The sequence below is a fragment of the Pseudomonas sp. DW-iso17 genome (assembly GCF_058725345.1).
In genome coordinates this window covers 1-56092 of record NZ_JBZXEA010000017.1, presented here as the reverse complement: position 1 = coordinate 56092, position 56092 = coordinate 1, and the positions used below count along the sequence as shown (strand labels likewise).

The following is a 56092-nucleotide window of genomic DNA, read 5'->3' as shown; positions in this document are numbered from 1 at the left end:
CTTCCAGCAGTTGGCTACCGGCGCGGCCAGTGGCACCAATGATTGCGATCTTGCTCATGATGTTCTCCAACAGGGTTAAGGTTTAAAGCCAGTTACCACTTCATTTCGCCCTTGGCGACTTTGGCGCTCAGTTCCAGCGAGCTTTCGTCGGCGAGGGTGGGGTAGCGTTTTTTCATGGCCGCAATCAGGGCGGCGGAGTCCTTGGCCTTGGCGGTTTCGAGGTCGAAGGCCTTGATGTAATCGGCGGTGAAGGTGACCGAGGCCAGCGATGGCGTGCCCAGGTAATGGCCCGGCACCACGGTGTTCGGCTTCAGGTCTTCAATGCGCGTGAGGGTAGCCAGCCAGTCTTTATGGGATTGCGCGCTCTGGGTATCGGCCATCCAGACGTGGATGTTTTCAGCGACCACCACACCACCGACCACGGCCTTGATCGACGGGATCCACACAAAGCTGCGATCTGGCTGCGGGCCGTCAAGGCCAACCACTTCAAGCTGTTGCCCTTCCAGGGTCAGGCTGTGGCCTTTAAGCACTTGCGGCACAAGGGTCTTGGCCGGCTTGTCGGCGCCCATTTTCGGGCCCCAGAAGGCCAGCTTGTCGGCGACGGTGGCGTTGATATGGTCCACCACTGGCTGTGGCGCCAGCACTTTGGCGTCGGGGAAGGCGGCGGTCAGGGTGTCGAGGCCGAAGTAGTAGTCCGGGTCGCCATGGCTGATGTAGATGGTGGTCAGGTGCTTGCCGCTGGCGCGGATCTTCTGCACCAGCTGCTCGGCTTGGCCTTTGCCGAATTGCGCATCCACCAGGATCGCGTCTTTCTCGCCGCTCACCAGCACCGAGCTGACCGGGAAGATCGCGGCTTCGCCTGGGTTGTACACGTCGAGTTTCAGCTCTGCCGCTGCTGCGTGGGCAGCGAAGGCCAGGGCGGCGGTGGCCAGGGTCAAGCGTTTGAAGGTCGAGAACATCGGGCAGCTCCTGCCATCGGTAAGGGATGCACAGAGCTTAGTTGCATAAAACACGACAAAAAATGCGATGCTGGGACATAGTTTGTTTCTAAAATCGGGCAAATCATGGATCGTCTTCAAGCAATGCGCGTGTTTGTCACCGTGGTGGACCTGGGCAGCCAATCCGCCGCTGCCGACCACCTTGACCTGTCGCGCCCGGTGGTCTCGCGCTACCTGGCCGAGCTGGAAGACTGGGTGGGCGCACGCCTGCTGCACCGCACCACGCGCAAGCTCAGCCTCACCGCCGCCGGCGGAGAAACGCTGCCGCGTTGCCGGCAATTGTTGGAACTGTGCGGTGATATGCAGGCCGCCGTCAGCGAGCCCGATGATGCGCCCCGAGGCCTGTTGCGCCTGAGCGTCAGCACTTCGTTCGGCCAGGCGCAGCTGGGCGCGGCGATTGCCGAATACGTCAAGCTTTACCCCTTGGTGACGGTGGATTTGCAGATGCTTGATCGCACGGTGAACCTGGTGGACGAGCGCATCGATCTGGCGATCCGCACCAGCAACGATCTGGACCCCAACCTGATCGCCCGGCGCCTGACCGTATGTCGCTCGGTGGTGTGCGCCACACCGGCTTATCTGCGCGAGCATCCGGCACCGCAGAAAGTCGAAGACCTGGCCCGGCACAACTGCCTGACCCACTCTTACTTCGGCAAGAGCCTGTGGCATTTCGAAGAAAACGGAGAGCACGTGTCGGTGCCGGTCCACGGCAATATCACGGCCAACGAAGCCAGCACGTTAATGCGCGTGACGCTGGCCGGGGCAGGGGTGGCGATGTTGCCCAGTTATCAGGCCGGTGAGCTGATTCGCAGTGGGGAGTTGGTGCGCTTGCTGCCGCACGCCGAGCCGCGACAGATGAATATCTATGCGGTGTACGCCTCACGCAAACACATGCCTTCGGCGCTGCGTAGCCTCCTGGATTTCCTGGTGCTGCGGTTTCCCGAAGAGCCGGTTTGGGACATAGGGCTCTGAGGTGAAATAAGCGCGCTGAATGGCAGCGCATCATGGCAAGTTGCCCTGACTGACCTATGCTTTAAACAGCACCCTGTAGATCCGTTCAGAGGTCTGTGCCATGAGCATCAAAACCAGAAAGTACCTGACGATTTTCACCCTCTGCGCATTGGCGACAGCGCTGTATGGGACTGCCGCCTACCGCGTCGAGCAAACACGCATGCAGCCGGCGGCATTCGCCATCAGCTGCCATCAGGACCAATGCGTTCCCCGCACCGGCAGTTTCAGTGCGCTCAGGTAGGCTGCTCTGCCTTCAGTTGTTCACGAAACGCCTTGGGTGAAAAACCGACCCTGCGGCGAAACAGCCGTGAGAAATTGGTCGGGTCGGAAAAGCCCAGCACCTCGGACATCTCGTTGATGGTCATGCTGGTGTAGGTCAGCAGGCGCTTGGCTTCCAGCAACTGGCGGTCATGCATGATCTGCAACGCCGGTTGCCCACCCAACTCCCGACACGTCCCGTTCAAGTGTGAGACCGAGATACCCAGCTTGTGGGCCAGGTCTTCAATCTTGGGGTGTTCGCGGTAATGCTGTTCGACCAGTTGCGTAAACCGCCGAAAGTACTCACGACCCCGTGGCGCCCGTGGGTGGCGGCGCTGGATCGCCTGGCGGCTGACCCACACCAATAACACGCTGACCAGGGCGTGCAGCATCATGTCCCGTGCCGGTTGGTCATCGGCGTATTCGTCCTGCAAACGTACGAACAGGCTGTTCAAGTAATCGCTGTCCTTGCCCGCCGGGTAGCTGCCGAGTGTGTGCAGGCCATCGACGGTAGAGCCCAGTTGCGCCTGCAAGTGGCTGACCAGCGGTGCCGACAGCGTTACCACAAACCCTTCCACATCCTCGGAAAAACGAAAGCCGTGCACGCAAAGCGGTGGCAGCACTTGTAGGCTCGACTCATTGAGCGTGGTGCGCTGGCCTTCGATTTCCAGTTGTGCCTGGCCTTTGTGCACATACAGCAACTGGCACAGGTCCGCGTGCCGGTGGGGCTGGATTTCCCACTGGTATTCCCGACTGCGCCGGGAAATGGTTTCGCAGTGCAACAAATCGGGAGTCGGCCACTGCTGGCTTTCCCCGTAAAGCTTGAAGACCGGAATCGCGGTTTTGGTCATGGTTTCAATCCGATACTCAGGATAGTGGTTCGGTAATCGCCCCGATTGGCGAAAAGCACAGGTTTTGACGCAGTTTTCACCTTCTTATGAGCCTCACTCAAGTGAAAAATGTCAGCCACAAGAGCAATGACAACTCTTTCACTCCATACGTTCGCGTGAAGCTTGAAGGTCATAAAAATAATGAAAACCCTGAAAACCCAAGTCGCCATTATCGGTGCCGGTCCTTCCGGATTGCTGCTCGGCCAACTGCTGCACAATGCTGGCATCCAGACCCTCGTTCTAGAGCGTCAGAGCGCCGATTACGTACAAGGCCGTATCCGCGCCGGTGTGTTGGAACAGGGCATGGTCGACCTGCTGCGCGAAGCCGGGGTCAGCCAACGCATGGACGCCGAGGGTCTGGTGCACGACGGGTTTGACATTGCCCTCAATGGCCAACTCACTTCCATCGACCTCAAGGCCTTGACCGGCGGCCAGTCGGTGATGATCTACGGCCAGACCGAGGTCACCCGCGACCTGATGGCCGCCCGCGCAGCCGCCGGTGCCATCACCCTGTACGAAGCCTCCAATGTTCAACCCCATGACCTGAAAAGTGAACAGCCCTGGCTGACCTTCGAGCATGAAGGCCAAGCCTTTCGCCTGGAGTGCGACTACATTGCCGGCTGCGACGGTTTCCATGGTGTGGCCCGCCAGTCGATACCGGCGCAAGCGCTGAAGGTGTTCGAACGCGTCTACCCCTTCGGCTGGCTGGGCGTGCTGGCCGACACGCCGCCGGTACATGCCGAACTGGTGTACGCCAAACACGCGCGGGGTTTTGCGCTGTGCAGCATGCGGTCGCCGACCCGCAGCCGTTACTACCTGCAAGTGCCGGTCGAAGAGAAGCTGGAAGACTGGGCGGATGAACGTTTCTGGGATGAACTCAAAAGCCGCCTGCCCGGCTCATTGGCCGAACAATTGGTGACCGGCCCGTCGATCGAGAAAAGCATCGCGCCGCTGCGCAGCTTTGTGGTGGAACCCATGCAGTACGGGCGCCTGTTCCTGCTCGGCGATGCCGCGCACATTGTGCCGCCCACCGGTGCCAAGGGCTTGAACCTGGCGGCCAGTGATGTGAGCACCTTGTTTCGCATCTTGCTCAAGGTGTACCACGAAGGGCGCCTGGACTTGCTGGAAAAATACTCGGCAATCTGCCTGCGCCGAGTGTGGAAAGCCGAGCGGTTTTCCTGGTGGATGACCTCGATGCTGCATCAGTTTCCCCAGGCGGACGCCTTCAGCCAGCGCATTGCCGAGAGCGAGCTGGACTATTTCATCCACTCCCAGGCCGGGCGCAAAACCATCGCAGAAAATTACGTCGGCCTTCCTTACGAGCCTATCGAATAGCCTGCTATCGTATCGAGCATTCCCACCGGTGACCGTTGCCTGTGGGCCCTGCTCGAAGGTTCTGCCGTGACTCACCTCAATCAGCCCGCTCCAACCGTTCCCGCCGTGCGCAGTATCCTGGTCGCGCTGATGATGGCGATCTTCCTGGGTGCCCTGGACCAGACCATTGTCGCCGTGTCCATGCCGGCCATTTCCGCACAGTTCCATGACGTCAACCTGCTGGCCTGGGTGATCTCCGGCTACATGGTGGCGATGACCGTGGCGGTGCCGATCTACGGCAAGCTCGGTGACCTGTATGGGCGCCGGCCCATGATGCTCATCGGCATGGGCCTGTTCACCCTGGCGTCGTTGTTTTGCGGCCTGGCGCAAAGCATGGAGCAACTGGTGCTGGCGCGGGTGCTGCAGGGCATCGGCGCTGGCGGGATGGTCTCGGTGAGCCAGGCGATCATTGGCGACATTATTCCTCCCCGCGAACGGGGACGTTATCAGGGGTATTTCAGCAGCATGTACGCGGTGGCCAGCGTGGCCGGGCCGGTGCTGGGCGGTTATATGACCGAGTACCTGTCGTGGCGCTGGGTGTTTTTGATCAACCTGCCACTGGGCGTCGGCGCCTGGTACGTGGCCCATCGCACCCTGGTGGGGCTGCCGGTGCCGCAGCGCAAGCCGATCATCGATTACCTCGGCACGGTGCTGATGATCGTCGGCCTCACCGCCTTGTTGCTGGGCATCACCGAAATCGGCCAGGGCCATTCGTGGCGTGACGATCAAGTGCTGGGGTTGCTGGCCTGCGCACTGCTGGCGTTAAGCGTGTTTGTGTGGCACGAACGCCGCGCACGGGAACCGCTGTTGCCGATGCACTTGTTTGCCAACCGCAGTGCGGTGTTGTGCTGGTGCACGATTTTCATCACCAGCTTCCAGGCGATTTCCCTGACGGTGCTGATGCCCCTGCGCTACCAGACCGTAACCGGCGCCGGTGCCGACAGCGCGGCCCTGCACTTGCTGCCCTTGGCGATGGGCTTGCCGATGGGCGCGTATTTTGCCGGGCGCATGACCTCGGTGACGGGCCGCTATAAACCGATGATCCTCAGCGGCGCAGTGTTGAGCCCGCTGGCGATTCTCGGCATGGCCTACAGCGCGCCCCAGGCGGTGGCGCTCACCAGCGTCTTCATGTTGTTGTGCGGTATCGCCGCGGGCATGCAGTTCCCGACCTCGTTGGTGGGGACGCAGAACTCGGTGGAGCAGCGGGATATCGGTGTGGCCACCAGCACCACCAACCTGTTTCGCTCCCTGGGCGGGGCAGTGGGGGTGGCCTGCATGTCGGCGTTGCTGCTGGCGCTGTTACACGATTCCAGTTTCGCCCATCTGGCAAGCGGCGCACTGGTGGCCGAAGGCAGTTCCGGCAACGTGCTGCTCGACGGCCTCAACGCCGCACCCGGCCCGGCGCAAGATGCGTTGCGCGGCGAGCTGGCGGTGACGTTCCGGCATTTGCTGATGGTGAGTGCGGCGGTGTCGCTGCTGGGGTTGGCGGCTGCGATAGCGATGCCGAATCGGGTACTGCGCGGCCGTGAAGACAAAGTTAGATAAGCGGACGCGGAGCGTCCCAGGCGGCGTTCCCACGCAGAGCGTGGGAATGATCAGGATCAGGGGCTGTAATACCCCACCGCAACCATGAAATGCCCGCTCTTGCGCACATAGGCATGCTTGTTCTCGACCTTGCCGGTCACCGGGTTTTTCCAGCGGTATTTGTATTCGCCCTGGTCCTGTTCAGCCATCATCTGGAGGATCGGCACACCCACCGGTTTGCCATCCGGGTCCTTGATCTTGGCAAAATCGGTGTTGATCAGGCGCAGGTTGGTGCCATGGGCGACGTAGCGCCGCGTGTTCAGGTCCACCACGAATACGTAGAGATCATCTTGCAGGAAGCCGCCTTGCAAGGAGTTGATCGCCTTGAGCGTGCCGGCTTCATCCTTGACCAACGCCTCCACCGCCTTGTTGCGCAGCGCCCGTGCCTGTTCCGGTGTGGCGCGCGGCAAGTAATAACCGACCGCCAGGATGCGTTCGCCCACGCGCTGATAAAACACGTGTTTATGTTCGACCTTGCCGTCATTCCAGTTCTGCCAGCGGTAGTCAGCCTGCTGGATACCCTGGTTTTCGGGCACCTTGAGCGCGTCCTTGAAGGATTGGCGCAAATCCGGTCCGAGTACCTCGGACACATCGCGACCTATGAGCGCGGAGGAGGGCCCGCCACTGGCCAGCAGTACGCCTTTTGTATCGACCACAAACACATAACGGTCCTGGTCGATGAACTCGCCCTGACGGCTGAAGGCGGCGAACGCCTTGTCACCTTGCTTGTGGTAGTACGCCAAGGCCTTTTCCAGCAGGGCCTTGGCGGCTTGGGCATCCGCTTCCTGTGCCGTGGCGGCATGCACCTGGCTGCAACACAACAGCAGCAGCCAAGTGAATCGGAGCAGTCTCTTCATTTACCCGTCCCTCGTTCTTGTTGGTGTGCCAAGAGCGTAGACGGTTGGCGGCGAATCAGAAGGGTTTGGTCGGCAGGTATTTGCCGTCCAGGGTGATGACCGCACGGGAGCCGCCGTCCGGGTCTTCGACTTTCTTGATGTCCAGTTTGAAGTTGATGGCGCTGATGATGCCGTCGCCGAATTGCTCATGCACCAGGGCCTTCAAGGTAGAGCCGTAGACTTGCAGCATTTCATAGAAACGGTACATGGTTGGGTCGGTCGGCACACCGCTCGGGAAGCTGCCGCGCAGTGGGACGCTTTGCAGCAGGCGGCTGGCGTCCTCGTCAAGGCCGAGTTTGCCGCACACGATGTCGGCCGCTTCCTTGGGCAGCGGGTGCTGGCCGAGCAGGGCTGCGGTGACGAATGCCAGGCTCAGCCCGGTGCCGTCGGTGAGGTCCTGCCACGACAGGTTTTTGCGTGCCTTGAGGTCGATAACGGTGTCGGCCAGGGCCAGGCGTGGGGTTTGAGCGAATTGGGATTGCAACATGGTGACGTCCTCTTGGGTTGATTAGGGTTCAGGCGGCGTGGGCGCGGGTGCTGGGGTGGTCGAGCAGGGAGACGAAGCGCCCGGTGTGCCCGTCCAAAGCGTCAATGCCGCCGGTTTCGATGTCGTACACCCAGCCATGCAGGTTCATCCGGCCTTGTTCCAGCGCCAGGGCGACCGAAGGGTGAGTCTTGAGGTTGGCCAGTTGGGCGACCACGTTTTCGCGCACCAATGAATCCAGGCGTGCAGCGTCCGAGGCATGCGTACGGGCGGCATTGATCACCTTGGCCGACTCGGCATGGCGCAACCAGTTGGCCACGGCGGGCAGGTGGTCCAGGCATTTGCAGGTAGAAATTGCAGTCATCGCGCCGCAGTCCGAGTGCCCGCAAATCACGATGTCGCTGACGCCCAGCACCGCTACGGCATATTCGACTGTGGCCGACACACCTCCCGGCTCCGGGCCGTAGGACGGCACTATGTTGCCGGCGTTACGGATGACGAACAGGTCGCCGGGTTCCTGCTGGGTCAACAGCTCGGGGACTACGCGGCTGTCAGAGCAGGACACGAACAAGGTGCCGGGGCTTTGCGTGGTCGCCAGGTGTTTGAACAAGTCACTGCGAGGGGTAAAGGCTTCACGTTGGAATTTGCGAAAGCCGTCGATGAGATGCTGCATGGTGGTTCTCCTTGCGTCGCTGATGGGGGCAAGGATGGGAGTTTTTGGCTATAGGGTCCAAGACCGGTTTATTATGCTTTCTATAAGTCATGCCTATAGTTGGAGCGCTGCCCATGCTGTTGCGTCATATCCGTTACTTGCTGGCCGTTGCCGAGCACCGCAACTTCACGCGGGCTGCAGAGGCGCTGCACGTGTCGCAGCCGACCTTGTCGCAACAGATCAAGCAACTGGAAGAAAGCCTGGGCGCGCCACTGCTGGACCGCTCCGGGCGCAGTGTCAGCCTGACCGACGCGGGGCAGGCCTATGTGCGTTATGCGCGGCTGGCCTTGCAGGATCTACAAGCCGGCACCCGCGCCATACATGACGTGCAGGACCTGCGCCGAGGGCATTTGCGCCTGGCCATGACGCCGACTTTCACCGCCTACCTGATCGGGCCATTGCTGGCGCGTTTCAACCAGCTGTATCCGGGCATCACCCTGAGCATCGAGGAACTGACCCAAGACCGTATCGAAGCCGCGCTGGGCGAGGACCTGCTGGATATCGGCATCGGCTTTACCGGCGAGCATGGGCTGGAGATCGACTGTGAGGCGCTGTTTGTCGAAGAGCTGAGCCTGGTCGTCAGTGCCAGTCACCCCGAACGCACACAACCGGCCTGGCTCGAACAGCCTCTGGTGCTACTGAACACAGGCTTCGCCACCCGCCGCTACATCGACGACTACTGCCACCAGCAAGGGGTTAAACCGCAGATTGCCATGGAGGCCAATTCCATCAGCGCGATTATCGAAATCGTGCGCAGCACGCCCCTGGCAACCGTCCTGCCCCGCGCACTGGCCGAGGCCCAGGCAGGCCTGCATGCCGTGGCGATTGCCCCACCGTTGCCGCAGCGCACCGCGGCACTGCTGAGCCGCAAGGGCGCATATCGCAGCGCTGCGTGTGCGGCGTTTGTAGCGTTGATCAAGGCGTAGGGCCGGGCTGACGCCCCAGGATCCAAATGTGGGAGCTGGCTTGCCTGCGATGACGGCCGGACAATCAACGCCGATCTATCCGACACCCCGCATTCAAGGCGCAGCCAACCACTGCCCCACAATCCCCGCATACGCCCCCGTCGCTACACTTAAATGCAACCACTGATCTACGTAACTCTTCCAGGCCACATCATCGCGCGGCAACAAAAACGCTTTTTCACTGTACTGCATCGGTTGCTCCGGGTTGACCGCGCACAACCCAGGCTTGAGCTTCTGCTGATAACGCGCCTCGCTGGCGTCGGTAATCATCACATCGGCTTTGCCCGCCAGCAGCTCATCAAAAATCGTCACGTTGTCATGCAGGCGAATCTGCGTCTGGCCCAAGTGCGCACGGGCAAACACTTCGTTGGTGCCGCCCGCTGGTTCGATCACTCGCACCTGGGGCTGGTTGATCTGCTCCACCGTCTGGTAACGCTGCACGTCGGCGCAGCGTACCAGCGGGATCTTGCCGTCGACTCCGAGTGATTGGCTGAAGAAGGCTTTTTTCTGACGTTCCAACGACACGGAAATACCGCCCACCGCGATGTCGCAGCGTTGGGCCAGGAAGTCCGGCATCAGGGTTTTCCAGGTGGTAGGCACCCAGGTGATTTTGGCGTTCAGGCTCTTGGCGAGAGACTCGGCCATGGCAATGTCGATGCCTTCATAGCCGCCGTCGCTGCGCAGCGAGGTGTAAGGCTTGTAGTCGCCGGTGGTACACACGGTGAGGGTGCCGCGCGCAATCACGTCGTCAAGGCGAGATGCAGCGGTGTCGGCCTGGGCGACAGTGGCCAGGCTTGCCAGTACACAGAGGGCCAGAGGCGCTTTCATGGGGTCGAATCCTTGGGGCACGGTCGGGGGCTCATTATTTCCAGCACAGGGCAGGGTGGCAAGGCGCGGTGAATGTTTAGCCAAACTGCAACCAAACTCCGTCAAGCCTGAATTTACCCGCGTATCCCCGCGTGTGACGCTCAAGTCTTTCTATCACTGTGAAGCGCGCATGCACGCTTGCCCCGACATTCACACCGCGACATTGCCGTCTGCGCTTGCGTTCTGGGCTCTGTTCCATTGCCGACACGCGCGCCCGCCAGATACCTCTCTCCTACGTTGATCTACCCCATGGATGACGCGCACCTGTGCGCATCTGCCCGGCGGCGCCTGCGCGCTTGCCTGACGCAAACGTATGAGAATTCCCATGAGTGTTTTTGCCCGCCTGCATGAAGCCCAGACCTTCCTTGAACAGAACCCCGACATTGAGATGTTCGAGCTGTTTATCCTCGATAACAACGGCGTACCGCGCGGCAAGCTGCTGCACCGCGACGAACTGCTGGCGGTGTACGAAAGTGGCCGGCCTCTGCCCAGCACCATCCTCGGCCTGACTATCAATGGCGATGACGTAGAAAACTCCGGGCTGGTTTGGGAGGTGGGGGATATCGACTGCCGCGCCTATCCGATCAGCGGCAGCTTGCAGCGCATGCCATGGCGCTTGATCCCCACCGCGGCGGTGCAAGTCAGCATGCACCCCACCGAAGGCCTGCCCGCCACCGTGGCCGACCCCAGGCACCTGCTGGCCAATGTTATCGAGGCGCTCAAGGCCGACGGTTATTACCCGGTGATGGCGGCGGAGCTGGAGTTCTATCTGCTCGACCAGAAGCCCGACAGCAACGGCCGCCCACAACCGGCGCGGGATGTGGATGGCAAGCGTCCGCGCTCGACCCAGGTGTACGGCCTGCGCGAGCTGGAGCAGATCGAGCCGTTTCTTGCCGACCTCTACAGCGCCTGCAAACTGCAAGGGATTCCGGCGCGCACGGCCATCTCCGAGTACGCGCCAGGCCAAGTGGAAATCACCCTCGAACACCGCACCGACGCGCTGCAGGCGATGGACGAAGCCGTGCGCTACAAACGCTTGGTCAAGGGCGTGGCGCACAAACATGGAATGACCGCCTGTTTCATGGCCAAGCCGTTTGACGACCTGGCCGGTACAGGCATGCACATGCACGTTAGCCTGGCCGATGCCCAGGGCAATAACCTGTTTGCCAGTGAAGCGGCCGACGGCACGCCACTGCTGCGCCAGGCCGTGGGCGGCATGCTCAGCACCTTGCTCGATTCACTGTTGATGTTCTGCCCCAACGCCAACTCTTATCGACGCTTCCAAACCAACAGCTATGCGCCGCTCGCTGCCACCTGGGGCGTGGACAACCGCACCGTCAGCCTGCGAGTGCCCGGTGGCCCGGCACAATCGCGGCATATCGAACACCGCATCTGCGGGGCCGACGCCAACCCCTACCTGGCGGCCGCTGCGATCCTGGCCGGCATTCATCGAGGCATCCGCGAACAGCTCGACCCTGGCGCCCCGGTGCAAGGCAACGGCTACGCCCAGGCCAAGGAACTGTTGCCCACCGACTGGCTGACCACCTTGCGCGCGCTGGAAACCTCCCGCTGGGCACCGGATGCGTTCGGGCGCCAATTCCTCGGCGTTTACCTGGCGGTCAAACGTGCCGAATACCGCCAGTTCATGGGCGAGGTAGGGGAGCAGGATTGGCGCTGGTACTTGCATCAAGCGTGACCGGTTTTAGTGGGGGGCTTTCGACCTTTTTTTCACGTTGCGGCGGTTAAGCTGCGAATCAAGGTCGTTTACTACCGTTTCATTCACATGAGCCCGCGATGTCGCCACAACCTCCATCCTCCATCGAGACCGAATTCACCGAGCGCTATGACCGTGAGCATGCCAGGGGCTGTGGCGACCCGCGTCCGCCCAGGCTGTTGCAGCGCCTGTCGGCGTGGCGCGATGCGCGGTTGGTACGCCAAGCCCTGAAGGTGGCGGGGGAGCCAGGGCTTATCCTCGACCTGGCGTGCGGTTCCGGGCGCTTCTGGCCGGTGCTGGCCGAACACGTCAACCGCGTGATACTGGCCTCGGACAACTCCCAGGCGATGCTCGATCACGCGCGCACTCATCACCCGGGCGGGTTGCTCAAGCGTGTCAAAACATTCCAGGGCTCGGCGTTTTCCATTGGCCTTTCAGCGAATGCGGTGGACTGCATTTTTTGCCTGGATTTGTTTCGCCATGTGCCCGACAGTGATGCGCGACTCATGTTATTGCACGAGTTTCACCGCGTCAGCCGCGACACGGTGATTGTTGCCGTGAACGTGGGCACGCCCGTAGAGAGCGAGTTTCGGCAAGCCGGCTTCAAAATCCTCAATTACCAAGAGTTCCTGCCGGGCTCGCGGCGATGGTGCGTCTACGTTTTGCGTAAGAGAGGATAACGCCCCTTTGTCGGACTATTCTTCATCTCCTGTCGGAGTTTTCATGATGGCGTGTGCACTGCGGATGCTCGCAAGCCCCTTTCGCGATATATACTGCGCGCCATTCTTCAAGGGAGAGCCGTGTGGCCATCGATATTCACTGGATCTGCGACAACGATAGCCTCGGCCAGCATTGCGCCGAATGGCAGCAGTTGCCATTCGTCGCCCTCGACACCGAATTCATGCGGGTCGACACCTTTTACCCTATTGCCGGGCTGATCCAGATCGGTGATGGCGTGCGCGCTTACCTGATCGACCCTCTGACCATCGACAATTGGCAACCCTTGGCCGCCTTGCTGGAGAACCCAGCGGTGATCAAGGTGGTGCACGCCTGCAGTGAAGACCTGGAAGTGCTGTCGCGCCTGACCGGCAGCTTGCCGGTGCCCTTGTTCGACACCCAATTGGCAGCGGCCTACCTCAACCTCGGTTTTTCCATGGGCTACTCGCGCCTGGTGCAGGCGGTGTTGGATATCGAGTTGCCCAAGGGTGAAACCCGCTCCGACTGGCTGCAGCGGCCATTGTCGGAGACGCAGATCAGCTACGCCGCCGAAGACGCGGTGCACTTGGCCGAGGTTTACACCCGTCTGCGCCCGCAACTGTCGGATGACAAATACGCCTGGGTACTGGAAGACGGCGCCGAATTGGTGGCCAACCTGCGCCGCGAGATCGACCCCTACGAGGTGTACCGCGACGCCAAGCTGGCGTGGAAATTGTCCCGTGCCCAACTCGCGGTGTTGCGTGAACTGTGCGCCTGGCGCGAGCAGCAGGCCCGTGCTCGCGACTTGCCGCGCAACCGTATTATTCGCGAACACTCGTTGTGGCCCCTGGCCAAATCCCAGCCGGATAACCTCGCCGCCCTGGGCAAGATCGAAGACATGCACCCGCGCACCGTGCGCCAGGACGGCCAGTTTTTGCTGGACCTGATCAAACGCACCGGTAGCGTGCCCATGGACCAATGGCCGCCTGCCGTGGCTGAGCCGTTACCCGTGGACGCTGCCGCGTTGATCAAGCAACTGCGGGCTTTGGGCCAAACCTTCGCCGAGCGCCTGGACATGGCGCCGGAACTGATGCTGCGCAAGAAAACCCTCGAAGCCCTGGTTAAAAGTGGCTACCCCGATGGGCCTTACCAATTGCCAGACTCGCTGCGTGGCTGGCGCCGCGAGTTGATGGGCCAGGCGTTGCTCGACAGCCTGGCCAATGCCGGAGAACAGCCTTGAAACGTATTTGCTCCATCTACCGCAGCAAGAAAAAAGACGGCATGTACCTCTATGTGCTCAAAAGCGATGCCCTGGAGCGCGTACCCGAGCCGTTGATGGAAGCCTTCGGCAAGGCGCATCACGCCTTTGACATGGTGCTGACGCCTGAGCGCAAGCTGTCGCGCGAAGACATCACCGTGGTGCTGGAAAACCTCGACAAGCAGGGCTACCACCTACAAATGCCGCCAGCTGAGGACGAGTACATCGAGCACTTGCCCGAAGAGCTGCTGCGCCGCAACGACCCGATGTGATCGACCCGTGCCCGGCTCAGGGCACAGTTTCAATGGAATCGTATTAGAGGACGGTGGCCGTAAGGATGCGGGCGGCCGTCTGCACTGTTTTTTCAAAGGTTTGAACCATGCGTGTTCTGATTGCTGAACAGGATCATCCGCTCTACGCCCAATTGCTCAGGGACGCCGCCCCAGACCTCGAAGTGCTGACCAGCGGCGATTCGGCCGAACTCTCGCGCCTGGCCGCCGACTGTCCGGTGTGGCTGGGCCAGCCCGATCTGTTGGCGACCCTGCTGCGCCAGGGCCATCATCCGCAATGGCTGCAATCGACGTGGGCGGGCATCACGCCACTGCTGGCCGACGGCTTGCCACGCGACTATCGGCTGACCCGCGCGGTAGGCATTTTTGGCCAAGTCATGGCCGAGTTTGTCCTCACCTACATGCTGGGCCACGAGCGCGAAGTGCTGGCGCGGTTGGTCAGCCAGGTGGAGCGCAAATGGGATAACCGCATGGGCCAGAGCCTGGCGGGGCGTAAGGCGCTGATCGTCGGCACCGGTGACATTGGCCAGAGCGTGGCCGAGTTTCTGCTGCCGTTCGGCGTGCAGTTATATGGCATCGCCAGCCAGGCCCGCGAGCAGGCACCGTTTATCGAAGTGGCGGGGCTGGACCAGTTGGGCCGGCTGGTGGGGGAGGTGGATTACGTGATCAACCTGCTGCCCAACACGCCTGATACCCATGACCTGTACGACGCGGCGCTGTTCAAGCAATTCAAACCCACCGGTTTGTTTATCAACGTCGGACGCGGCGTGGCGGTGGTGGACGCCGACCTGGTCGAGGCGCTCAAAGAAGGGCACCTGGCCGGCGCGGTGATCGACGTGTGCCGCCAGGAGCCCTTGCCGCAACGCCATCCGTTCTGGACGGCGTGGGGTTTGCTGTTGACCGGGCACAGCTCGGCCCCGACCTCGCCGCCGATGATGGTGGCGTTGTTTGTGCAGAACCTGCGGGCGTATCAGGCCAAGCAAGCGCTGCGCGGGGAAGTGGATTTCGAGCGCGGTTACTGACAAAACGCGGAAAAAAATGTGGGAGCGGGCTTGCTCGCGAATGCAGGGGATCAGTCAACACATTGGGTGGCTGCCACACCGCATTCGCGAGCAAGCCCGCTCCCACATTGAGTGTATGCAAGTCTTAGAGACTGAAGTCACCCTCGGACACCAGCTCGCTCAACGGCTTGCGCGGGCTCGGCATTTCGCGCCCTTGCAGGTACTCCGGCAAACTCGACTTGTCGCCCAGCTTGCCCACCGCCACGGCCGCATGCAGCGCATAACCCTGGGGAATCTTCAGCTCCTTGCGGGTCAGTTCCTGATCGAAGCCGGCCATGCCGTGGGTGTGCCAGCCACTGAGGCTGGCTTGCAGCGCCAGGTGGCCCCAGGCCGAGCCGGTGTCGAAGGTGTGCCACAGCGCCGGGGTTTCTTCTGTGGCGCCGGGGGCGATGAAGTCGGTTTTCGACGCGATAATGACCAGAGCCGACGCATGCTGCGCCCAATTGCGGTTGAATTCATTCAGCAGGCCCAGGAAACGCTCCCAATCCGGCGTGTCACGGCGCGCGTACAGAAACCGCCACGGCTGCGAGTTGTAGGCCGAAGGTGCCCAGCGTGCCGCTTCGAAGAAACTCAGCAGCGTCTCCTGCGGGATGCTCTCACCGGTAAAGGCGCGGGGCGACCAGCGCTCGGTAAATTGGGTGTGGATCGGATAATCGGCAACGCGGGGGTTATTGCTCATGGACAGACCCTGATGAAAAAACCGGGATTCAAAACTACTGCGCCCACCCAGGCCTGACAAGTCTTGCAACACCGTCAGTCGTAAGCGCTTGGCCCCAACGGGCTTGGGCACTAGACTGGCGGCCTTTTCACCTTCCGATACTGATGCAGAGCCATGGCCGCCAAAGTCGAACCTTTCTGGATACGCAAAACCCTTGAGCACCTCGACCAAGAGGAGTGGGAGTCCTTGTGCGACGGCTGTGGCCTGTGCTGCCTGCAAAAGCTCGAGGATGAGGACGACAACAGCGTCTATTACACGCGTATCGCCTGCAAACTGCTCGACCTGAAAACCTGCCAGTGCACCGATTACCCCAACCGCCGTGCCTCGGTGCCTGATTGCATCCAGCTCACGCCGGGCCAGGCCGATCAGTTCAAATGGTTGCCGCCGACCTGCGGTTACCGCCTGGTCAGCGAGCGCAAGGACTTGCCGCTGTGGCATCACCTGGTCTGCGGCGACCGTGACGCGGTGCACCACGAACGCATTTCCCAGTCCGGGCGCATGCTCAGCGAAGGCAGCGTGCCCGAGGACGACTGGGAGGATTACCTGATTTTCCGCGCGGGTTGAACGAGGAGTGTGTATGAAGGTGGCCGCCAAGTGGGCAGCGGGCCTGGTCGTGCTGGCGCTGAGCGGGCCGGGCTGGTGCGCGAAGAAAGTCGACCTGGATTACCACGTCAAGCTGTTGCCCCAAAGCCAGCAGGCCGAGGTGCGCGTCAGCCTGTCCCAAGGCGCGGCGGTGCGCAGCCTGAACTTCGACCTGGGCCGCGACGGTGACTACAGCGACTTCAAGGCCGATGGCCAGTGGCAAATCACGGGCAACCGTGGCCTGTGGCAACCCAGTGCCGACAAGGCCAGCCTGACCTACCGCGTGCGCCTGGCCCATGCGCGCAAGCCCGGCGTGTATGACACACGCATCACGCCCGGCTGGGCGTTACTGCGCGGCGAAGACCTGGTGCCGGCCGCCCGTCTCGACCAGCAAGACGGCGTCGAACTGGTCTCACGCCTGATGTTTGAACTGCCGACGGGTTGGAAGAGCGTCGAAACCGCCTGGCCGCGCATCGGCCAGAACAAATTCCGCATCGACAACGTGTCCCGCCTGTTCGACCGCCCCACCGGCTGGATGCTGGCGGGCAACCTCGGCAGCCGCCGCCTGCGCCTGGGTGATACCGACGTCACCGTGGCCTCGCCCAAGGGCCAGGGGATGCGCCGCATGGACGTGCTGACGTTACTGACGTTTGTCTGGCCCCAGGTGGAGGCCGCGTTCCCGCGCCATCCTGGCAAACTGTTGATTGTCGGTGCCAGTGACCCGATGCGGCGGGGCGCTTATTCGTTACGCGATTCGATCTACCTCAACAGCCGCACGCCGCTGGTTGGCGAAAATGGCAGCAGCCCGTTGCTGCGCGAAGTGGTGCAGGCCATCGGGCGCTTTAATGACCACGACAGCAGTGACTGGATCAGCGAGGGCTTGGGCGAGTACTACGCAATCGAGTTGATGCGGCGTGCCGGCGGTATTACCGATGAGCGCTATGCGGCGATCCAGGCACGGCTGACCAAAGAAGGCAAAGACGTCAGCACCCTCAAAGGCGAGCACGTCAACGGCGCGACGCTGGCGCGTTCGGTGGTGGTATTGCAGGAACTGGACCGTGAGATCCGCGTGAAGACCCACAACAAGCGCTCCCTGGACGATCTGGCGCAGGCAGTGATGCGGGTGAACAGCATCAACACCAAAGAGTTCGTGCAGTTGGCCGAGAGTGTGATGGGTGAGTCTTCGGTGGTACTGGACTCCAAATTACTGCGCTGAGCAACAAAACTGTGGGAGCAAGCCAGCTCCCACATTTTAGATCTTCACAGTCTTGAAGACAGGGATCAGGCTTTAGGTTTCACCGCCTTTTCAGCCGCCACTTCAGCCTTGGTCTTCAGGTTCTTCAACTCTTCCCCGGCGCGCTCGATTTTCGTGCGCACGCTGTTCATTTCCTGGCGACCCTGTTCCAGTTTGTCCTTGAGCGAACTGTGCCCGGTAAAGCCACGAGCCAATGCCACGCCACCAATCGCCACCTGGATCAAGCCGAAAATCCCACCGCGGCGCAGGCCTTTACCCACCATCATCACTCCGCCGGCCACCGAGCCGATGCGCTCCCAGCCATGCACGTTCTGGGTGGGTTGAGGCTTCAACGGTGTGGCTTCGATGATAGGTCGCAAGGTTTTGCTGTCGCTCATGATCAGTCTCCAACAAGGGCAAGTGTTACTAGCTGACTGCGCGCATGTGCCGGATGTTCCCGTAATATCAGTACTTGGGGCCCGAACGGGTGTTGTTGCCCTTGGCCAGGCGGTCATAGAGCACCACGTTGACCGTGGCCGCCAGGTTCATGCAGCCGGTGGTGGGGATGTACACCACGTCCTCGCACCAATCGCGGATCTCTTTGTCCAGGGAGCCGTCTTCGGGGCCGAAGATATACAGCGCGCGGTCGGGGTGGGTGTATTCAGGCAACGGGCGGGCGCCGTCGACCAATTCCACGGCGACCGGGATGCAGCCTAAGGGCAGGATCTTTTTCAGATCGTCGATGCCGATCAGCGGGATATCGTGGTGCACCTTCTTGGTGTCGGTGATGAAATCCCTGGCGCGCTCGTAACGCACGCCGGTGTAGAACACCGAGGCCACGCCGTAACAGCCGGCGGCACGCATCACCGAGCCGACGTTTTCGGGGGATTTGGGGTTGTACAGACCGATGCAACTGTAGCGTTTATTGCCCACGGGGAAGGGTGCCTTGAGAAAAACGGCGATTATACGGCCTGGGGGGATGCAGTGCTTGGACGATCGTCATCGCGGGCAAGCCCGGCTCCCACCGGGAAATGCATTCCTACTGTGGGAGCTGGCTTGCCTGGGATGAGGCCGGAACAGGCAAAGAAAAGCTTCAGTCGTCCTTCTTCATCAACCCCGCCAACGCCGCAAACGGGTTGTGCGTCGCCTTGGCAATGCTCGGGCTGCTGGTGGAGCCTTCGCCGAAGTACTGCTGGTCGGTGTAGCGCGAGTGTTCGTTGTCGTGGCAGTACAGGCACAGCAACTCCCAGTTGGAACCGTCCTGGGGGTTGTCATCATGGTTGTGGTTGCGGTGGTGAACGGTCAGTTCACTCAAGCGCTTGCCGGCAAATTCACGGGCGCAGCGGCCACACACGTGGGGGTACATCTTCAAGGCTTTATCGCGGTAGCCCATTTCGCGGTCGCGCTGGGCATCGGCAAGGATGCGGTCCAGCTTGGCGGTGTGGGAGGGCGGGTTGTTCGAGCTCATCATGGCTCCTGGCTATTATTGGGTGGTTCACGGACAAGGTTGATTCTAGCTGCTCCCACAGGGGATTGGCGCGATTGAATCAACCGCGATCAGCCCTTGAGCTTCTCTGCAATCCAGATGGTATGCCGCGTACCCTTGTTGCCATGGGCAAATACTTGCACTTCTTCGGCCTTGAAGCCGGCCTTGCGCAGTTTGTCACTGAACAGCTTGTCGGCGCTGGCCGACCACACGGCCAGCACGCCCTTGGGGCGCAGGGCCTTGGCACACGCGGCCAGGCCACTGGCCGAGTACAACCAACTGTTAGCTTTTTGCGTGAGCCCTTCAGGGCCGTTGTCGACGTCGAGCATGATCGCGTCAAAGCCTTGGGGCTCGGCCTGCAGTACCTTGGCCACGTCTTCCTGGCGGACCACGGTGCGCGGGTCCAGCAGCGGGCGTCCGGATTTCTCCCCCAGCGGCCCTCGGTTCCACTCCACGACGCCGGGCACCAGTTCGGCCACCACCACTTCGGCGCTCTTGCCCAAATGCTTGAGCGCCGCGGCCAGGGTAAAGCCCATGCCCAGGCCGCCGATCAGCACCCGAGAACCCGGGCGCCCGGCCACTTTGCGGCAGGGAATCTCCGCCAGGGCATCTTCGGAGCCGTGCATGCGCGTGTTCATCAACTGGCCACCGTCACCGCCCTGGATCTTGATGACAAAGTCCTCGCCGTATTCGAACAGGCACAAGGCGCCGCCGTTGTCGGGGATTGGGGTGGTGTCCAGCAGAACGAAACGTTTCATGGAAATCTCATTGGGAAGGGCATTCTTGCGCGGTTGGGAGTAGCCTTAGGGCATTCCGGTCAGGCCATGGAGCCATCGATGAAGTGCAGCATTCTAACGGTCATTGTGTTGAGCGCGCTCGCATTGGGTACCGCGCAGGCTCAGGAGTTACAAACCGTACCGGTCGCGCCCGCGCCAACCCCAGGCGCGCCGGGCACGCCAACGCCCACGTTGTACCCGCAAGTCACGCCGCCCGTTGCGCCCAAGACCCATAATGGCTCGCCACCGCTGGCGCCCATCGTGCTGCCGGCGCCGCCCAAGGACCAGACGGTCCCTGGCCTGCAGCAAAACGACAGCAAGCCGAAAACGCCGGGCGGTTAGACCAGACCGAGGGCCTTGAACACAAAGGCATATTCGAGGGCCACGTCACGTAAGCCCTGATAGCGCCCGCTCATGCCGCCATGGCCGGCACCCAGCTCGGTCTTGAGCAGCAGCAGGTTGTCGTCTGTCTTGGTATCCCGCAGCTTGGCCACCCACTTGGCGGCTTCCCAGTACTGCACGCGGCTGTCGTTATAGCCGGCGATCACCAGCGTGGCCGGGTAAGCCTGGGCACGGACGTTCTCGTAGGGCGCGTAGGCCTTGATGCGCGCATACACTTCGGGGTCCTCGGGGTTGCCCCATTCGTCGTACTCGGTGATGGTCAGCGGCAGTTCCGGGTCGAGCATGGTATTGAGCACATCGACGAACGGCACTTCCGCAATCGCCGCCTGGAACAATTCCGGACGCTGGTTGAGCACCGCGCCGATCAGCAGGCCGCCGGCACTGCCGCCGCTGATCGCCAGTTGTGGGGAGGTGGTCAGGCCCTCGGCGATCAAATGTTCCGCGCAGGCGATAAAGTCGCTGAAGGTGTTCTGCTTGTGTTCCTGCTTGCCGCTGCGATACCAGGCCTCACCCAGCTCACCGCCGCCGCGCACATGGGCGATGGCAAACGCCACCCCGCGGTCGAGCAAGCTCAGGCGCGCATGGGAGAACCACGGGTCCAGGCTTGAGCCGTAGGCACCGTAGCCATACAGGTACAGGGGCGTCGGCTTGCCGAGCTGGTCACGCTTGACCACCAGGCTGATGGGTACCTGGGTGCCATCGGCAGAAGTGGCCCACAGGCGTTGGCTGATGTAATCGTCGGCGTTGAAAACGCCCAGCACCGGGGTTTCCTTGAGCACGACCTGCGCGCCTGTCGCCAGGTCGAGCTGGCGCACTTGGGCGGGACGGTTCAAGGCCTCATAGCGCAGGCGGATCTTGTCGCTGGGAAACTCGAGGCTGTTCTGTACGTAGAGGCTGTAGGCGGCGTCAGGCAATTGCACCCGATAGGCCGGCACGTTCTCGGGGTGTACTTCGATAACCGGCAGGCCACCGATGCGCAGGCTCAAGGTCATGGCGTTGGCGTTCAGGCTCACGCCGTCAAGCATGACCTCGTCGCTGTGGGGGATCAGGTTCTGCCAGTCGGCTTCGGTGGGCGGCGTGCCGGTGTCGGCTGCCACGTACAGCGCATGGTTGATGCCGTCGCGGTTGCTGCGGATAAACCAGGTCCACTGGCCATTGCGCTTGCCGTGGTCGACGTCGTATTCGTGGTCTTCGACCCGTGGCGCCAGGCAGGTGAAGGCCAGGTGCGGTTGCTCGGCGTCCAGCGCCCAGACTTCGCTGGTGGTCTTGCTGCCCAGGGCCAGCAACAGTTGGCGTTCGGAGCTTGAGCGGTAGCAATGCAGGAAGAAACGGCCGTCGGGCTCGTGGAACACTTCCTGCGCGGCGGTGCCGTCCAGGCGATAGCGATACAGCTTGTGCGGGCGATGGGTGTCGTCCAGCTCACCGAAAAACAGGGTCAGGCTGTCATTGGCCCAGGTCATGCTGCCATCGCAGTTGTCGAACGCCAGTTCGCTGACCTTGTCGGTCGCCAATTCCTTCACGAACAGGGTGTAAATCTCTTCGCCGCTGGTATCGAGGCTGTAGGCCAGGCGTTGGTGATCGGGGCTGATGCTGAACGCGCCCAGAGAGAAAAAGCCGCCATTGGCCAACACGTTCGGGTCCAGCAACAGCTCTTCGCTGCTGGCGTCCACCTGGTTGCTGTCATCGGCCGGGCGGCGGCAGCGGTAGTGGCGGGCGTATTCGTCGCCGGCGGTGGTGCGGGTGTAATACAGATACGGGCCCCAAGGGGAGGGCAGGGACAGGTCGGTTTCCAGAATGCGGCCCTTGATCTCGTCGAACAGGGTCTCGCGCAACGCCTGCTGATCGGCGAGTTGGGCTTCCTGCCAGGCGTTTTCGGCCTTGAGGTAGTCGAGCACCTCAGGGGTGTCGCGTTCTTGCAGCCAGGCGTACGGGTCTGGGCCTGGGGCCTTGCGGGCAATCGGTGCGGTGGAAATAGGCATGGATAATTCCCTATCTGGCAGACGGTGGCAGGCATTGCAGCCGCGACACGCAAAAGCCGTTATCATAGCCGCCTGTTTGCCAACCTTGCCATGGACACCATGACCGAGAACGACTATCTGACCGCTTGGGGCCTTTACGCCTTCGCCGCTTTGGGCTGCCTGTTGGTGTGGTGGCGCATGACCCGCTGGATCTGGCGCTGGCTGCGCGAGCCCCTGCAATTGCTGATGGCAGTGTTGCTGCTCAGCCCGACCATTGTCGACCCGGTCAAGACCCAGTTTGCGCCGGCCGTGGCCATTACTGCCCTGGACTTGGTGCTCAAGGTCGGCAACAACGCCTGGCGCGCCATTTCCGACCTGTTCATGTACACGATGATCGTGTTTGCCCTGTACATCGTGTTTGTGCTGATCCGCTGGCCCATCGAACGCGCCGCCAACGCTCGCCGTGAGCGCAAGGCGGCTGCGGATGCCGCCTTGGCCGCCGAACCGGAAGACGACGAACCGTTCCGTCGCCCGGCGCCTGCCGGTGGTATGCGGGTCGAACCGCGCCTTTAACGTTGTTTGCCCTGCAGCGAGAGCCCTGGCATGTGTGAATTATTGGGCATGAGTGCCAACGTCCCCACCGATATCGTGTTCAGCTTTACCGGGCTGATGCAGCGCGGTGGGCGCACTGGCCCGCATCGCGACGGTTGGGGCATTGCTTTCTATGAAGGCCGCGGCCTGCGCCTGTTCCAGGACCCGGCTGCCAGTAGCGAGTCGGAAGTCGCGTTGCTGGTGCAGCGTTACCCCATCAAGAGCGAAGTGGTGATCGGCCATATTCGCCAAGCGAATGTGGGCAAGGTCAGCCTGGCCAATACCCATCCGTTCGTGCGCGAGCTGTGGGGGCGTAACTGGTGTTTTGCCCACAACGGCCAACTGGCAGACTTCGATCCCCGCGCCACCTTCTACCGCCCGGTGGGCGATACCGACAGCGAAGCGGCGTTCTGCGACTTGCTCAACCGTGTGCGCGAAGCCTTCCCCGAGCCGGTGGACATCGAGCAGGTGCTGCCCGACCTGATCGCCGCCTGCGCCGAATACCGCAGCAAGGGGGTGTTCAACTGCCTGCTCAGCGACGGCGACTGGCTGTTCTGCTATTGCTCGACCAAGCTGGCACAGATCACCCGGCGGGCGCCTTTTGGCCCGGCGCGCTTGAAAGATGTCGACGTGATCGTCGATTTTCAGGCCGAAACCACCCCCAATGATGTGGTAACGGTGATCGCCACCGAGCCGTTGACCGACAACGAAAACTGGACCCGCTACGAACCGGGCCAATGGAGCCTGTGGCGACGCGGTGAATGTGTCAGCCAGGGCGTTACCGAGTAAGGAATCGAGCATGTTGCTTAGCTATCTGCGGTTGGTGCTGTTTGCCGTTGGCTTGTTGGTCGGCGTGCAGGTGCCGGGGTTTATCAATGACTACGCCAAGCGCGTCGAAGCCCACTTGATTGAGGCCCAGACCGGCTTGCGCGGTTTCGAGTCCACGGCGCAGCAGTTTTTCAACGGTGATATGCAAGCCTTGGTGGCGCATTACCGCGCCAGCGATGACCCGGTATTCCAGAGCGACGCCAGCAGCCTGGGCGCCATGCTCGACCGCCAGCTCGAGCTGGACAAGCAATTCCAGGCCATGCAGGGTCCGTGGTACATTCGCGCCCTGCAAGTGGCGGTGGCTGCCGACCCGGATATCCGTTCGGAGACCTGGAATGGCTACAGCTACCAGATCTTGCTGACGCCCGAAGCCATGGGCTGGGGCCTGGGCGGGGCGATGCTGTTGTCGTTCGGCATCGAGTGCCTGTACCGCTTGATCGACTGGGTGGTGCTGGGTGGCCGACGCCTGCGCCAGAGCCGGCCCATCGAAGAACGGGACCTCAAGGGCCTCTAACGACCCACTGATCGTTCCCACGCTCCGCGTGGGAATGCTTTTTCTGACGCTCCGCGTCGCGCGTGAGGGCGCAGAGCGCCCTGTGCTGCATTCCCACGCAGAGCGTGGGAACGATCAGTCGGGTTTATTCAGTTGCATGCGTTCTGCACCGACTTGCTCGGCATAGCGGGCAACGACTTTCTGGCACAACCCCACAATCTCCTCCACCAACTCCACCCCCACACGCCACGACACCACCACCTGCAAGTTCGGCAGACGCTGGGCCATGGGCAGCATCACCAATTCCCCTCGCTCCAGTTCTTCGCTCACCAGCACCGGTGGCAGCGCGCCAATACCGAAGCCATCGCGCAGCAACCGGGTAATCGCCGACACCGAGTTCACGCAGTTCATGCGCGGTGCGGCCACGCCATTGGCCTGCATCAAACTCAATACGTCCTGATGCGGGTGGGAGTTTTTCGAGTAAGTGATGATGCGCTCCTGGGCCAGCTCGGCGAGGGAGGCGTAGTCACGGTTGTAAATCGACTGGCTGGCCACGATCCAGGCCATGGGGTGGCTGGCCAGTTCCAGGCTGCGCACGGTTTCCAGGCGCAGCAGGTCGGTTTGCAGGATCAGGTCGAGGAAACCTTTTTGCAGTTGATCGCTGAGGTTCAGCGCAGTGTCGGCGACCAGCTCGATTTCCACCAGTGGGTACAGCTTCATCAGCTCAGCAACCAGCGGGCTTAGCCAGGTGTGGATCACCGTGTCCATTGCGCCGATCCGAATGCGCCCAACCTTGCTGCTGGTGGTCTCCAGGGACTGCTTCAAGCCCTGCATGGTCACCATCATCTGCTCGGCATAGTCGAGCACTTTCAAACCTTCCGGGGTCAGGCTCACGCCACGCGAATCACGCAGGAAAAGTTTCACCCCCAGCTCGCTTTCCAGCACTGCGATGCGGCTGGAGATCGAGGCCTGGGTGGTGAACAGCTTCTCGGCCGTGAGCCGGAAGCTCTTGAGCTTGGCCACCCAGACGAAGGTTTCGAGGAACTTCAAATTCATGGGATCAACTTTTTCTTATGCATGGATCGGTTTTTATTAGTTGGACGTCGCACCGGGCAAGCGCCAAAAATCGAGCTATTCCACGATAAGCGTCGTTGGGGTGTCAGGACAAGTTGCGAGTTCTGCGTAAAAAATCCCACACTACAAGAAAACAAAGCCTACAGGAGCGACCCCCGTGAGCCGCCTGCTACTGAACTGCGACATCGGCGAAAGCTTTGGCAACTGGACCATGGGTCTGGACGCCGAAGTCATGCCGTTCATTGATTGCGCCAACGTGGCTTGCGGTTTCCATGCCGGCGACCCGAGCATCATGCGCAAGACCGTCAGCCTGGCGTTCAAGCACGGCGTGCACGTGGGCGCTCATCCGGCCTACCAGGACCTGCAAGGCTTCGGCCGGCGCTCCATGAACTACACGCCGCAGGAAATCCAGGACCTGTTGCACTACCAGATCGGTGCGCTGGACGGCATCTGCCGCGCCCAGGGCGGGCGCGTCAGCTATGTGAAACCCCACGGCGCGATGTACAACGACATGATGGCCAACCCCGCGCAGTTGCGGGCGGTGATCCAGGCCGTGGCCGCTTACGGCGACCTGCCGCTGATGCTGCTGGCCACCCGCGACAACCGCGCGGCCCAAGCCTTGGGCGACGAATACGGGGTGACCCTGTGGTTCGAAGCCTTCGCTGACCGTGCCTATGACAGTAACGGCCATCTGGTGTCTCGCCAACTGCCCGGCGCGGTGCATCACGACGCCGACACCATCGTGCAGCAGGCCCTGACCCTTTTCCGTGGCGAATCGCTGATTGCCAGCGACGGTAGCTCATTGGTACTCCAGGCCAATACCCTGTGTGTGCATGGCGACAACGCCAGTTCGGTCGCTGCCGTGCAGCGTATCCGCGAAGCGTTGAAAACAGCATGAACCCACGGATTGAAGTGGTGGCGATCGACTGCCTGATGGTGCGTCTGTTTGACGTGATCGCCGAAGCCAACATGCCGTGGATGATCGCGGCTACCGAGCGCCTGCGCCACGGTTTTGGCCCGGCCTTGGTGGACCTGGTACCGTCCTACACCACCTTGATGGTGCATTACGATCTCACGGCGCTGACCCCGGCCCAGGCCCGGGCGCTGATCGACCAGGCCCTCACCGATCTGCAACCCCAGGCGCAGGGCAGTGGCCAGTGCCATGTGCTGCCCGTGTGGTACGACCTGAGTGTCGGCCCGGAACTGAACTTGCTGTCCCAGCGCAGCGGGCTGGCCGTGGAGGAGGTGATCCGCCGCCACAGCGCCCACGAGTACCAAGTGTTCGCCCTCGGTTTTGCCCCAGGGTTTGCCTTTATGGGGCTGGTGGACGAGCTACTTGCCACGCCGCGCCTGAACACGCCGCGCAAACGCGTGGCTGCCGGCAGCGTCGGCATCGCCGAACGGCAAACCGCTGCGTACCCGGTGGTGTCCCCGGGCGGCTGGAACCTGATCGGCCGCACCCCGGCCAAACTGTTCGACCGGGAGCGCGACGGCTACAGCCTGATGCAACCCGGCGACACGGTGCGCTTCGCCTCGGTCAGCCACGCCGAATTCATCCACTTGGGTGGCGACGACACGCCGCTGGAGGCGCAGGCATGAGCCGCTTGATCATCGAGGCCAGCACGCCGCTGTGCCTGTTGCAGGACGCCGGTCGTTTTGGCGTACGCCACCTGGGCGTGACCCAGGGTGGCGCGCTGGATTGGGTGTCGATGTCCTGGGCCAACTGGCTGTTGGACAATGCCCTGGATGCGCCGGTGGTGGAGATCACCCTGGGGGGCTTTACCGTGCAGGCCGAGGATTATTGCCTGATGGCCTTGGCCGGTGCGGACCTGGGCGCCTATGTCGATGAGCGAACGATAAGCCCCGGTCGCAGTTTTATCCTGCAAAAGGGCCAGCGACTGCGCTTCACCCAGCCGTTCAATGGGGCACGCGCTTATCTGGCCGCGCCCGGTGGCTTTGATGCGCAGGCGGTACTTGGCAGTTGTGCCACGGTCGTGCGCGAAGCGTTGGGCGGGGTGGACGGTTTCGGCAAGGCACTGGCCGAAGGCGGGCGGTTGGCATATTCCGGTACGGGCGGTGCAATGAAGGTGCTGGCCAACCCGGATGTGCAATCCGCTGCATCACTGGACGTGATCATCGGCGCGCAGATAGGCCAGTTCAGCGGGCAGAGCCTGTTCGATGCTTTCAACACCGAATGGGCTCTGGACAGCCGTGCAGACCGCATGGGCATGCGCTTGCTCGGCACGCCGTTGCAGTATCAGGGGCCGTCGTTGATTTCCGAAGGGATTCCATTGGGCGCGATTCAGGTGCCGCCGGATGGGCAACCGATTGTGTTGCTCAATGACCGGCAGACGATCGGCGGTTACCCGCGGTTGGGCGCGTTGACACCTTTATCCTTGGCGCGGCTGGCGCAGTGTCTGCCGGGGGAGAAGGTGCGGTTGGCACCGGTGGTGCAGGAGGCTGCGCATCGGCAGCACATCAAGTTTTTGCAGCAGTTTGCCGATCGCTAAAAAGCATCGCAGGCAAGCCAGCTCCCACATGTTGACTGCATTCCAACGTTGAAATGCAGTCAACATGTGGGAGCTGGCTTGCCTGCGATGAGGCCGGTCAAAACACCGCCTATTTCGAGAGAAAGCGCATACCTTCTTCCAACCCGCGCAGCGTCAGCGGGTACATCTGATCCTCCACCAACTCGCGAACAATCCCCGTCGACGCTGTATAGCCCCAAGTGTCTTTCGGGTAGGGGTTAATCCAGATCAGCTTCTTGTACTTGGCCATGAAGCGCTGCATCCACACATACCCCGGCTCCTCGTTCCAATGCTCGACGCTGCCGCCGGCCTGAGTGATTTCATAGGGCGCCATGGCCGCATCGCCGATAAAGATCACTTTGTAGTCGGCGCCGTATTTGTGCAGCAGATCCTGGGTGGACGTGCGCTCCGAGGTGCGACGCTGGTTGTTCTTCCACACCGACTCGTACACAAAGTTATGGAAATAGAAGTACTCCAGGTGCTTGAACTCGGTCTTGCACGCGGAGAACAGCTCTTCGCAGATCTTCACGTGGGCATCCATCGAGCCGCCGATGTCGAACAGCAGCAACAGCTTGATGGTGTTACGCCGTTCGGGGCGCATCTGAATATTCAGCAAGCCGGCATCGCGAGCGGTGTGGTCGATGGTGCCATCGATATCCAGCTCTTCGGCCGCACCCTGGCGCGCAAACTTGCGCAGGCGGCGCAGGGCGATCTTGATGTTGCGCGTGCCCAGTTCCACCTGGTCGTCGAGGTTCTTGTACTCGCGCTGGTCCCAGACTTTCACCGCCTTGCCCTGGCGCTTGCCCGCGTCACCGACGCGAATGCCTTCGGGGTTGTAGCCGCCAGAACCAAAGGGGCTGGTGCCGCCGGTGCCGATCCATTTGTTGCCGCCGGCATGGCGTTCTTTCTGTTCTTCCAGGCGCTTCTTGAACTCTTCGATCAGTTTGTCCAGGCCACCGAGGGACTGGATCTGCGCACGTTCCTCATCGCTCAAGGAACGTTCGAATTCCTTGCGTAGCCATTCTTCGGGGATCAGCGCCTGCAGGTGGTCGTCGAGCTTTTCCAGGCCGTTGAAATAGGCGCCGAAGGCCCGGTCGAACTTGTCGAAATGCCGCTCGTCCTTGACCAGGATCGCCCGGGCCAAATAATAAAACTCGTCCATGTCGGCGAAGGTCACGCGCTGTTTCAACGCGTTGATCAGGTCGAGCAGCTCGCGCACCGACACCGGCACCTTGGCGGCACGCATCTCATTGAACAGGTTGAGCAGCATCAGCGATTACCGCGACGGCTCATGAACGCCAGACGCTCCAGCAACTGCACGTCTTGCTCGTTCTTCACCAGGGCGCCAGCCAGGGGAGGGATGGCCTTGGTCGGGTCGCGCTCGCGTAGCACTGCTTCGCCAATATTGTCGGCCATCAGCAGCTTGAGCCAGTCGACCAGCTCGGAGGTGGAAGGTTTTTTCTTCAGGCCCGGCACCTTGCGCACATCGAAGAACACGTCCAGCGCTTCGCTGACCAGGTCTTTCTTGATGTCCGGGTAGTGCACATCCACGATTTTTTGCAGGGTGGTGCGGTCGGGGAAGGCGATGTAGTGGAAGAAGCAGCGGCGCAGGAATGCGTCCGGCAGCTCTTTTTCGTTGTTGGAGGTAATGATGATGATCGGGCGCTTCTTGGCTTTGATGGTCTCGTCGATTTCGTAGACGTAGAACTCCATCTTGTCGAGTTCTTGCAGCAGGTCGTTGGGGAACTCGATGTCGGCCTTGTCGATTTCATCGATCAGCAGGATCACCCGCTCTTCGGACTCGAAGGCTTCCCACAGCTTGCCCTTCTTCAGGTAGTTGCGCACGTCGTGCACCTTGTCCACGCCCAGTTGCGAGTCGCGAAGGCGGCTGACCGCGTCGTACTCGTACAGGCCCTGGTGCGCCTTGGTGGTGGACTTGATGTGCCAGGTGATCAACCTGGCACCGAAGGATTCGGCCAGTTGCTCGGCAAGCATGGTCTTGCCGGTGCCCGGTTCGCCCTTGACCAGCAGCGGCCGCTCCAGGGTGATGGCGGCGTTGACGGCCAGTTTCAGGTCATCGGTAGCCACATAGGCCTGGGTGCCTTCGAACTTCATCGGTCATTCCTCGGATTCATCAATGGCCCGACTATACCCCTCAGCCCCGGCGACTGTGAACGCAGACGGGGCATTCAGTCTCTGAATGGCGGGTCACATCAGCCCTGGCCCATGCAGGAAGTGTGGGGGCTGGCTTGCCTGCGATGGCGGTGTATCAGTGACAGATGAGTTGGCTGATCAGCTCCCACAGGGTTAATCAGCGCTGGGCTTGGGCTGTTCGTAACGAGCATTGAACGCCTGGATGAACCCATTGCGCAGAATCGCGATCACCGCAGAAAACGCACTGACATTTTGCTGATGCACGCTACCGCTCAGCTCCACACGGGTGGCGAACTGGTTTTTACGCTGGTTTTTCAGCACGGTTTCGCTGGCGCCCACCACGGCTTCCCAGATTGAGCGGAAGATATTCTTGTCCTGGTTTTCAACGTCTTGTTGCCAGTCGAACACCTCCACATCACGCAGCAGTGGCTTGATGTAGCCGGTGAGCCGGCCATTTTCAGCCTGGGCTTCGATCACCACATCACCCGTGCCTGCCTTGAAGTCGAACTTGCCATAGGCCGATGCAAAGTCGTTCATGCGTTTGAGTTGCAGGTCGCGGGCGCGGAAGCGGAACTCGAACTCTTCGAAATCGCTCAGCGGGTCAAAGGTGGCGTTGGCTTCCAGGGGCGCCTGGCCTTGCAGCAGTGCCTTGCCTTCAAAGCGTGCATCACGCTTGCCTTTGACATCCACCACATTGGTCAGGTTATAGAAGCTGGCGTTGACCCCGGTGGCGTTGATATTCACCTGAGGCTTGGAGCTGAAGTTATGGAAGGCGATCTCGCCGTCTTCGATGCGTACTTCATTGAGGGTAATCGGCAGCAGCTTGCGCAGTTGTTCCTGCCAGTCGGTGCCTTTACCGGTCTGGGACGCCTGTTTGTTGGCACCGCCATCGACGAAGTTGATCTGGGGGCGTACAAAATGCCCCTCGGCCACGACGGCATGGTCGTACCACAGCGAATGCCAGCTCACGGCGAACTCGATCAGCGGCGCCTTGACGAAAGGTACCGGGACCTTGCCGTCCACCTTGACGATTTGCAGGCCGTTGATCCGATAGGCGCCGCGCCATAGCGCCAGGTCCACATCGGCAATCTCGCCACGGTAGTCGCCCATGTTGGCGAGTTTGTCGTTCAGGTAGTTGCGCACCAGGTAGGGCAGCGCGATGTGCACGGCAATCAGGACCAGCACCAGAGCGGCGATTGTCCCTAACGGCCAACTGTAGCGACGTTTCATTGGGCAGTTCTCCTAGCTTGTAGGAGATTGACTGTTCTGATCGTCGCAACGTTCCTCCTTCTGGACGCTTGGGAGCACGAGGCATACCCTTGGGGCCTTCCAAAGTCTCGACAACAGGAATCGCCATGAGCCGCATCTTCGCAGACAACGCGCACTCCATCGGCAACACGCCTCTGGTTCAGATCAACCGCATCGCACCGCGGGGCGTGACGATCCTGGCCAAGATCGAAGGGCGTAACCCCGGCTATTCGGTGAAGTGCCGCATTGGCGCCAGCATGGTCTGGGATGCGGAAAGCAGCGGCAAACTCAAGCCGGGCATGACCATAGTCGAGCCGACTTCGGGCAACACCGGTATCGGCCTGGCATTTGTCGCCGCTGCCCGTGGCTACAAGTTGCTGCTGACCATGCCGTCGTCCATGAGCCTTGAACGCCGTAAAGTGCTCAAGGCTCTGGGCGCCGAACTGGTGCTGACCGAGCCGGCCAAGGGCATGAAGGGCGCCATCGACAAAGCCGCCGAGATCGTCGCCAGCGACCCGGCCACCTACTTTATGCCGGCCCAGTTCGACAACCCGGCAAACCCTGCGATCCATGAGAAAACCACCGGCCCGGAAATCTGGAACGACACCGATGGCGCCGTGGACGTGCTGGTGGCGGGCGTGGGAACCGGCGGCACGATCACCGGGGTATCGCGCTATATCAAGAACACGGCGGGCAAGCCGATCCTGTCGGTGGCTGTGGAACCCATGGTTTCGCCGGTGATCACCCAGGCCTTGGCGGGTGAAGAGATCAAGCCCAGCCCGCACAAGATCCAGGGGATCGGCGCCGGTTTTGTGCCGAAAAACCTCGACCTGTCGATGGTCGACCGCGTGGAGCTGGCGACCGACGAGGAGTCCAAGGCCATGGCCCGGCGCTTGATGCTGGAAGAGGGCATTCTGTGCGGGATCTCCTGTGGCGCCGCCATGGCGGTGGCCGTGCGCCTGGCCGAGAAGCCGGAAATGCAGGGCAAGACTATCGTGGTGATCTTGCCGGACTCCGGTGAGCGCTACCTGTCGAGCATGTTGTTCAGCGATTTGTTTACCGAGCAGGAAAACCAGGCCTGATCTTAAGAGCAACCCTGTGGCGAGGGAGCTTGCTCCCGCTGGGCTGCGCAGCGGCCCCATTATTCTGGGAGCGCTTCGCACTCCAGCGGGAGCAAGCTCCCTCGCCACAAGGTTGATGTATGTCACCCGGTCGGTCTGGGCCTTCTGCATAATGGCTCAAGTGTTTATCATGGCCGGCTGTTACGTCTGGTTTCCCATTGACGGAAATTTGCTGGCCAGGCGCTTATTTCCAGGAGTTGCTGCATGACCTTTTCTTTGGCCGCCAAACTGTCGGTGTTGCTGCTGTTCATCGGCAGCACGCTGTATGTGCACCTGCGTGGCAAGGCCCGTTTGCCGATGTTGCGTCAGTTCGTCAACCATTCGGCGCTGTTCGCCCCGTATAACGCCCTGATGTACCTGTTTTCCGCGGTGCCGTCCAAGCCCTACCTGGACCGCAGCAAGTTCCCGGAACTGGATGTGCTCAAGGACAACTGGGAAGTGATCCGCGAAGAGGCCATGCACCTGTTCGACGAGGGCTACATCCGCGCCGCCGAAAAGAACAACGACGCCGGCTTCGGTTCGTTCTTCAAGAAGGGCTGGAAGCGTTTCTACCTCAAGTGGTACGACAAACCGCTGCCTTCGGCCGAGGCGCTGTGCCCCAAGACCGTGGCGTTGGTGAGCAGCATCCCTAACGTCAAGGGCGCGATGTTTGCGCTGTTGCCGGGCGGCAGTCACCTCAACCCGCACCGCGACCCGTTTGCCGGTTCCCTGCGTTATCACCTGGGGCTGTCTACGCCGAACTCCGACGACTGCCGTATCTACGTCGACGGCCAGGTCTACGCCTGGCGCGACGGTGAAGACGTGATGTTCGATGAAACCTACGTGCACTGGGTGAAAAACGAAACCGAACAGACCCGTGTGATCCTGTTCTGCGACATTGAGCGGCCATTGAGCAACCGCGTGATGACCCGTATCAACCGCTGGGTCAGCAAGCAACTGGGCCGCGCAACCGCGCCGCAGAACCTCGATGACGAGCGCGTGGGCGGCATCAACCAGGCGTACGCCTGGAGCAAGACCTTCAGCGACAAGTTCAGTGGCCAGGTCAAACAGTGGAAGCGCAAGCATCCCAAGGCCTACCGCATTGCGCGGCCGGTGCTGGCGGTGGTGGTGTTGGTATTGCTCTGGAAGTGGCTGTTCGGCTAAACCGCACACCATAAAAAGGCGCTGTATCGAAAGATACAGCGCCTTTTTCATGCCTGGAATGTGATCAAAACTGTGGGAGCTGGCTTGCCTGCGATGGCGGAGTATCAGCTATAAAAAGGTTGGCTGGCCCACCGCTTTCGCAGGCAAGCCAGCTCCCACCTTTGATCTGCGTTGCTCTTAAGAGGCGATCAACTGGCGCAGCACGTAGTGCAGAATCCCGCCCGCCTTGAAATACTCCACTTCATTCAAGGTATCAATCCGGCACAGCACCTCAACCTTCTCGCTGCTGCCATCCTCCCGCGTGATCACCAACGTCAGGTTCATCCGCGGCTCGATCTCGGCGTCGGTCAGTCCGAGGATATCGATCTTCTCCTTGCCGGTGAGCTTGAGTGTCTTGCGGTTCTGATCCAGCTTGAACTGCAACGGCAACACGCCCATGCCTACCAGGTTGGAGCGGTGAATGCGCTCGAAACTCTCGGCGATCACCGCCTTGACTCCTAGCAGGTTAGTGCCCTTGGCCGCCCAATCGCGGCTGGAGCCGGTACCGTATTCCTGGCCGGCGATCACCACCAGCGGTGTGCCCGAGGCCTGGTACTTCATGGCGGCATCGTAGATCGCCATTTTCTCGCCCGTGGGGATATACAGCGTGTTACCGCCTTCTTCGCCGCCGAGCATTTCATTGCGGATACGGATATTGGCGAAGGTGCCGCGCATCATCACTTCATGGTTGCCCCGGCGTGAGCCGTAGGAGTTGAAGTCACGCGGCTCCACGCCCTGTTCGCGCAGGTAGCGCCCGGCCGGGCTGTCGGCCTTGATATTGCCGGCAGGGGAGATGTGGTCGGTGGTTACCGAATCCCCCAGCAGGGCCAGTACGTTGGCGCCCTTGACGTCCTCGATCACCGGCAGCGGGCCGGCAATGTCGTCGAAGAACGGCGGGTGCTGGATGTAAGTGGAATCTTGCTGCCACACGTAGGTGGCTGCCTGCGGTACTTCAATGGCTTGCCATTGCTCGTCGCCGGCAAACACTTCGGCATATTCCTTGTGGAACATGCTGGTGCTGACTTGGGCCACCGCTTCGGCGATTTCCTGGCTGCTGGGCCAGATGTCCTTGAGGTACACCGGATTACCCTGCTGGTCATTGCCCAGCGGTTCGCTGCTGATGTCGATGCGCACGGTGCCGGCCAACGCGTAGGCGACGACCAGGGGCGGCGAAGCCAGCCAGTTGGTTTTCACCAGCGGGTGCACGCGGCCTTCGAAGTTACGGTTACCGGACAGCACTGAGGCCACGGTGAGGTCGGCCTTCTGAATGGCTTTTTCGATCGGCTCGGGCAGGGGCCCGGAGTTGCCGATACAGGTGGTGCAGCCGTAGCCCACCAGGTCGAAGCCAAGCTTGTCCAGGTACTGGGTGAGGCCCGCCGCCTTGTAGTAGTCGGTGACCACTTTGGAGCCTGGCGCCAGGGAGCTTTTCACCCAGGGCTTGCGGGTCAGGCCTTTTTCCACGGCTTTTTTCGCCACCAGCCCGGCCGCCATCATCACGCTGGGGTTGGAGGTGTTGGTGCAGGAGGTAATCGCGGCGATCACCACCGCGCCGTTTTTCAGGCGATAGGTGTTGCCTTCGTATTCATAATCCGCCTCGCCGACCAGATCGGCATTGCCCACGGCAACGCCGCCTCCGCCCTCGCTTTCGAGGCGGCCTTCTTCTTTGCTGGTGGGCTTGAATTGCAGGTCGAGAAAATCACTGAACGCTTGGCCTACATTCGGCAGGGCGACGCGGTCCTGGGGGCGTTTAGGCCCGGCAAGGCTGGCCTCGACAGTGCCCATGTCCAGGGCCAGGGTGTCGGTGAAGACCGGCTCCTGGCCTGCGTTGCGCCACAGGCCCTGGGCCTTGGTATAGGCTTCCACCAGCTTGACCGTCTCAGCCGGGCGGCCGGACAGGCGCAGGTAGCCCAGGGTCACCTCATCCACCGGGAAAAAGCCACAGGTCGCACCATATTCCGGTGCCATGTTGGCGATGGTCGCGCGGTCGGCCAGGGGCAAATCGGCCAGCCCGTCGCCGTAGAACTCGACGAACTTGCCCACCACGCCTTTCTTGCGCAGCATTTGTGTAACGGTCAGCACCAGGTCGGTGGCGGTGATGCCTTCCTTGAGCTTGCCGGTGAGCTTGAAGCCGATGACTTCCGGGATCAGCATCGACACCGGCTGGCCAAGCATCGCCGCTTCGGCTTCGATGCCGCCCACGCCCCAGCCGAGTACGCCGAGGCCGTTGATCATGGTGGTGTGGGAGTCGGTGCCTACCAGGGTATCGGGGAAGGCGTAAGTGCGGCCGTCTTCGTCCTTGGTCCACACGGTGCGGCCCAGGTATTCGAGGTTGACTTGGTGGCAGATACCGGTGCCAGGTGGCACGACGCTGAAGTTGTCAAAGGCGCTCTGGCCCCAGCGCAGGAAGGCGTAGCGTTCGCCGTTGCGCTGCATTTCGATGTCAACGTTCTGCTCAAAGGCGCTGGTGCTGCCGAACTTGTCGACCATCACCGAGTGGTCAATCACCAGGTCCACCGGTGACAGCGGGTTGATGCGCTGCGGGTCGCCCCCGGCCTTGGCCACGGCGGCGCGCATGGCGGCCAGGTCGACCACCGCGGGTACCCCGGTAAAGTCCTGCATCAGCACGCGAGCGGGGCGGTACTGGATCTCGCGGTCAGACTGGCGCTCTTTGAGCCAGGCGGCGATGGCCTTGAGGTCGGTGCCGGTGACGGTCTTGGCGTCTTCCCAGCGCAGCAGGTTTTCCAGCAGCACCTTGAGGGACATCGGCAGCTTGTCCAGGTCACCCAGGCTCTTGGCGGCTTCGGGCAGGCTGAAGTAGTGGTAGGTTTTACTGTCTATTTGCAGTGTCTTAAGGGTTCTCAGGCTATCAAGGGATGACATTACATGACTCCTTATGGTCCGCACGGCTACGGACCTGACGGGACGAACAGAGCTATCACGTTAGCGCTGTTTTCATTAGCAGGCTAATAACTGGACTCTATCGCTGAGTCCAAGGTTCCGAACTCGGCTATCATGCGCGCGTTTTCATGACAGGTATTGCGATAGCGCAAGGCCAGTTGATTCACCAGGAGATTCAATGAACACCCTTTTTATGCACTGCCGCCCGGGTTTTGAAGGCGAAGTCTGTTCCGAGATCGCGGAGCACGCCGCGCGCCTGAACGTGTCCGGCTACGCCAAGGCCAAGACCGGCAGCGCCTGCGCCGAATTTGTCTGCACCGAAGAAGACGGCGCCCAGCGCCTGATGCACGGCCAACGCTTTGCCGAGCTGATCTTCCCCCGGCAGTGGGCGCGCGGGGTGTTTATCGACCTGCCGGAAACCGACCGTATCAGCGTGATCCTCGCCCACCTGCGCGAGTTCCCGACGTGCGGCAGCCTGTGGCTGGAAATGGTCGACACCAATGACGGCAAGGAACTCTCAAACTTCTGCAAGAAGTTCGAAGTGCACCTGCGCAAAGCTCTGCTTAACGCCGGCAAGCTGGTGGACGACCCGAGCAAGCCTCGCCTGCTGCTGACCTTCAAGAGCGGTCGCGAAGTGTTCATGGGCCTGGCCGAGTCGAATAACTCGGCGATGTGGCCCATGGGCATCCCGCGCCTCAAGTTCCCGCGTGACGCGCCCAGCCGTTCGACCCTCAAGCTGGAGGAAGCCTGGCACCACTTTATCCCCCGTGACCAGTGGGACGAGCGCCTGCACGGCGACATGACCGGCGTCGACCTCGGCGCCGCACCGGGCGGCTGGACCTGGCAACTGGTCAACCGTGGCATGCTGGTGACTGCCATCGACAACGGCCCCATGGCCGAAAGCCTGATGGACACCGGCCTGGTGCAGCATCTGATGGCCGACGGCTTCACCTTCGTGCCCAAGCAGCCGGTAGACTGGATGGTCTGCGACATCGTTGAGAAGCCCGCTCGCAACGCGGCACTCTTGGAAACGTGGATTGGCGAAGGGCATTGCCGCGAGGCGGTGGTGAACCTGAAGTTGCCGATGAAACAGCGTTACGCCGAAGTGAAGCGTTTGCTGGAGCGCATCGAAGAGGGCTTCAAGGCGCGTGGCATTCGTGTGGAGATCGGCTGCAAGCAGCTCTACCATGATCGCGAAGAAGTGACCTGTCACCTGCGCCGCCTGGTAGATGTAAAGAAACCCAAAGGCCGCTGATATTAAATGTGGGCGCTGGCTTGCCTGCGAAAGCGGTATAACAGTCGAAGTTTATGTTGAATGTGCCCCCGTCATCGCGGGCAAGCCCGCTCCCACATTGTTGAGCGGTGCCAGTTTTAGGAGTGAAGTATGAGTCTTGAACAGCCGGTTGATGGCACCCTCGACGCCACCGGCCTCAACTGCCCGGAACCCGTGATGATGCTGCACCAGCACATCCGCGACCTGCCGGCGGGCGGCCTGCTCAAGGTGATCGCGACCGACCCGTCGACCCGTCGCGATATCCCCAAGTTCTGCGTGTTTCTCGACCATGAACTGGTGGATCAGCAGGAAGATGCTGGCACCTACCTGTACTGGATCCGCAAGAAAGCCGATTAAGCCTGCGCCTTTTCGGCCCGAATGCGTCGGCGTGCACTGCGCGCCAGGCGCACCACCAACATCCCCGCCGCACAGCTCAAGCCCACGATCAGCCCTTGCCATAAACCGCTCGGGCCGCTGGGCTCGCCGAGCCAGTTGGTCAGGCCCAGGGCGTAACCTACCGGCAGGCCCACGCCCCAATAGGCGAACAAGGTCAGCACCATGGTCACCCGGGTGTCCTGGTAGCCGCGCAATGCGCCGGCGGCGGTGACCTGGATCGAGTCAGAGAACTGGAACAGCGCCGAGAACACGATCAGCATCGACGCCAGGTGGATCACCACCGGGTCGGGCGTATAGATCGCTGCAATCTGCTCGCGAAACAACAGCATCAAGCTGCAGGAAAAGCAGGCATACGCCAGTGCGGTGCCCATGCCGACGCCGGCGGCGAAGCGTGCTTCCCGAGGTTCGCCGCGCCCCAGCGCCTGGCCGACGCGCACGGTGACGGCCATGCTCAGGGAGTAAGGGATCATGAACACCAGGGAGCTGACGTTCAGCGCGATCTGGTGGCCGGAGACCACCGTGGCGCCCAGGCTGCCGATCAACAAGGCGATCACCGCAAAAATACTCGATTCGGCAAAGATCGCCACGCCTATCGGCAGGCCAATGCCCAACACGCGCTTGATCACCGCCCACTGCGGCCAGTCGAAGCGCTTGAACAATTCGCTGCTTTGATAGGCCGCGCCCCAGCGCGTCCAGATGGCCAGGCCGATCATCATCACCCACATTGCAATCGCGGTAGCCCAGCCACAACCCACGCCGCCCATGGCCGGTACGCCCAGGTGGCCGTAGATGAAGATGTAGTTCAGCGGAATATTCAGCGCCAACCCGCACAAGCCCATGACCATGCTCGGCCGTGTGCGGCCCAGGCCGTCACTGAAACAGCGAAACACGTAGTACAACGCCACCGCCGGCATACCGGCGGCGATGCCGTGCAGGTAGCCCATGGACGGCTCGATCAAGTCGGGTTCGACCTTCATCGCATGCAGGATCGGCTCGGCGCATAGCAACAACAGCGCCCCTGCGATGCCAACCACCACGGCCAGCCACAATGACTGACGCACCAAGGGCCCGATCTCGCTGAACTGGCCCGCACCGTAGCGCTGGGCGACTTTCGGCGTGGTGGCCAGCAGAGTACCGGTCATCAACAGGTACACCGGGATCCAGATCGAATTACCCAGGCCCACCGCCGCCAGGTCCTGCGGGCTCACGCGCCCGGCCATCACCGCATCGACGAAGCTCATTGCGGTGGTTGCCAGTTGGCCAATCATGATCGGCAAGGCCAGCGTCAGCAGGCCGCGCACTTCCCGGCTGATGCGGGCGGGGCGGGAGAGGGTAGCGGTGGCAGTGTTCACGTACAGGTGTCCAATAAAAAAGGCAGTCGCAAGGACGGCGGATTCTACGCGTTGACGCAGCGGTCAGGAAAAAACCTGTGTTAGGGATTTGTAAGCAATGCGCCCAGGCCAGCGCTGAACCCTGTGGGAGCTGGCTTGCCTGCGATGCAGGCACCTCGGTACATCAGGCAAACCGGGTCGATGCCATCGCAGGCAAGCCAGCTCCTACACAGGATCTTCTGTACACTGCCAATCCGCCAAAGGAGCCTGCCATGCTGATTGTTGCCGACGAAAATATCCCGCTGCTCGATGCATTCTTCGAAGGGTTTGGCGAGATTCGCCGCGTGCCTGGCCGTTCCATCGACCGCGCTACGGTCGGGCAGGCCGACGTGCTACTGGTGCGCTCGGTGACCAACGTCAACCGTGCCCTGCTTGAGGGCAGTAACGTGCGCTTTGTTGGCACCTGCACCATCGGCACCGACCACCTGGACCTCGACTACTTCAAGCAAGCGGGTATCCAGTGGTCCAGCGCGCCCGGCTGCAATGCGCGTGGGGTGGTGGACTACGTGCTTGGCAGCTTGCAGACCCTGGCTGAAATCGAAGGCGCTGACCTCAAACAGCGTACCTATGGCATCGTCGGTGCCGGCGAAGTCGGCGGGCGCTTGGTCAAGGTGCTCAAGGGCCTGGGCTGGAATGTGTTGGTGTGCGATCCGCCGCGCCAGATTACCGAAGACGGTGATTACGTCAGTCTGCAGCAGGTCATCGAGCAATGTGACGTGATCAGCTTGCATACGCCGCTGATCAAGTCCGGCAACGGTTCGACCTGGCACCTGTTTGATCGCCAGCGCCTGGCACAGCTCAAGCCGGGCACCTGGCTGATCAACGCCAGCCGGGGTGCGGTGGTGGATAACGCCGCGCTGCGCGAGGTGTTGCTGGCGCGCGAAGACCTGCAAGCGGTGCTGGACGTGTGGGAAGGCGAGCCCGAGGTGGACGTCGACCTGGCTGACCTGTGCGTGCTGGCCACGCCGCATATTGCCGGCTACAGCCTCGATGGCAAGCAGCGCGGCACCGCGCAGATTTACCAGGCGCTGTGCGCGCACCTGGGCCAGGAACCGAGTATTCACTTAAGTGATTTGCTGCCGGCCCCCTGGCTGGCCGAGATGCACCTGCATCCTGAGACTGACCCGGCCTGGGCGCTGGCGACCTTGTGCCGCAGTGTGTACGACCCACGACGTGACGACGCGGATTTCCGTCGCAGCCTGGTGGGCACTGTGCAGGAACAGCGCCAAGCTTTCGACCTGCTGCGCAAGCACTATCCGGAGCGTCGCGAGATCGATGGCTTGAAGGTGCGCATCAACGGGGAGTCGGCGGTGCTGTCACAGATCGTGACTGCTCTGGGTGCCGAACAGCTGTAACGGTTATCGCGGTGCTCTTGAGGCCTTCGCGAGCAAGCTCGCTTCTACAGCGGGCATAAAAAACCCGGCCACCTGGGCCGGGTTTGAAAGAGCGTGGGCGCTTCAGCCTTGCTGGGCAGGCTTGACCAGTCGCTGTTCCAGCTCGCTGCAGGCTTGCTGGATCATTTCTTCGGTAATCTGCACTTCCCGGCCCTTGGCATCGATGTACGAGCAAGGCAGCTGCTGCGGCTGGCGGATCACTTCAATCTTGGCGTCGCTGCTATTTTGCAAGGTCATGGCCTGTCTCCTCATCAGGTTGTGTACCTACTTTAATTCCCCCGCATGAACGCGCTGTTACAACTCCTTACACGCTCATCGGTTTGAACACCCAGTCCACCAGAAACCGGTACATATTTCCAGATCAGGCTTAGACCGATAGCCTCTAGCGGCCTGCATCGGCGGGCATAATTAACCTGACTCATTGTTATTTGCGCAAGTTCCCCCAATGTTGAGGTACAGACTCCTCATTGGGTGATGCCTTCCATGTTCTCCATCCGTCAACGCCGTGCGATTCGCCTGGCCAGCCGCTTTATTGCGCCCTACCGTTGGCAGGCGCTTGGCGCACTGCTGGCGCTGATCGTCACCGCTGGCATCACCTTGTCCATGGGGCAGGGCATACGCCTGTTGGTGGACCAGGGCTTCATGACCCAGTCGCCACACCTGCTCAACCAGTCAATCGGCCTGTTCATGCTGCTGGTGCTCGGCCTGGCCGTGGGCACCTTCACGCGGTTTTACCTGGTGTCGTGGATTGGCGAGCGGGTGGTAGCCGATATTCGCCGGCAGGTGTTCAACCACCTGATCTACCTGCACCCCGGCTTCTACGAGAACAACCGCAGCTCGGAAATCCAGTCGCGGCTGACCACCGACACCACCTTACTGCAATCGGTGATCGGCTCATCACTGTCGCTGTTTCTGCGCAACGCCCTGATGGTGATCGGCGGCATCGTATTGCTGTTTATCACTAACCCCAAGCTCACCAGCATCGTAGTGGTGGCGTTGCCGCTGGTGCTAGCGCCGATTCTGATCTTCGGGCGCAGGGTGCGCAGCCTGTCGCGTTTGAGCCAGGACCGTATCGCGGACGTCGGCAGCTATGTCGCCGAGACGTTGGGCCAGATCAAGACCGTGCAGGCCTATAACCATCAGGTGCAGGACGAACAACGCTTTGCCGTCACCGTCGAGGACGCCTTTGTCACGGCACGTAAACGCATCTTGCAGCGCTCCTGGCTGATCACCCTGGTGATCATGCTGGTGCTCGGCGCGGTAGGCGTGATGCTGTGGGTGGGCGGCATGGACGTGATCAGCGGGCGCATTTCCGGCGGTGAGCTGGCGGCGTTCGTGTTCTACAGCCTGATTGTCGGCAGCGCCGTCGGCACCCTGAGCGAAGTGCTTGGCGAGTTGCAGCGTGCCGCCGGGGCAGCCGAGCGTATCGGTGAGCTGTTGCAGTCAGGCAACGAGATCCAGGCGCCGGCCACTGGCGGCGTACGTTTGCCGGATCGGGTCAGTGGCCGCATGGAACTGCAGGACCTACGCTTTTCCTATCCTTCGCGACCGGACAGCTATGCCATCGACGGCTTGAACCTGACCATCAACCCGGGCGAAACCCTGGCCTTGGTAGGGCCGTCCGGTGCGGGCAAGTCGACGATTTTCGATCTGCTGCTGCGCTTCTACGACCCCCAGCAAGGCCGAATCCTGCTCGAAGGCCAGCCGCTGACCGAGCTAGACCCCCTGGACCTGCGGCGCCATTTCGCCCTGGTGTCCCAGAGCCCGGCGTTGTTCTTCGGCAGCGTCGAGGACAACATCCGCTACGGCAACCCGTCCGCCACCACCGCCCAGGTGGAAGCCGCCGCGCGTATTGCCCACGCCCACGACTTCATCCTGCAAATGCCCGACGGCTACCAAACCCACCTCGGCGAAAGTGGCCAGGGCCTCTCCGGCGGCCAGCGCCAACGCCTGGCCATCGCTCGCGCCTTGCTGGTCGACGCGCCGATCCTGCTGCTGGACGAAGCCACCAGCGCCCTCGACGCCCAGAGTGAACACCTTATCCAGCAAGCGCTGCCGCAGCTGATGCAGGGGCGCACCACGCTGGTGATCGCCCACCGTTTGGCCACGGTGAAGAATGCCGACCGCATTGCGGTGATGGACCAGGGCAAGCTGGTGGCGGTGGGCACGCATCAGCAGTTGATTGCGAGCAATCCGCTGTATGCGCGGTTGGCGGCGTTGCAGTTCAGTGCAGACCCTGTGGGAGGGGGCTTGTCCCCGATAGCGGCGGATCAGCAATAGACGTGTGACTGACAGCCTGCAATCGGGGGCAAGCCCCCTCCCACATTAGAAGCAGGTTCAGAGCCTTATTGGTCGTCGAAGTACCGCTCATGCCAATCCACCAACGGCTGCGGTGAATTGAGCTTCTGCCCGTAGATCACCGAATAAGACAGCACGTTCTGCACATACTGGCGGGTTTCGTCGAAGGGGATGCTTTCCACCCACACGTCGAAACTCAGGTGGTCTGCGCCGCGCAGCCATTGGCGCACGCGGCCGGGGCCGGCGTTGTAGGCAGCGGAGGCGAGCACGCGGTTGCCGTTGAACTGGCTGTGCACCTGGCTCAGGTACGCAGCACCGAGCTGGATGTTTTTATCCGGGTCCAGTACCTGGGCCGGGGAGGCCAGGGGGATACTGAACTTGCGCGCGGTTTCCTTGGCCGTGCCGGGCATCAGTTGCATCAGGCCGCTGGCGCCGACGCCGGAGCGGGCATCGTCCATGAACGCGCTTTCCTGACGGGTGATGGCAAAGATCCAGCTGGAGTGCAGGCCGCGTACCTTGGCTTCGCGCACCAGGGTGTCGCGGTGGGCCATCGGGAAGCGGATGTCCAGGTCGTCCCAGTACTGCGCCTGGCTGATGGTGCGGATCGCCGGGAAGTACCACTTCATGTCGTAGGCCAGTTTGGCCTGGGCGACCATCTCGTCACGGTTGAAATGACGGCTGACGTGGTACCACTCGCGGCGACCGTCGACGATCTGGCCACGGGCGTAGAACTCCAGGGCACGCCGCACCCCAGGGGTATTGCGCACCTTGTTGACCAGCGCCTGGCTCATCACCAGCGGCTTGTTGTTCAACTGGTAAGGGGCTTTGGAGCGGTCAGCAGCGAGGAAACCGTAGAAGTCCCGCTCCTTGGCCACGTTTTTGTACAGCACCAAAGCCTGCGGGTTTTTCGGCTCGGCCAGCTCCAGGCTGCGTGCCTGCCAGTAGCGCCAACGGTTGGTGGTGGCCAGGTCCTGTGGGAGTTTGCGGGTCAACTGGTAGGCGTCTTCCCAGCGCGCCAGGCGCAACAGCAGGCGCAGGCGCCACTCGGAAACCGTATTGTCGCGTAACTCGGGGTCGTACTTGGTCATGACCTCCAGTGCGCGCGGGTCGAAGCGCTTGGCCAGGGTCAAGCCGATCTCGCGGGCAATCGAGACTTTTTCGTCACGGGAGAAGTGCATGCTGCTGGCGTAACCGTCGAGCAGCGACATGGCTTTGTCCGGATCCTGCCGCGCCAGGCGACGCAGGCCCAGGCCCACGGCGTCAGACATGGCCTCGGTGGCCGGCTGGAAGCGTGACGGGTCGCTGAGCATGTCGGGCTTTTGCGCCACATCCACCATCAAGCGACCTTGGGCGCCGAGGGTGGGTAGGGTTTTCACCAGGCTATTGGCCAGCGCGTAGTTACGCGCTTCGGCGGCGAGCTTGGTGCGCTCCCAGATCTTCTGCTCGGTGAGCTGGCCGGCAGCGGCCCATTGGCCAAACGTGGCGTCACAGGCGGCTGGCTGGGATTTGCCGGTCATCCACAGCTTTTCGGCAGTCTTGTAGCCTTCGGCCTTCAGGTTGTGGCTGAGCTGGTACTGGCCATGCAGACAGTCCAGTTCGACGAAATTGAGCTTGGTGTCGTAGTACTTTTCAAAAGTCTGCCAATCGCCGCGTTCGGCCAGCCAGCGCAGCCAACGCAGTTTCATCCAGTTGGCCTGGGGCAAGTCGCCGTGTTTGGCGAGGAATTGTTCGATTTCCTCGTTACTTGCGGTTTTCAGGCGCGCGGTCAGTTCGTCGTAGGCCAGGTAGGGCGTGAGCGGGTAATCGGCCAGGGCCTGGCTGTATTGCATGTAGGGGCCGCTGTCGCCCTTGGCCAAGGCACGTTTGGCTTGATCGTAATACTGGCGTTGAGTGGTGAGGTCCACCGCCTGGGCGGATTGAACGGCAGTGGCGGAAAGAAGCAGACAAGATAAAAAGTTGAAAAGGCGACTGCGCATGAGACGTCCGTGCAGAGAAATCACGACTAGCACCGGCACTGCCGACACTGATTGCCCCTAGCTTAGCCTTTTGCCAGCGGCCCGCGAAAGCTTTGCCGGCTGGTTCGTTCAAGTTCGCCGGAAATGTCCTACAGAACGTGTCAATAGAGAAAATGCCGACCGCATCCCACCCTCACATCAGGTAGAATGCGCGCCCAGTTTTTGGAGAAGCGTATGACCCTGCTCAAATTCAGCGATGTGTCCCTTGCTTTCGGCGCCATGCCGTTGTTGGACAAGGTGTCCTGGCAGATCGCCCGTGGTGAGCGGGTGTGCATCATCGGCCGCAACGGCACCGGCAAGTCCAGCATGATGAAGCTGGTAAAAGGCGACCAGAAGCCCGATGACGGCTCTGTCTGGCGTGCCCCGGGCCTCAAGATCGGCGAATTGCCGCAAGAATTGCCGGTGGCCGACGGACGGACAGTGTTCGACGTGGTAGCCGAAGGCCTGGACGGCGTTGGCGAGTTGCTCGCGCAATACCATCACCTGGCACAGAACTGCGTCACCGAAGAAGACCTGGACAAACTGATGCACGTCCAGCAAGACCTCGAAGCCCGTGACGGCTGGCGCTTGCAGCAACTGGTGGACAGCACCCTGAGCCGCCTGCAACTGCCGGCAGACAAGACCCTCGCCGAATTGTCCGGCGGCTGGCGTCGCCGTGTGCTGCTGGCCCAGGCCCTGGTGTCCGAGCCGGACCTGCTGCTGCTCGACGAACCGACCAACCACCTGGACATCGGCGCCATCGCCTGGCTTGAAGAAGCCATCAAGGACTTCCAGGGCGCCGTGCTGTTTATCACGCACGACCGTGCTTTCCTGCAGAGCCTGGCTACGCGCATCCTCGAGCTGGACCGTGGCGGCCTGATCGACTGGAACGGCGACTACGCCAGCTTCCTGGTGCATAAGGAAGCCGCCCTGGCGGCCGAAGAAACCGCCAACGCGCTGTTCGACAAGAAGCTGGCCCAGGAAGAAGTCTGGATCCGCCAGGGCATCAAGGCCCGTCGCACCCGTAACGAAGGCCGTGTGCGTGCCTTGAAAGCCTTGCGCGTGGAGCGCAGTGAGCGCCGCGAGCGTACCGGCAAGGCCAATATCCAGCTCGATACTGCCGACAAGTCGGGCAAGCAAGTGATGGTGCTGGAGAACGTCAGCTTCCATCACCCGGACGGCCCGTTCCTGATCAAGGACTTCTCCATGGTCCTGCAGCGCGGCGACCGTATTGGCCTGTTGGGCGCCAACGGTACCGGCAAGACCACCTTGCTCAAGCTGATGCTCAGCGGTCTGCAACCGACCAGCGGCAAGGTGGAAGAGGGCACTCGCATCGACGTGGCCTACTTTGACCAGTTGCGCCACCAGTTGGACCTGGAAAAGACCGTGATCGACAACGTCGCCGAAGGTCGCGACTTTATCGACATCGACGGCCAGAGCCGCCACGTACTCAGCTACCTGGGCGACTTCCTGTTCAGCCCGCAACGTGCGCGCACGCCGGTCAAGGCGCTGTCGGGGGGGGAGCGTGCGCGCCTGCTGCTGGCCAAGCTGTTCAGCAAGCCGGCCAACCTGCTGGTGCTCGACGAGCCGACCAACGACCTCGACGTGGAAACCCTGGAACTGCTGGAAGAGGTCTTGCTGACCTTCAACGGCACCGTGCTGATGGTCAGCCACGACCGGGAATTCCTCGACAACGTGGTCACCAGCACCCTGGTTTTCGAAGGCGAAGGCAAGGTGCGCGAATACGTGGGCGGTTATCAGGACTGGCTGCGTCAGGGCGGCTCGCCGCGCCTGCTGGGCGTGACCGAGAGCAAGTCGGGCAAGGCGGACCTGAACACGGCGGTGGTGGCTCCCGCCGCTGCCGAGGCGCCTGCACCGGCTGCTGACGCTGCGCCGGCCAAGAAGAAGCTGAGCTATAAGTTGCAGCGCGAGTTGGAAGCCTTGCCAGGCGATATCGACGCCAAGGAACAGCAGATCGCTGCGGTCGAAGCGGAAATGGCTGACGCCGGCTTCTACCTGCGCCCTGCGGCAGAAACCGCCAAGGTTATCGCCTCCCTGGAGACGTTGAACCAGGAGCTGGAAGCGTTGGTTGAGCGTTGGGCCGAGCTGGATGCCTGAGTGATCGAGCCGCAATAAAAAAGCCCGGCGCTCTTCTATGAGCGCCGGGCTTTTTAATATGAAATGCGATTCAACTGTGGGAGCTGGCTTGCCTGCGATAGCAGTCTGCCAGTTGATGCATCGGGTGGCTGATACACCGCTATCGCAGGCAAGCCAGCTCCCACATTAGACCTTTATCGGTCTTACGGACTCTTTATCAGTTTGACGGCCAATACATCGCACGGCGCGCCGTGCAATACATCATTGGCGGTCGAGCCCAGCAACAACGCCAAACCGTGACGACCATGGCTACCCACCACGATCAAGTCGCAAGCCTTTTCCTTGGCCAGGTGGTGAATTTCCTGGCGCGGTTGGCCGTATGTCAGGTGGCAGTCTTCCTTTTTCAGGTGCGGGTATTTGAGAATCAAACGGTCAAGGCGCTCCTTGGCCTGGTCAAATTGTTGTTGCTGCAGCTGGGAAAGGTCCATCGGCACGTCACCACCAAAGGCCATGGCCATGGGCTCGACGATGTGTACCAACGACAGTTTGGCGCCATTGGCAATCGCGGATTCCTGTGCGCGCTTGATCACTGGATCGCACTCTTCGGTCAGGTCGACAGCGACCAGAATATGTTCGTAGGGCATGAGGCGTTCCTCCAGAGGACTGCAATAAGTTCAGTATGGCTGCTTTCAAGCGGATGGGGTTGCCGCAGATCAAATCCGCTCATCTAGAAATTCGGGAGTACACATATGACGGTCTGGATAGTGGTGTCAATCCTTGCGGTGGTTTTGAGCCCCCTGGTATGGCTGCGACCTTCGCGCCAGCAGAGTGGGCGTATGGCCCTGCGCATGGAGGCACGCCGCATCGGCCTGGCCATGCAGTTGGCGCCTCAGGAATGGCCGCACTGGCTCAAGCAGGAGCCGCCGAGCCCCTGTGCGCAGTATTGCCGGCCACGACGCGGCAGCGCGCCCGCAACGTGGAGCTACTGGCAGCTGGAGCCGGGGCTATGGGTCAATCAGTGGCGTGAACCCTGTGTGGATGAGAAGTTGTTGCCGCATTTTGCAACGCTGCCGGCAAACGTCTACAAGGTCGAGGCCGACAAACAGATGATTGCTCTGTATTGGGGCGAAAAGGGCGACGCAAGCGTGCTGAAAGATATTGATACGCTGCTCAAGGCCCTGGCCTGACCCAAGCTCTGTAGGAGCGAGCCAGCTCGCTCCTACAGGAAAGCCAGGCAATAAAAAGCCCGACATCATCATCGGGCTGGAGGTGGCCAGGCAGGCCGGTAAATCTGCACATTGCCGCTAGCCTAGTCGTGTATTGCTTTCTGTACAGCCTTTTCCCACATCCTTTCCATTATTGATCCTGTGAATATTTGAATATTGACGGGTGGCGAGCCTATGGGCCGGGTTCTGAAATGACTGGAAAGTCGCGTTTTTCCTAGCCTTTGGAGCGATTGACAATTGCTCGGAATTGGATGAAGGTGGCGTACCCAAATCAAACGGGCGTATGAATTGAGCGTTTGCCTGTCAGACGACTCATACAAAACCCGACTATCGCACTGGCGGGTGTGCCTGGCGGATTGGCGTGAGCATTGATTCAACTGTCAATGTCAAACCAGAGACCAGCGTCCAGTGTGTACTGTTCAGCTTCCATATCGTGGAGATCAGTTGATGATTTACGAAGGTAAAGCCATCACGGTTAAGGCTCTTGAAAGTGGCATCGTCGAACTCAAATTCGACCTCAAGGGTGAGTCCGTCAACAAGTTCAACCGTCTAACCCTGAACGAACTGCGTCAGGCCGTAGACACCATCAAAGCAGATGCTTCGGTCAAGGGCGTGATCGTCTCCAGCGGCAAGGACGTGTTTATCGTCGGCGCTGACATCACCGAATTCGTCGACAACTTCAAGCTGCCCGATGCCGAGCTGGTGGCTGGCAACCTCGAAGCCAACAAGATCTTCAGCGATTTCGAAGACCTCAACGTGCCGACTGTTGCTGCCATCAACGGCATCGCGTTGGGCGGCGGCCTGGAAATGTGCCTGGCGGCAGACTTCCGTGTCATGTCCGCGACGGCCAAGATCGGCCTGCCGGAAGTCAAGCTGGGTATCTACCCAGGCTTTGGCGGTACCGTGCGCCTGCCGCGCCTGATCGGTGCCGACAACGCGATCGAATGGATCGCCGCCGGCAAGGAAAACAAGGCTGAAGACGCGCTGAAAGTCGGTGCCGTCGACGCTGTGGTGGCCCCCGACAAACTGGCCGAAGCCGCGCTGAACCTGATCAAAGGCGCCATCAGCGGCGAATTTGACTACAAGGCCAAGCGTCAGCCGAAGCTGGAAAAACTCAAGCTCAACGCCATCGAACAGATGATGTCGTTCGAAACCGCCAAAGGTTTCGTGGCAGGCCAGGCCGGCCCGAACTACCCGGCGCCGGTTGAAGCGATCAAGACCATCCAGAAGGCCGCGAACTTTGGTCGCGACAAAGCCCTGGAAGTGGAAGCGGCAGGCTTCGTCAAACTGGCGAAAACCTCGGCGGCCCAGAGCCTGATCGGCCTGTTCCTGAACGATCAGGAACTGAAGAAAAAGGCCAAGGCCTACGACGAAATCGCCAAGGACGTGAAACAGGCCGCCGTACTCGGCGCCGGTATCATGGGCGGCGGTATCGCCTATCAATCGGCGTCCAAAGGCACGCCGATCCTGATGAAAGACATCAACGAACACGGGATCGAGCAGGGCCTGGCCGAAGCCGCCAAGCTGCTGGTGGGCCGCGTTGATAAAGGCCGCATGACCGCTGCAAAAATGGCTGAAGTGCTTAACGGCATTCGTCCTACGCTGTCCTACGGTGATTTCGGCCACGTCGACCTGGTGGTCGAAGCGGTTGTCGAAAACCCGAAGGTCAAGCAGGCGGTACTGGCTGAAGTGGAAGCCCAGGTCAAAGATGACACCATCCTGGCCTCCAACACCTCGACCATTTCCATCTCGCTGCTGGCCAAGGCCCTCAAGCGTCCGGAAAACTTCGTCGGCATGCACTTCTTCAACCCGGTGCACATGATGCCGCTGGTGGAAGTGATCCGTGGCGAGAAGTCCAGCGAGCTGGCCGTGGCCACCACCGTTGCCTACGCCAAGAAAATGGGCAAGAACCCGATCGTCGTCAACGATTGCCCGGGCTTCTTGGTCAACCGCGTGCTGTTCCCGTACTTTGGCGGTTTCGCCAAGCTGGTCAGCGCCGGTGTGGACTTCGTGCGCATCGACAAGGTCATGGAGAAGTTCGGCTGGCCCATGGGCCCGGCGTATCTGATGGACGTGGTCGGCATCGACACCGGCCACCACGGTCGCGACGTCATGGCTGAAGGCTTCCCGGACCGCATGAAAGACGACCGCCGCTCGGCGATCGACGCGCTGTACGAGGCCAAGCGCCTGGGCCAGAAGAATGGCAAGGGCTTCTACGCCTACGAGGCCGACAAGAAGGGCAAGCAGAAGAAAGTGGCCGACCCGTCGGTGCACGAAGTGCTCGCTCCGGTCATCTACGAACAGCGTGAGGTGTCGGACGAAGACATCATCAACTGGATGATGATCGCCCTGTGCCTGGAAACCGTGCGTTGCCTGGAAGACGGCATCGTTGAAACCGCCGCCGAAGCCGATATGGGCCTGGTGTACGGTATTGGTTTCCCTCCATTCCGTGGTGGCGCGTTGCGTTACATCGATTCGATCGGTGTGGCCGAGTTCGTTGCCCTGGCTGACAAATACGCTGATTTGGGCCCGCTGTACCACCCGACCGCGAAGCTGCGTGAAATGGCCAAGAATGGCCAGAGCTTCTTCGGTTAAGCGCCCAATCGACTAGAGCGAGAATATTTATGAGCTTGAATCCAAGAGACGTCGTGATTGTCGACTTCGGTCGTACGCCGATGGGCCGCTCCAAGGGCGGCATGCACCGCAACACCCGCGCCGAAGACATGTCGGCGCACCTGATCAGCAAAGTGCTGGAGCGCAACACCAAGGTCGACCCGAACGAAGTCGAGGACGTGATCTGGGGCTGCGTCAACCAGACCCTGGAGCAGGGCTGGAACATCGCGCGCATGGCGTCGTTGATGACCCAGATCCCGCACACCGCGGCCGGCCAGACCGTCAGCCGCCTGTGCGGCTCGTCGATGAGCGCGCTGCACACCGCTGCGCAAGCGATCATGACCGGCAACGGCGATGTGTTCGTGGTCGGCGGCGTGGAGCACATGGGCCACGTCAGCATGATGCACGGCGTCGATCCTAACCCGCACATGTCCCTCTACGCGGCGAAAGCCTCGGGCATGATGGGCCTGACCGCGGAAATGCTCGGCAAAATGCACGGCATCACCCGTGAAGCCCAGGACGCCTTCGGCCTGCGCTCCCACCAACTCGCCCACAAGGCGACGGTGGAAGGCAAGTTCAAGGATGAAATCATCCCGATGAACGGCTACGACGAGAATGGTTTCCTGAAACTGTTCGACTACGACGAAACCATTCGTCCGGACACTACCCTGGAAAGCCTGGCGGCCCTCAAGCCAGCCTTCAATCCAAAGGGCGGCACCGTGACAGCCGGTACTTCCTCGCAGATCACCGACGGTGCTTCGTGCATGATCGTGATGTCGGCGCAGCGTGCCCAGGACCTGGGTATCCAGCCGCTGGCCGTGATTCGTTCGATGGCAGTGGCGGGTGTGGATCCGGCGATCATGGGCTATGGTCCAGTACCGGCCACACAAAAAGCCTTGAAGCGCGCAGGCCTTTCCATCTCTGATATCGACTTCTTCGAGCTCAACGAAGCTTTCGCCGCACAGGCCTTGCCAGTGCTGAAAGATCTGAAAGTACTCGACAAGATGAACGAGAAGGTTAACCTGCACGGCGGTGCGATTGCCCTGGGCCACCCCTTCGGTTGCTCCGGTGCGCGTATCTCTGGCACTTTGCTTAACGTGATGAAGCAAAATGGCGGCAACCTTGGGGTTGCAACCATGTGCATTGGTCTCGGCCAAGGCATCTCTACCGTCTTCGAACGCGTCTAAACGTTCGGTTGACGGAAGCCGGGGCCCAGTGCCCCGGTTTTTGTTTTTTGGAACTTTTAAATATTTTTTTTCAACAAATTTTGCATGAGGGCCAGAGCATGAAAGTCGAACCAGGGCTCTACCAGCATTACAAGGGGCCGCAGTACCGTGTTTTCAGCGTGGCGCGCCACTCTGAAACCGAAGAAGAAGTGGTGTTTTACCAAGCGCTGTATGGCGAATACGGCTTTTGGGTGCGCCCTTTGAGCATGTTCCTGGAGACCGTCGAAGTTGACGGCGAGCAGGTCCCGCGCTTTGCTTTGGTCACGGCCGAACCCAGTCTTTTTACAGGGCAATAACGGCAGGTCGCGCAGAATGCTGCGCTTGACCTCATCCGGTTGCCACTATATATAGCGTTGCCGCGTCAGGCGCCAACTGCCTTTCACTTCTCGAATTCAGGAATTTTCCGATCCATGGGCAAATCGCTGGTCATTGTGGAATCCCCGGCTAAGGCCAAGACCATCAACAAGTACTTGGGCAACGAGTACGTGGTGAAGTCGAGTATCGGCCATATCCGAGACCTGCCCACCAGCGGTTCGGCTAGCGCCAGCAAGGAGCCTGCCGCCAAGCGCGGCAAGGCCGCCGCGGGCGAAGGTCCGGTACTCACGCCTAAAGAAAAAGCGCGCAAGCAACTGGTTTCGCGCATGGGTGTGGACCCGGACCATGGCTGGAAGGCCAAGTACGAAATCCTTCCGGGCAAGGAAAAGGTCATCGAAGAGCTGCGCCGGCTCGCCAAAGATGCTGACACCATCTATCTCGCGACGGACTTGGACCGCGAAGGGGAAGCCATTGCCTGGCACCTGCGCGAAGCCATCGGCGGTGATGACAGCCGCTACAAGCGCGTGGTGTTCAACGAAATCACCAAGAAAGCCATCCAGGAAGCCTTCTCCAAGCCGGGCGAGCTGGACATCGACCGTGTCAACGCCCAGCAGGCCCGTCGCTTCCTCGACCGCGTCGTCGGCTACATGGTCTCGCCACTGCTGTGGGCGAAGATCGCCCGTGGCCTGTCCGCCGGCCGTGTGCAATCGGTAGCGGTCAAGCTGGTGGTGGAGCGTGAGCGCGAGATCCGTGCGTTCATCCCTGAAGAATACTGGGAAGTCCACGCCGACCTCGGCACTGCCAAGGGCGCCAATGTGCGCTTTGAAGTGGCCCGTGAAAAAGGCGAAGCCTTCAAGCCGCTGAACGAAGCCCAGGCCATGGCCGCGCTGGAGAAGCTCAAGGCCTCCAGCTACAGCATCGTCAAGCGTGAAGACAAACCGACCAGCAGCAAGCCGTCGGCGCCGTTCATCACCTCCACCCTGCAACAGGCCGCGAGCAACCGTTTGGGCTTCGGGGTGAAGAAGACCATGATGATGGCCCAGCGTCTGTATGAGGCTGGCTACATCACCTATATGCGTACGGACTCCACCAACCTGTCGCAAGACGCGGTGGCGATGGCGCGTACCTATATTGAAAGCGAATTCGGCAAGACCTACCTGCCGGAGAAGCCGAACGTCTACAGCAGCAAGGAAGGCGCACAAGAGGCTCACGAAGCGATTCGTCCGTCTGACGCCAACACCACGCCTGCCAAGCTGAGCGGCATGGAGCGCGACGCTGAGCGCCTCTACGAGCTGATCTGGCGCCAGTTCCTGGCTTGCCAGATGCTGCCGGCGCAATACCTGTCTACTACCGTCAGCGTGGGCGCGGGCGATTTCGAGCTGCGTGCCAAGGGCCGTATCCTCAAGTTCGATGGCTACACCCGTGTGATGCCGCAGATCGCCAAGCCTGGCGATGATGATGTGCTGCCGGATATGGCCCAGGGCGACACGCTGAAGCTGATCAAGCTCGACCCGTCCCAGCACTTCACCAAGCCGCCGGCGCGTTATTCCGAAGCCAGCCTGGTGAAAGAGATGGAGAAGCGCGGTATCGGTCGTCCGTCGACCTACGCGGCAATCATCTCCACCATCCAGGACCGTGGCTACGTTGCGCTGCATAACCGTCGTTTCTATTCGGAAAAGATGGGTGACATCGTCACCGAGCGTCTGTCGGAGAGTTTCTCCAACTTGATGGATTACGGCTTCACTGCCGGCATGGAAGAGAACCTCGATGACGTGGCCCAGGGCGAACGCGACTGGAAAAACGTGCTGGATGAGTTCTACGGCGACTTCAAGAAAAAGCTTGAAGTGGCCGAGAACCCCGAGAACGGGATGCGCGCCAACCAGCCGGTGATGACGGATATTCCGTGCACTACCTGCGGTCGACCGATGCAGATTCGTACCGCCTCCACCGGCGTGTTCCTCGGTTGCTCGGGCTACAGCCTGCCGCCCAAAGAGCGCTGCAAGGCGACCGTCAACCTGGTGCCGGGCGATGAAATCGCGGCTGACGACGAGGGTGAGTCCGAGTCGCTGGTGCTGCGTGGCAAGCACCGCTGCCCGATCTGCAGCACGGCGATGGACGCCTACCTGCTGGACGAGAAGCACAAGCTGCACATCTGTGGTAACAACCCGGATTGCAACGGCTACGAGATCGAAGAGGGCACCTATCGCATCAAGGGCTATGAAGGCCCGAGCCTGGAATGCGACAAGTGCGGCAGCGAGATGCAGCTCAAGACTGGCCGTTTCGGCAAGTTCTTCGGGTGCACCAACCCAACGTGCAAGAACACCCGCAAACTGCTGAAAAGCGGTGATGCGGCGCCGCCGAAGATGGATCCGGTGAAAATGCCCGAGCTCAAGTGCGAGAAGGTCAACGACACCTACATCCTGCGTGACGGCGCTTCGGGGCTGTTCCTGGCTGCGAGCCAGTTCCCGAAAAACCGCGAGACCCGTGCACCACTGGTGATGGAGATCGTGCCGCACAAGGACGAGATCGATCCGAAGTACCACTTCCTGTGTGAAGCGCCGAAAAAGGACCCGGATGGTCGCCCAGCCGTGATCCGTTACAGCCGCAAGACCAAGGAGCAGTACGTGCAGACCGAAGTGGACGGCAAGCCTACTGGCTGGAAAGCGTTCTACGACGGCGGCAAGTGGAAGGTCGAGGACAAGCGCCAGGGCGCTTGATCCGCTAGTCTGTTAACGCCAAAAGCCGTCTGTATAGACGGCTTTTGCTTACTGTAGGATTGAGCTTGTTGTGGCGAGCAAGCTTGCTTGCGCTGGGGTGCGAAGCGCCCCCAATAGCTGGCGACTGCTACGCAGTCGAGCGGGAGCAAGCTCCCTCGCCACAGCAAGCTCGCTCCTACCCAGCCAGCATCACGCCTATTCGTTGTGGAGATTGCCGTCATGGCCAACGAACTCTATACCCGTACCAATCAGAAAATTTACTTCGCGGGTTTATCCCTGGAGGCCCTTGGCCGTGCCGAGGAAGGGAAAGAGATGAACGCTATCGCGCTGGTACAGGCGGGGCGCGAAGCGGCGTTGTTCCACCTGTACGGTGCCTTGCTGGGGCTGTGCCATGAGATCGCCGGGTTCTACCGCCTACCCCAGGCCGGTGCGCCGCGTGCAGAAATGATCATGAATCGTGAAGTGCTGGATTCCATGGCAATCCCCGAGTTGGCCGAACTGGTGGAAGTGGCCCAAAGCCCCGACAGTTGGGTGGCACGGCTGCTCAAAGCCCATGCGGATATGTTTCAACCGCCGCGTATTCCCCATGTGCCCAAAGGTGATGTCACCCAGCCGCTGATCGTCGCCGTGGCCTTGGAGCAGGATGAGCCTAAGCCTTTGAGCCGTGAGGAGTTGGAAGGCTGGCGCCAGGAGCTGAAAAAGATGGCGCTGCGTTTTCGTGAAGGGCTCAACGAGTGCTGAAGGGGTTGCACTAAGCAAATGTGGAAGCTGGCTTGCCTGCGATGACGGCCTGCCAGCCGACACCTATCGATCTGATGCCC

The 56092-nt window shown here is 61.2% G+C and carries 54 protein-coding genes (1 of these 54 cut by a window edge); 32 read left to right on the top strand and 22 right to left on the bottom strand.

Annotated features, from left to right (window positions below; genetic code table 11):
- Together AC4PS6_RS13920 and AC4PS6_RS13915 are read right to left on the bottom strand one after the other, a co-directional pair.
- Positions 1-58, bottom strand: partial view of an NAD(P)-dependent oxidoreductase gene (locus tag AC4PS6_RS13920; RefSeq protein ID WP_336826891.1) — the 5' end (the start) only. 557 nt of this gene lie to the left of the window's left edge; the window shows 58 of its 615 coding nt (coding positions 1-58); the start codon lies at positions 56-58; its stop codon lies beyond the left edge, outside the window.
- A gap of 34 nt (positions 59-92) precedes the next feature.
- Positions 93-959, bottom strand: a complete 867-nt coding sequence (locus AC4PS6_RS13915; protein WP_019818268.1) for an MBL fold metallo-hydrolase — start codon at positions 957-959, stop codon at positions 93-95.
- 105 nt (positions 960-1064) lie between these two features.
- On the opposite strand from AC4PS6_RS13915, the gene AC4PS6_RS13910 reads away from it, so the two are divergent.
- Both AC4PS6_RS13910 and AC4PS6_RS13905 read left to right on the top strand, forming a co-directional pair.
- Positions 1065-1970, top strand: coding sequence for a LysR family transcriptional regulator (locus tag AC4PS6_RS13910; protein ID WP_014717470.1), 906 nt, complete (start codon positions 1065-1067; stop codon positions 1968-1970).
- Between the two features lie 100 nt (positions 1971-2070).
- Positions 2071-2250 carry a hypothetical protein gene (locus AC4PS6_RS13905; RefSeq protein WP_003189580.1) on the top strand — a complete coding sequence of 60 codons (180 nt, stop codon included), beginning with the start codon at positions 2071-2073 and terminating at the stop codon, positions 2248-2250.
- Here the strand turns inward: AC4PS6_RS13905 and AC4PS6_RS13900 are convergent.
- Positions 2243-3118 carry a helix-turn-helix domain-containing protein gene (locus AC4PS6_RS13900; protein ID WP_014717471.1) on the bottom strand — a complete coding sequence of 292 codons (876 nt, stop codon included), beginning with the start codon at positions 3116-3118 and terminating at the stop codon, positions 2243-2245. The genes AC4PS6_RS13905 and AC4PS6_RS13900 overlap by 8 nt on opposite strands.
- A 189-nt stretch (positions 3119-3307) precedes the next feature.
- On the opposite strand from AC4PS6_RS13900, the gene pobA reads away from it, so the two are divergent.
- Together pobA and AC4PS6_RS13890 are read left to right on the top strand one after the other, a co-directional pair.
- Entirely contained in the window at positions 3308-4492 is a 1185-nt protein-coding gene (gene pobA, locus AC4PS6_RS13895) for a 4-hydroxybenzoate 3-monooxygenase (protein WP_173877509.1), read from the top strand.
- 66 nt (positions 4493-4558) lie between these two features.
- Complete coding sequence (locus AC4PS6_RS13890; protein WP_032873421.1) at positions 4559-6076, top strand: MDR family MFS transporter; 1518 nt, start codon at positions 4559-4561, stop codon at positions 6074-6076.
- Positions 6077-6132: 56 nt separating this feature from the next.
- On the opposite strand, the gene AC4PS6_RS13885 is transcribed toward AC4PS6_RS13890, so the two are convergent.
- The 3 genes from AC4PS6_RS13885 to AC4PS6_RS13875 are packed head-to-tail and all read right to left on the bottom strand — an operon-like array spanning position 6133 to position 8168.
- Positions 6133-6972 carry a cache domain-containing protein gene (locus tag AC4PS6_RS13885; protein WP_014717474.1) on the bottom strand — a complete coding sequence of 280 codons (840 nt, stop codon included), beginning with the start codon at positions 6970-6972 and terminating at the stop codon, positions 6133-6135.
- Between the two features lie 55 nt (positions 6973-7027).
- Positions 7028-7498, bottom strand: a complete 471-nt coding sequence (gene cynS / locus AC4PS6_RS13880; RefSeq protein ID WP_014717475.1) for a cyanase — start codon at positions 7496-7498, stop codon at positions 7028-7030.
- A gap of 28 nt (positions 7499-7526) precedes the next feature.
- Positions 7527-8168: a carbonic anhydrase gene (locus tag AC4PS6_RS13875; protein ID WP_019818265.1), complete on the bottom strand. Its 642-nt coding sequence runs from the start codon at positions 8166-8168 to the stop codon at positions 7527-7529.
- A gap of 113 nt (positions 8169-8281) precedes the next feature.
- Between AC4PS6_RS13875 and cynR the strand changes: the two genes are divergently transcribed.
- Entirely contained in the window at positions 8282-9133 is an 852-nt protein-coding gene (cynR, locus tag AC4PS6_RS13870) for a transcriptional regulator CynR (RefSeq protein ID WP_014717477.1), read from the top strand.
- A gap of 93 nt (positions 9134-9226) precedes the next feature.
- Here cynR and AC4PS6_RS13865 read toward each other — a convergent pair whose 3' ends face one another.
- Positions 9227-10000 (bottom strand): transporter substrate-binding domain-containing protein, encoded by a 774-nt coding sequence (locus AC4PS6_RS13865; protein ID WP_014717478.1) that lies wholly within the window; start codon positions 9998-10000, stop codon positions 9227-9229.
- A gap of 364 nt (positions 10001-10364) precedes the next feature.
- Between AC4PS6_RS13865 and AC4PS6_RS13860 the strand changes: the two genes are divergently transcribed.
- The 5 genes from AC4PS6_RS13860 to AC4PS6_RS13840 all read left to right on the top strand — a co-directional run bounded on the left by AC4PS6_RS13860 (position 10365) and on the right by AC4PS6_RS13840 (position 15019).
- Entirely contained in the window at positions 10365-11735 is a 1371-nt protein-coding gene (locus tag AC4PS6_RS13860) for a glutamine synthetase family protein (protein ID WP_014717479.1), read from the top strand.
- Positions 11736-11833: 98 nt separating this feature from the next.
- Positions 11834-12433: a class I SAM-dependent methyltransferase gene (locus AC4PS6_RS13855; RefSeq protein ID WP_014717480.1), complete on the top strand. Its 600-nt coding sequence runs from the start codon at positions 11834-11836 to the stop codon at positions 12431-12433.
- Positions 12434-12555: 122 nt separating this feature from the next.
- Positions 12556-13689 (top strand): ribonuclease D, encoded by a 1134-nt coding sequence (rnd, locus tag AC4PS6_RS13850; protein WP_014717481.1) that lies wholly within the window; start codon positions 12556-12558, stop codon positions 13687-13689.
- Positions 13686-13979: a YcgL domain-containing protein gene (locus AC4PS6_RS13845; RefSeq protein ID WP_014717482.1), complete on the top strand. Its 294-nt coding sequence runs from the start codon at positions 13686-13688 to the stop codon at positions 13977-13979. Before rnd ends, AC4PS6_RS13845 begins: the two co-directional genes overlap by 4 nt.
- A gap of 107 nt (positions 13980-14086) precedes the next feature.
- On the top strand, positions 14087-15019 hold the full coding sequence (locus AC4PS6_RS13840) for a D-2-hydroxyacid dehydrogenase (RefSeq protein ID WP_019818262.1): 933 nt from the start codon (positions 14087-14089) through the stop codon (positions 15017-15019).
- 124 nt (positions 15020-15143) lie between these two features.
- Here AC4PS6_RS13840 and AC4PS6_RS13835 read toward each other — a convergent pair whose 3' ends face one another.
- Positions 15144-15737 (bottom strand): nitroreductase family protein, encoded by a 594-nt coding sequence (locus AC4PS6_RS13835; protein WP_003189601.1) that lies wholly within the window; start codon positions 15735-15737, stop codon positions 15144-15146.
- Between the two features lie 153 nt (positions 15738-15890).
- Between AC4PS6_RS13835 and AC4PS6_RS13830 the strand changes: the two genes are divergently transcribed.
- Positions 15891-16340, top strand: a complete 450-nt coding sequence (locus AC4PS6_RS13830; protein WP_003172524.1) for a YcgN family cysteine cluster protein — start codon at positions 15891-15893, stop codon at positions 16338-16340.
- Positions 16341-16353: 13 nt separating this feature from the next.
- The gene (locus AC4PS6_RS13825; protein WP_019818261.1) at positions 16354-17574 is read left to right on the top strand and encodes a hypothetical protein; all 1221 of its coding nucleotides are present in this window, start codon (positions 16354-16356) and stop codon (positions 17572-17574) included.
- Positions 17575-17639: 65 nt separating this feature from the next.
- On the opposite strand, the gene AC4PS6_RS13820 is transcribed toward AC4PS6_RS13825, so the two are convergent.
- From AC4PS6_RS13820 to AC4PS6_RS13805, 4 genes are all read right to left on the bottom strand, one after another.
- A complete protein-coding gene (locus AC4PS6_RS13820) occupies positions 17640-17990 on the bottom strand; it encodes a YgaP family membrane protein (protein WP_019818260.1) in 351 nt (116 codons plus the stop codon).
- A gap of 67 nt (positions 17991-18057) precedes the next feature.
- Entirely contained in the window at positions 18058-18525 is a 468-nt protein-coding gene (locus AC4PS6_RS13815) for an RNA methyltransferase (RefSeq protein ID WP_014717486.1), read from the bottom strand.
- Between the two features lie 160 nt (positions 18526-18685).
- Entirely contained in the window at positions 18686-19060 is a 375-nt protein-coding gene (locus tag AC4PS6_RS13810) for a YajD family HNH nuclease (RefSeq protein WP_014717487.1), read from the bottom strand.
- 89 nt (positions 19061-19149) lie between these two features.
- Positions 19150-19836, bottom strand: coding sequence for a spermidine synthase (locus AC4PS6_RS13805; protein WP_003189610.1), 687 nt, complete (start codon positions 19834-19836; stop codon positions 19150-19152).
- A 78-nt stretch (positions 19837-19914) separates the two neighbouring features.
- On the opposite strand from AC4PS6_RS13805, the gene AC4PS6_RS13800 reads away from it, so the two are divergent.
- The gene (locus AC4PS6_RS13800; protein ID WP_014717488.1) at positions 19915-20196 is read left to right on the top strand and encodes a hypothetical protein; all 282 of its coding nucleotides are present in this window, start codon (positions 19915-19917) and stop codon (positions 20194-20196) included.
- On the opposite strand, the gene AC4PS6_RS13795 is transcribed toward AC4PS6_RS13800, so the two are convergent.
- Positions 20193-22235, bottom strand: coding sequence for a S9 family peptidase (locus AC4PS6_RS13795; RefSeq protein ID WP_336826892.1), 2043 nt, complete (start codon positions 22233-22235; stop codon positions 20193-20195). The two genes, AC4PS6_RS13800 and AC4PS6_RS13795, sit on opposite strands and share 4 nt — an antisense overlap.
- Positions 22236-22259: 24 nt before the next feature.
- Between AC4PS6_RS13795 and AC4PS6_RS13790 the strand changes: the two genes are divergently transcribed.
- Genes AC4PS6_RS13790 through AC4PS6_RS13780 form a run of 3 tightly spaced genes read left to right on the top strand, consistent with a single transcriptional unit; the run spans position 22260 to position 24147 of the window.
- Positions 22260-22787 carry a hypothetical protein gene (locus AC4PS6_RS13790; protein WP_019818257.1) on the top strand — a complete coding sequence of 176 codons (528 nt, stop codon included), beginning with the start codon at positions 22260-22262 and terminating at the stop codon, positions 22785-22787.
- A 30-nt stretch (positions 22788-22817) separates the two neighbouring features.
- The gene (locus tag AC4PS6_RS13785) at positions 22818-23594 is read left to right on the top strand and encodes a class II glutamine amidotransferase (RefSeq protein WP_282399060.1); all 777 of its coding nucleotides are present in this window, start codon (positions 22818-22820) and stop codon (positions 23592-23594) included.
- Between the two features lie 10 nt (positions 23595-23604).
- Positions 23605-24147, top strand: a complete 543-nt coding sequence (locus tag AC4PS6_RS13780; RefSeq protein WP_014717492.1) for a DUF2937 family protein — start codon at positions 23605-23607, stop codon at positions 24145-24147.
- A gap of 114 nt (positions 24148-24261) precedes the next feature.
- Here the strand turns inward: AC4PS6_RS13780 and AC4PS6_RS13775 are convergent, their stop codons facing one another.
- A complete protein-coding gene (locus AC4PS6_RS13775) occupies positions 24262-25182 on the bottom strand; it encodes a LysR family transcriptional regulator (protein WP_003189619.1) in 921 nt (306 codons plus the stop codon).
- Between the two features lie 175 nt (positions 25183-25357).
- Here AC4PS6_RS13775 and AC4PS6_RS13770 point away from each other — a divergent pair, with 175 nt between their 5' ends.
- From AC4PS6_RS13770 to AC4PS6_RS13760, 3 genes are read left to right on the top strand one after another with little or no spacing between them, the layout of a single operon-like run.
- The gene (locus tag AC4PS6_RS13770) at positions 25358-26098 is read left to right on the top strand and encodes a 5-oxoprolinase subunit PxpA (protein WP_336826893.1); all 741 of its coding nucleotides are present in this window, start codon (positions 25358-25360) and stop codon (positions 26096-26098) included.
- On the top strand, positions 26095-26799 hold the full coding sequence (gene pxpB / locus AC4PS6_RS13765) for a 5-oxoprolinase subunit PxpB (RefSeq protein ID WP_038449457.1): 705 nt from the start codon (positions 26095-26097) through the stop codon (positions 26797-26799). Before AC4PS6_RS13770 ends, pxpB begins: the two co-directional genes overlap by 4 nt.
- The gene (locus AC4PS6_RS13760) at positions 26796-27710 is read left to right on the top strand and encodes a 5-oxoprolinase subunit C family protein (RefSeq protein ID WP_020302888.1); all 915 of its coding nucleotides are present in this window, start codon (positions 26796-26798) and stop codon (positions 27708-27710) included. The genes pxpB and AC4PS6_RS13760 overlap by 4 nt, the downstream gene beginning before the upstream one ends.
- Positions 27711-27819: 109 nt before the next feature.
- On the opposite strand, the gene AC4PS6_RS13755 is transcribed toward AC4PS6_RS13760, so the two are convergent.
- The 3 genes from AC4PS6_RS13755 to AC4PS6_RS13745 all read right to left on the bottom strand — a co-directional run bounded on the left by AC4PS6_RS13755 (position 27820) and on the right by AC4PS6_RS13745 (position 31112).
- A complete protein-coding gene (locus tag AC4PS6_RS13755) occupies positions 27820-28998 on the bottom strand; it encodes a vWA domain-containing protein (RefSeq protein WP_003189625.1) in 1179 nt (392 codons plus the stop codon).
- Positions 28998-29843, bottom strand: a complete 846-nt coding sequence (locus AC4PS6_RS13750) for an AAA family ATPase (RefSeq protein ID WP_003189627.1) — start codon at positions 29841-29843, stop codon at positions 28998-29000. The genes AC4PS6_RS13755 and AC4PS6_RS13750 overlap by 1 nt, the downstream gene beginning before the upstream one ends.
- Positions 29844-30035: 192 nt before the next feature.
- Positions 30036-31112 carry a DUF748 domain-containing protein gene (locus AC4PS6_RS13745; RefSeq protein ID WP_014717497.1) on the bottom strand — a complete coding sequence of 359 codons (1077 nt, stop codon included), beginning with the start codon at positions 31110-31112 and terminating at the stop codon, positions 30036-30038.
- Between the two features lie 125 nt (positions 31113-31237).
- On the opposite strand from AC4PS6_RS13745, the gene cysK reads away from it, so the two are divergent.
- A complete protein-coding gene (gene cysK, locus AC4PS6_RS13740) occupies positions 31238-32212 on the top strand; it encodes a cysteine synthase A (RefSeq protein WP_014717498.1) in 975 nt (324 codons plus the stop codon).
- A gap of 243 nt (positions 32213-32455) precedes the next feature.
- On the top strand, positions 32456-33394 hold the full coding sequence (locus AC4PS6_RS13735; RefSeq protein WP_137270968.1) for an aspartyl/asparaginyl beta-hydroxylase domain-containing protein: 939 nt from the start codon (positions 32456-32458) through the stop codon (positions 33392-33394).
- Between the two features lie 177 nt (positions 33395-33571).
- Here AC4PS6_RS13735 and acnA read toward each other — a convergent pair whose 3' ends face one another.
- A complete protein-coding gene (acnA, locus tag AC4PS6_RS13730) occupies positions 33572-36313 on the bottom strand; it encodes an aconitate hydratase AcnA (RefSeq protein ID WP_336826894.1) in 2742 nt (913 codons plus the stop codon).
- A gap of 196 nt (positions 36314-36509) precedes the next feature.
- Between acnA and rlmM the strand changes: the two genes are divergently transcribed.
- Together rlmM and tusA are read left to right on the top strand one after the other, a co-directional pair.
- Positions 36510-37586 (top strand): 23S rRNA (cytidine(2498)-2'-O)-methyltransferase RlmM, encoded by a 1077-nt coding sequence (rlmM, locus tag AC4PS6_RS13725; protein WP_275968311.1) that lies wholly within the window; start codon positions 36510-36512, stop codon positions 37584-37586.
- Between the two features lie 129 nt (positions 37587-37715).
- Positions 37716-37961: a sulfurtransferase TusA gene (tusA, locus tag AC4PS6_RS13720; RefSeq protein WP_020302891.1), complete on the top strand. Its 246-nt coding sequence runs from the start codon at positions 37716-37718 to the stop codon at positions 37959-37961.
- Here tusA and AC4PS6_RS13715 read toward each other — a convergent pair.
- Positions 37958-39352 carry an MATE family efflux transporter gene (locus tag AC4PS6_RS13715; RefSeq protein ID WP_014717502.1) on the bottom strand — a complete coding sequence of 465 codons (1395 nt, stop codon included), beginning with the start codon at positions 39350-39352 and terminating at the stop codon, positions 37958-37960. The genes tusA and AC4PS6_RS13715 overlap by 4 nt on opposite strands.
- A 251-nt stretch (positions 39353-39603) precedes the next feature.
- Between AC4PS6_RS13715 and pdxB the strand changes: the two genes are divergently transcribed.
- Complete coding sequence (pdxB, locus tag AC4PS6_RS13710; RefSeq protein ID WP_014717503.1) at positions 39604-40746, top strand: 4-phosphoerythronate dehydrogenase PdxB; 1143 nt, start codon at positions 39604-39606, stop codon at positions 40744-40746.
- 102 nt (positions 40747-40848) lie between these two features.
- Here the strand turns inward: pdxB and AC4PS6_RS13705 are convergent, their stop codons facing one another.
- A complete protein-coding gene (locus AC4PS6_RS13705) occupies positions 40849-41022 on the bottom strand; it encodes a PA1571 family protein (RefSeq protein ID WP_014717504.1) in 174 nt (57 codons plus the stop codon).
- A gap of 237 nt (positions 41023-41259) precedes the next feature.
- Here AC4PS6_RS13705 and AC4PS6_RS13700 point away from each other — a divergent pair, with 237 nt between their 5' ends.
- A complete protein-coding gene (locus AC4PS6_RS13700) occupies positions 41260-43065 on the top strand; it encodes an ABC transporter ATP-binding protein/permease (RefSeq protein WP_020302893.1) in 1806 nt (601 codons plus the stop codon).
- Positions 43066-43130: 65 nt separating this feature from the next.
- Here the strand turns inward: AC4PS6_RS13700 and AC4PS6_RS13695 are convergent, their stop codons facing one another.
- Entirely contained in the window at positions 43131-45059 is a 1929-nt protein-coding gene (locus AC4PS6_RS13695; protein ID WP_014717506.1) for a transglycosylase SLT domain-containing protein, read from the bottom strand.
- A 213-nt stretch (positions 45060-45272) separates the two neighbouring features.
- On the opposite strand from AC4PS6_RS13695, the gene AC4PS6_RS13690 reads away from it, so the two are divergent.
- Positions 45273-47195, top strand: coding sequence for an ATP-binding cassette domain-containing protein (locus AC4PS6_RS13690; protein ID WP_020302894.1), 1923 nt, complete (start codon positions 45273-45275; stop codon positions 47193-47195).
- Positions 47196-47377: 182 nt separating this feature from the next.
- On the opposite strand, the gene AC4PS6_RS13685 is transcribed toward AC4PS6_RS13690, so the two are convergent.
- Positions 47378-47818: a universal stress protein gene (locus tag AC4PS6_RS13685; protein ID WP_014717508.1), complete on the bottom strand. Its 441-nt coding sequence runs from the start codon at positions 47816-47818 to the stop codon at positions 47378-47380.
- A 105-nt stretch (positions 47819-47923) separates the two neighbouring features.
- Here AC4PS6_RS13685 and AC4PS6_RS13680 point away from each other — a divergent pair, with 105 nt between their 5' ends.
- The 6 genes from AC4PS6_RS13680 (at position 47924) to AC4PS6_RS13655 (ending at position 56012) form a co-directional block, all read left to right on the top strand.
- A complete protein-coding gene (locus tag AC4PS6_RS13680; RefSeq protein WP_019818247.1) occupies positions 47924-48361 on the top strand; it encodes a hypothetical protein in 438 nt (145 codons plus the stop codon).
- A gap of 486 nt (positions 48362-48847) precedes the next feature.
- Positions 48848-50995, top strand: coding sequence for a fatty acid oxidation complex subunit alpha FadB (fadB, locus tag AC4PS6_RS13675; RefSeq protein WP_005786151.1), 2148 nt, complete (start codon positions 48848-48850; stop codon positions 50993-50995).
- Between the two features lie 29 nt (positions 50996-51024).
- Positions 51025-52200: an acetyl-CoA C-acyltransferase FadA gene (gene fadA, locus AC4PS6_RS13670; protein ID WP_003189650.1), complete on the top strand. Its 1176-nt coding sequence runs from the start codon at positions 51025-51027 to the stop codon at positions 52198-52200.
- Between the two features lie 98 nt (positions 52201-52298).
- The gene (locus AC4PS6_RS13665; RefSeq protein WP_003189651.1) at positions 52299-52535 is read left to right on the top strand and encodes a DUF1653 domain-containing protein; all 237 of its coding nucleotides are present in this window, start codon (positions 52299-52301) and stop codon (positions 52533-52535) included.
- A 114-nt stretch (positions 52536-52649) separates the two neighbouring features.
- Entirely contained in the window at positions 52650-55271 is a 2622-nt protein-coding gene (topA, locus tag AC4PS6_RS13660) for a type I DNA topoisomerase (protein WP_003189652.1), read from the top strand.
- Between the two features lie 219 nt (positions 55272-55490).
- Positions 55491-56012: a DUF6586 family protein gene (locus AC4PS6_RS13655; RefSeq protein ID WP_336826896.1), complete on the top strand. Its 522-nt coding sequence runs from the start codon at positions 55491-55493 to the stop codon at positions 56010-56012.
- Positions 56013-56092: the final 80 nt, after the last annotated feature.

Excerpts from the sequence above, each read along its gene's own strand:
- AC4PS6_RS13915 (WP_019818268.1), bottom strand. The coding sequence starts at position 959 with ATGTTCTCGACCTTCAAACGCTTGACCCTGGCCACCGCCGCCCTGGCC.
- AC4PS6_RS13735 (WP_137270968.1), top strand. The coding sequence starts at position 32,456 with ATGACCTTTTCTTTGGCCGCCAAACTGTCGGTGTTGCTGCTGTTCATC.
- AC4PS6_RS13860 (WP_014717479.1), top strand. The coding sequence starts at position 10,365 with ATGAGTGTTTTTGCCCGCCTGCATGAAGCCCAGACCTTCCTTGAACAG.
- AC4PS6_RS13805 (WP_003189610.1), bottom strand. The coding sequence starts at position 19,836 with ATGAAACGTTTCGTTCTGCTGGACACCACCCCAATCCCCGACAACGGC.
- fadB (WP_005786151.1), top strand. The coding sequence starts at position 48,848 with ATGATTTACGAAGGTAAAGCCATCACGGTTAAGGCTCTTGAAAGTGGC.
- AC4PS6_RS13830 (WP_003172524.1), top strand. The coding sequence starts at position 15,891 with ATGGCCGCCAAAGTCGAACCTTTCTGGATACGCAAAACCCTTGAGCAC.
- topA (WP_003189652.1), top strand. The coding sequence starts at position 52,650 with ATGGGCAAATCGCTGGTCATTGTGGAATCCCCGGCTAAGGCCAAGACC.
- AC4PS6_RS13775 (WP_003189619.1), bottom strand. The coding sequence starts at position 25,182 with ATGAATTTGAAGTTCCTCGAAACCTTCGTCTGGGTGGCCAAGCTCAAG.
- AC4PS6_RS13885 (WP_014717474.1), bottom strand. The coding sequence starts at position 6,972 with ATGAAGAGACTGCTCCGATTCACTTGGCTGCTGCTGTTGTGTTGCAGC.
- AC4PS6_RS13760 (WP_020302888.1), top strand. The coding sequence starts at position 26,796 with ATGAGCCGCTTGATCATCGAGGCCAGCACGCCGCTGTGCCTGTTGCAG.
- AC4PS6_RS13665 (WP_003189651.1), top strand. The coding sequence starts at position 52,299 with ATGAAAGTCGAACCAGGGCTCTACCAGCATTACAAGGGGCCGCAGTAC.
- pdxB (WP_014717503.1), top strand. The coding sequence starts at position 39,604 with ATGCTGATTGTTGCCGACGAAAATATCCCGCTGCTCGATGCATTCTTC.
- AC4PS6_RS13840 (WP_019818262.1), top strand. The coding sequence starts at position 14,087 with ATGCGTGTTCTGATTGCTGAACAGGATCATCCGCTCTACGCCCAATTG.
- AC4PS6_RS13780 (WP_014717492.1), top strand. The coding sequence starts at position 23,605 with ATGTTGCTTAGCTATCTGCGGTTGGTGCTGTTTGCCGTTGGCTTGTTG.
- AC4PS6_RS13910 (WP_014717470.1), top strand. The coding sequence starts at position 1,065 with ATGGATCGTCTTCAAGCAATGCGCGTGTTTGTCACCGTGGTGGACCTG.
- AC4PS6_RS13655 (WP_336826896.1), top strand. The coding sequence starts at position 55,491 with ATGGCCAACGAACTCTATACCCGTACCAATCAGAAAATTTACTTCGCG.
- AC4PS6_RS13690 (WP_020302894.1), top strand. The coding sequence starts at position 45,273 with ATGACCCTGCTCAAATTCAGCGATGTGTCCCTTGCTTTCGGCGCCATG.
- AC4PS6_RS13835 (WP_003189601.1), bottom strand. The coding sequence starts at position 15,737 with ATGAGCAATAACCCCCGCGTTGCCGATTATCCGATCCACACCCAATTT.
- AC4PS6_RS13900 (WP_014717471.1), bottom strand. The coding sequence starts at position 3,118 with ATGACCAAAACCGCGATTCCGGTCTTCAAGCTTTACGGGGAAAGCCAG.
- AC4PS6_RS13680 (WP_019818247.1), top strand. The coding sequence starts at position 47,924 with ATGACGGTCTGGATAGTGGTGTCAATCCTTGCGGTGGTTTTGAGCCCC.
- AC4PS6_RS13865 (WP_014717478.1), bottom strand. The coding sequence starts at position 10,000 with ATGAAAGCGCCTCTGGCCCTCTGTGTACTGGCAAGCCTGGCCACTGTC.
- AC4PS6_RS13695 (WP_014717506.1), bottom strand. The coding sequence starts at position 45,059 with ATGCGCAGTCGCCTTTTCAACTTTTTATCTTGTCTGCTTCTTTCCGCC.
- AC4PS6_RS13855 (WP_014717480.1), top strand. The coding sequence starts at position 11,834 with ATGTCGCCACAACCTCCATCCTCCATCGAGACCGAATTCACCGAGCGC.
- acnA (WP_336826894.1), bottom strand. The coding sequence starts at position 36,313 with ATGTCATCCCTTGATAGCCTGAGAACCCTTAAGACACTGCAAATAGAC.
- AC4PS6_RS13685 (WP_014717508.1), bottom strand. The coding sequence starts at position 47,818 with ATGCCCTACGAACATATTCTGGTCGCTGTCGACCTGACCGAAGAGTGC.
- AC4PS6_RS13705 (WP_014717504.1), bottom strand. The coding sequence starts at position 41,022 with ATGACCTTGCAAAATAGCAGCGACGCCAAGATTGAAGTGATCCGCCAG.
- AC4PS6_RS13875 (WP_019818265.1), bottom strand. The coding sequence starts at position 8,168 with ATGCAGCATCTCATCGACGGCTTTCGCAAATTCCAACGTGAAGCCTTT.
- AC4PS6_RS13905 (WP_003189580.1), top strand. The coding sequence starts at position 2,071 with ATGAGCATCAAAACCAGAAAGTACCTGACGATTTTCACCCTCTGCGCA.
- AC4PS6_RS13745 (WP_014717497.1), bottom strand. The coding sequence starts at position 31,112 with ATGAAACGTCGCTACAGTTGGCCGTTAGGGACAATCGCCGCTCTGGTG.
- tusA (WP_020302891.1), top strand. The coding sequence starts at position 37,716 with ATGAGTCTTGAACAGCCGGTTGATGGCACCCTCGACGCCACCGGCCTC.
- AC4PS6_RS13825 (WP_019818261.1), top strand. The coding sequence starts at position 16,354 with ATGAAGGTGGCCGCCAAGTGGGCAGCGGGCCTGGTCGTGCTGGCGCTG.
- AC4PS6_RS13700 (WP_020302893.1), top strand. The coding sequence starts at position 41,260 with ATGCCTTCCATGTTCTCCATCCGTCAACGCCGTGCGATTCGCCTGGCC.
- AC4PS6_RS13795 (WP_336826892.1), bottom strand. The coding sequence starts at position 22,235 with ATGCCTATTTCCACCGCACCGATTGCCCGCAAGGCCCCAGGCCCAGAC.
- AC4PS6_RS13800 (WP_014717488.1), top strand. The coding sequence starts at position 19,915 with ATGAAGTGCAGCATTCTAACGGTCATTGTGTTGAGCGCGCTCGCATTG.
- AC4PS6_RS13755 (WP_003189625.1), bottom strand. The coding sequence starts at position 28,998 with ATGCTGCTCAACCTGTTCAATGAGATGCGTGCCGCCAAGGTGCCGGTG.
- pxpB (WP_038449457.1), top strand. The coding sequence starts at position 26,095 with ATGAACCCACGGATTGAAGTGGTGGCGATCGACTGCCTGATGGTGCGT.
- AC4PS6_RS13810 (WP_014717487.1), bottom strand. The coding sequence starts at position 19,060 with ATGAGCTCGAACAACCCGCCCTCCCACACCGCCAAGCTGGACCGCATC.
- cynS (WP_014717475.1), bottom strand. The coding sequence starts at position 7,498 with ATGTTGCAATCCCAATTCGCTCAAACCCCACGCCTGGCCCTGGCCGAC.
- cysK (WP_014717498.1), top strand. The coding sequence starts at position 31,238 with ATGAGCCGCATCTTCGCAGACAACGCGCACTCCATCGGCAACACGCCT.
- AC4PS6_RS13785 (WP_282399060.1), top strand. The coding sequence starts at position 22,818 with ATGTGTGAATTATTGGGCATGAGTGCCAACGTCCCCACCGATATCGTG.
- fadA (WP_003189650.1), top strand. The coding sequence starts at position 51,025 with ATGAGCTTGAATCCAAGAGACGTCGTGATTGTCGACTTCGGTCGTACG.
- AC4PS6_RS13820 (WP_019818260.1), bottom strand. The coding sequence starts at position 17,990 with ATGAGCGACAGCAAAACCTTGCGACCTATCATCGAAGCCACACCGTTG.
- rlmM (WP_275968311.1), top strand. The coding sequence starts at position 36,510 with ATGAACACCCTTTTTATGCACTGCCGCCCGGGTTTTGAAGGCGAAGTC.
- cynR (WP_014717477.1), top strand. The coding sequence starts at position 8,282 with ATGCTGTTGCGTCATATCCGTTACTTGCTGGCCGTTGCCGAGCACCGC.
- AC4PS6_RS13750 (WP_003189627.1), bottom strand. The coding sequence starts at position 29,843 with ATGAAGTTCGAAGGCACCCAGGCCTATGTGGCTACCGATGACCTGAAA.